The 57,671-nt window shown below is 48.9% G+C and carries 47 protein-coding genes, 1 tRNA gene and 3 pseudogenes (2 of these 51 running past the window's edge); 23 read left to right on the forward strand and 28 right to left on the reverse strand.

Annotated features, from left to right (window positions below; all coding sequences use genetic code 11):
• The 3 genes from nucS to HC352_RS01815 form a co-directional block, all read left to right on the forward strand.
• Positions 1-13: the final stretch of an endonuclease NucS gene (gene nucS / locus HC352_RS01805; RefSeq protein ID WP_168917317.1), read on the forward strand. It extends 683 nt beyond the left edge of the window; the window shows 13 of its 696 coding nt (coding positions 684-696); its start codon lies beyond the left edge, outside the window; the stop codon is at positions 11-13.
• Entirely contained in the window at positions 13-300 is a 288-nt protein-coding gene (locus HC352_RS01810; protein WP_168917318.1) for an Rv1322 family protein, read from the forward strand. Before nucS ends, HC352_RS01810 begins: the two co-directional genes overlap by 1 nt.
• A gap of 65 nt (positions 301-365) precedes the next feature.
• Positions 366-1,154, forward strand: coding sequence for an alpha/beta fold hydrolase (locus HC352_RS01815; protein WP_168917319.1), 789 nt, complete (start codon positions 366-368; stop codon positions 1,152-1,154).
• Here the strand turns inward: HC352_RS01815 and HC352_RS01820 are convergent.
• On the reverse strand, positions 1,151-2,311 hold the full coding sequence (locus HC352_RS01820) for a coiled-coil domain-containing protein (protein ID WP_168917320.1): 1,161 nt from the start codon (positions 2,309-2,311) through the stop codon (positions 1,151-1,153). The two genes, HC352_RS01815 and HC352_RS01820, sit on opposite strands and share 4 nt — an antisense overlap.
• Before the next feature lie 144 nt (positions 2,312-2,455).
• Between HC352_RS01820 and HC352_RS01825 the strand changes: the two genes are divergently transcribed.
• From HC352_RS01825 to HC352_RS01835, 3 genes are read left to right on the forward strand one after another with little or no spacing between them, the layout of a single operon-like run.
• A complete protein-coding gene (locus HC352_RS01825; RefSeq protein WP_168917321.1) occupies positions 2,456-3,493 on the forward strand; it encodes a hypothetical protein in 1,038 nt (345 codons plus the stop codon).
• A complete protein-coding gene (locus tag HC352_RS01830; protein WP_168917322.1) occupies positions 3,486-4,493 on the forward strand; it encodes a hypothetical protein in 1,008 nt (335 codons plus the stop codon). The genes HC352_RS01825 and HC352_RS01830 overlap by 8 nt, the downstream gene beginning before the upstream one ends.
• A 2-nt stretch (positions 4,494-4,495) precedes the next feature.
• On the forward strand, positions 4,496-5,431 hold the full coding sequence (locus HC352_RS01835; protein ID WP_168917323.1) for a tetratricopeptide repeat protein: 936 nt from the start codon (positions 4,496-4,498) through the stop codon (positions 5,429-5,431).
• A 4-nt stretch (positions 5,432-5,435) separates the two neighbouring features.
• On the opposite strand, the gene HC352_RS01840 is transcribed toward HC352_RS01835, so the two are convergent.
• Together HC352_RS01840 and HC352_RS01845 are read right to left on the reverse strand one after the other, a co-directional pair.
• A complete protein-coding gene (locus HC352_RS01840; protein WP_168917324.1) occupies positions 5,436-7,130 on the reverse strand; it encodes a glycoside hydrolase family 13 protein in 1,695 nt (564 codons plus the stop codon).
• A gap of 20 nt (positions 7,131-7,150) precedes the next feature.
• Complete coding sequence (locus HC352_RS01845) at positions 7,151-8,161, reverse strand: LacI family DNA-binding transcriptional regulator (protein WP_168917325.1); 1,011 nt, start codon at positions 8,159-8,161, stop codon at positions 7,151-7,153.
• 320 nt (positions 8,162-8,481) lie between these two features.
• Here HC352_RS01845 and HC352_RS01850 point away from each other — a divergent pair, with 320 nt between their 5' ends.
• From HC352_RS01850 to HC352_RS01860, 3 genes are all read left to right on the forward strand, one after another.
• Complete coding sequence (locus HC352_RS01850; protein ID WP_168917326.1) at positions 8,482-9,717, forward strand: sugar ABC transporter substrate-binding protein; 1,236 nt, start codon at positions 8,482-8,484, stop codon at positions 9,715-9,717.
• A gap of 69 nt (positions 9,718-9,786) precedes the next feature.
• Positions 9,787-11,403 carry an ABC transporter permease subunit gene (locus HC352_RS01855; RefSeq protein WP_168917327.1) on the forward strand — a complete coding sequence of 539 codons (1,617 nt, stop codon included), beginning with the start codon at positions 9,787-9,789 and terminating at the stop codon, positions 11,401-11,403.
• 2 nt (positions 11,404-11,405) lie between these two features.
• Positions 11,406-12,299, forward strand: coding sequence for a sugar ABC transporter permease (locus tag HC352_RS01860; RefSeq protein ID WP_168917328.1), 894 nt, complete (start codon positions 11,406-11,408; stop codon positions 12,297-12,299).
• Positions 12,300-12,510: 211 nt separating this feature from the next.
• Here HC352_RS01860 and glgB read toward each other — a convergent pair whose 3' ends face one another.
• The 12 genes from glgB to HC352_RS09170 form a co-directional block, all read right to left on the reverse strand.
• Positions 12,511-14,694, reverse strand: coding sequence for a 1,4-alpha-glucan branching protein GlgB (gene glgB, locus HC352_RS01865; protein ID WP_168917329.1), 2,184 nt, complete (start codon positions 14,692-14,694; stop codon positions 12,511-12,513).
• Between the two features lie 47 nt (positions 14,695-14,741).
• Complete coding sequence (locus HC352_RS01870) at positions 14,742-16,139, reverse strand: hypothetical protein (protein WP_168917330.1); 1,398 nt, start codon at positions 16,137-16,139, stop codon at positions 14,742-14,744.
• Positions 16,126-17,826 (reverse strand): maltose alpha-D-glucosyltransferase, encoded by a 1,701-nt coding sequence (treS, locus tag HC352_RS01875; protein ID WP_168917331.1) that lies wholly within the window; start codon positions 17,824-17,826, stop codon positions 16,126-16,128. Before treS ends, HC352_RS01870 begins: the two co-directional genes overlap by 14 nt.
• Positions 17,823-19,904, reverse strand: a complete 2,082-nt coding sequence (locus tag HC352_RS01880) for an alpha-1,4-glucan--maltose-1-phosphate maltosyltransferase (protein WP_168917332.1) — start codon at positions 19,902-19,904, stop codon at positions 17,823-17,825. Before HC352_RS01880 ends, treS begins: the two co-directional genes overlap by 4 nt.
• 39 nt (positions 19,905-19,943) lie before the next feature.
• A complete protein-coding gene (locus HC352_RS01885) occupies positions 19,944-20,483 on the reverse strand; it encodes a methylated-DNA--[protein]-cysteine S-methyltransferase (protein ID WP_168917333.1) in 540 nt (179 codons plus the stop codon).
• A 116-nt stretch (positions 20,484-20,599) separates the two neighbouring features.
• Complete coding sequence (locus tag HC352_RS01890; protein ID WP_168917334.1) at positions 20,600-22,966, reverse strand: glycogen/starch/alpha-glucan phosphorylase; 2,367 nt, start codon at positions 22,964-22,966, stop codon at positions 20,600-20,602.
• Between the two features lie 173 nt (positions 22,967-23,139).
• Positions 23,140-24,246, reverse strand: a complete 1,107-nt coding sequence (gene trpS / locus HC352_RS01895) for a tryptophan--tRNA ligase (RefSeq protein ID WP_168917335.1) — start codon at positions 24,244-24,246, stop codon at positions 23,140-23,142.
• A gap of 161 nt (positions 24,247-24,407) precedes the next feature.
• Positions 24,408-25,130, reverse strand: a complete 723-nt coding sequence (locus HC352_RS01900) for an ABC transporter ATP-binding protein (RefSeq protein WP_168917336.1) — start codon at positions 25,128-25,130, stop codon at positions 24,408-24,410.
• Between the two features lie 10 nt (positions 25,131-25,140).
• Complete coding sequence (locus HC352_RS01905; RefSeq protein ID WP_168917337.1) at positions 25,141-26,511, reverse strand: FtsX-like permease family protein; 1,371 nt, start codon at positions 26,509-26,511, stop codon at positions 25,141-25,143.
• Between the two features lie 799 nt (positions 26,512-27,310).
• Positions 27,311-28,261 (reverse strand): radical SAM protein, encoded by a 951-nt coding sequence (locus tag HC352_RS01910; protein WP_168917338.1) that lies wholly within the window; start codon positions 28,259-28,261, stop codon positions 27,311-27,313.
• Between the two features lie 51 nt (positions 28,262-28,312).
• Positions 28,313-28,438 carry a hypothetical protein gene (locus tag HC352_RS09095; protein ID WP_256367955.1) on the reverse strand — a complete coding sequence of 42 codons (126 nt, stop codon included), beginning with the start codon at positions 28,436-28,438 and terminating at the stop codon, positions 28,313-28,315.
• Between the two features lie 245 nt (positions 28,439-28,683).
• On the reverse strand, positions 28,684-28,848 hold the full coding sequence (locus HC352_RS09170; protein ID WP_168917339.1) for a hypothetical protein: 165 nt from the start codon (positions 28,846-28,848) through the stop codon (positions 28,684-28,686).
• Positions 28,849-29,836: 988 nt separating this feature from the next.
• On the opposite strand from HC352_RS09170, the gene HC352_RS01920 reads away from it, so the two are divergent.
• From HC352_RS01920 to HC352_RS01930, 3 genes are all read left to right on the forward strand, one after another.
• Positions 29,837-30,019 (forward strand): hypothetical protein, encoded by a 183-nt coding sequence (locus HC352_RS01920; RefSeq protein ID WP_168917340.1) that lies wholly within the window; start codon positions 29,837-29,839, stop codon positions 30,017-30,019.
• A gap of 186 nt (positions 30,020-30,205) precedes the next feature.
• The gene (locus HC352_RS01925) at positions 30,206-31,873 is read left to right on the forward strand and encodes an alpha/beta hydrolase (RefSeq protein WP_168917341.1); all 1,668 of its coding nucleotides are present in this window, start codon (positions 30,206-30,208) and stop codon (positions 31,871-31,873) included.
• Positions 31,874-32,460: 587 nt separating this feature from the next.
• A complete protein-coding gene (locus HC352_RS01930) occupies positions 32,461-33,258 on the forward strand; it encodes a hypothetical protein (RefSeq protein WP_211080691.1) in 798 nt (265 codons plus the stop codon).
• Between the two features lie 308 nt (positions 33,259-33,566).
• Here the strand turns inward: HC352_RS01930 and HC352_RS01935 are convergent, their stop codons facing one another.
• From HC352_RS01935 to HC352_RS09175, 4 genes are all read right to left on the reverse strand, one after another.
• Positions 33,567-34,226, reverse strand: coding sequence for a response regulator transcription factor (locus tag HC352_RS01935; protein WP_168917342.1), 660 nt, complete (start codon positions 34,224-34,226; stop codon positions 33,567-33,569).
• On the reverse strand, positions 34,219-35,373 hold the full coding sequence (locus HC352_RS01940; protein ID WP_168917343.1) for a sensor histidine kinase: 1,155 nt from the start codon (positions 35,371-35,373) through the stop codon (positions 34,219-34,221). The genes HC352_RS01935 and HC352_RS01940 overlap by 8 nt, the downstream gene beginning before the upstream one ends.
• 170 nt (positions 35,374-35,543) lie before the next feature.
• Positions 35,544-35,768, reverse strand: a complete 225-nt coding sequence (locus tag HC352_RS01945) for an IS3 family transposase (RefSeq protein WP_168917344.1) — start codon at positions 35,766-35,768, stop codon at positions 35,544-35,546.
• A 57-nt stretch (positions 35,769-35,825) separates the two neighbouring features.
• Positions 35,826-35,987, reverse strand: coding sequence for a DDE-type integrase/transposase/recombinase (locus HC352_RS09175; protein ID WP_168917345.1), 162 nt, complete (start codon positions 35,985-35,987; stop codon positions 35,826-35,828).
• 409 nt (positions 35,988-36,396) lie between these two features.
• On the opposite strand from HC352_RS09175, the gene HC352_RS01955 reads away from it, so the two are divergent.
• The 5 genes and pseudogenes from HC352_RS01955 (at position 36,397) to HC352_RS01970 (ending at position 41,065) form a co-directional block, all read left to right on the forward strand.
• Entirely contained in the window at positions 36,397-36,663 is a 267-nt protein-coding gene (locus HC352_RS01955) for a hypothetical protein (protein WP_168917346.1), read from the forward strand.
• A 646-nt stretch (positions 36,664-37,309) separates the two neighbouring features.
• A complete protein-coding gene (locus HC352_RS08970; protein ID WP_211080692.1) occupies positions 37,310-37,462 on the forward strand; it encodes a hypothetical protein in 153 nt (50 codons plus the stop codon).
• Between the two features lie 151 nt (positions 37,463-37,613).
• Positions 37,614-37,805 (forward strand): annotated as a pseudogene (locus tag HC352_RS09180) (integrase core domain-containing protein); the annotation flags it as partial.
• A gap of 116 nt (positions 37,806-37,921) precedes the next feature.
• Positions 37,922-39,132, forward strand: a pseudogene (locus HC352_RS01965) (IS3 family transposase).
• Between the two features lie 202 nt (positions 39,133-39,334).
• Positions 39,335-41,065: an ATP-binding cassette domain-containing protein gene (locus HC352_RS01970; RefSeq protein ID WP_168917348.1), complete on the forward strand. Its 1,731-nt coding sequence runs from the start codon at positions 39,335-39,337 to the stop codon at positions 41,063-41,065.
• Between the two features lie 285 nt (positions 41,066-41,350).
• On the opposite strand, the gene HC352_RS01975 is transcribed toward HC352_RS01970, so the two are convergent.
• The 3 genes from HC352_RS01975 to glgX all read right to left on the reverse strand — a co-directional run bounded on the left by HC352_RS01975 (position 41,351) and on the right by glgX (position 44,630).
• Positions 41,351-41,734, reverse strand: a complete 384-nt coding sequence (locus tag HC352_RS01975) for a type II toxin-antitoxin system death-on-curing family toxin (RefSeq protein ID WP_168917349.1) — start codon at positions 41,732-41,734, stop codon at positions 41,351-41,353.
• Positions 41,731-41,994 carry a type II toxin-antitoxin system Phd/YefM family antitoxin gene (locus HC352_RS01980; RefSeq protein WP_168917350.1) on the reverse strand — a complete coding sequence of 88 codons (264 nt, stop codon included), beginning with the start codon at positions 41,992-41,994 and terminating at the stop codon, positions 41,731-41,733. Before HC352_RS01980 ends, HC352_RS01975 begins: the two co-directional genes overlap by 4 nt.
• A 452-nt stretch (positions 41,995-42,446) precedes the next feature.
• Entirely contained in the window at positions 42,447-44,630 is a 2,184-nt protein-coding gene (gene glgX, locus HC352_RS01985) for a glycogen debranching protein GlgX (protein WP_247645210.1), read from the reverse strand.
• A gap of 58 nt (positions 44,631-44,688) precedes the next feature.
• Here glgX and nudC point away from each other — a divergent pair, with 58 nt between their 5' ends.
• Together nudC and HC352_RS01995 are read left to right on the forward strand one after the other, a co-directional pair.
• Complete coding sequence (gene nudC / locus HC352_RS01990; RefSeq protein ID WP_168917351.1) at positions 44,689-45,573, forward strand: NAD(+) diphosphatase; 885 nt, start codon at positions 44,689-44,691, stop codon at positions 45,571-45,573.
• Positions 45,574-45,660: 87 nt separating this feature from the next.
• Complete coding sequence (locus HC352_RS01995; protein ID WP_168917352.1) at positions 45,661-47,661, forward strand: ATP-dependent DNA helicase UvrD2; 2,001 nt, start codon at positions 45,661-45,663, stop codon at positions 47,659-47,661.
• On the opposite strand, the gene HC352_RS02000 is transcribed toward HC352_RS01995, so the two are convergent.
• Together HC352_RS02000 and HC352_RS02005 are read right to left on the reverse strand one after the other, a co-directional pair.
• Positions 47,628-48,608, reverse strand: coding sequence for a hypothetical protein (locus HC352_RS02000; RefSeq protein WP_168917353.1), 981 nt, complete (start codon positions 48,606-48,608; stop codon positions 47,628-47,630). The two genes, HC352_RS01995 and HC352_RS02000, sit on opposite strands and share 34 nt — an antisense overlap.
• An 80-nt stretch (positions 48,609-48,688) precedes the next feature.
• Positions 48,689-50,047 carry a zinc-dependent metalloprotease gene (locus tag HC352_RS02005; protein ID WP_168917354.1) on the reverse strand — a complete coding sequence of 453 codons (1,359 nt, stop codon included), beginning with the start codon at positions 50,045-50,047 and terminating at the stop codon, positions 48,689-48,691.
• 138 nt (positions 50,048-50,185) lie between these two features.
• Between HC352_RS02005 and HC352_RS02010 the strand changes: the two genes are divergently transcribed.
• A complete protein-coding gene (locus tag HC352_RS02010; protein ID WP_168917355.1) occupies positions 50,186-51,301 on the forward strand; it encodes a YlbL family protein in 1,116 nt (371 codons plus the stop codon).
• A gap of 4 nt (positions 51,302-51,305) precedes the next feature.
• Here the strand turns inward: HC352_RS02010 and HC352_RS02015 are convergent, their stop codons facing one another.
• Positions 51,306-51,866 carry a PPA1309 family protein gene (locus HC352_RS02015; RefSeq protein ID WP_168917356.1) on the reverse strand — a complete coding sequence of 187 codons (561 nt, stop codon included), beginning with the start codon at positions 51,864-51,866 and terminating at the stop codon, positions 51,306-51,308.
• Between the two features lie 142 nt (positions 51,867-52,008).
• Between HC352_RS02015 and HC352_RS02020 the strand changes: the two genes are divergently transcribed.
• On the forward strand, positions 52,009-55,059 hold the full coding sequence (locus HC352_RS02020; RefSeq protein ID WP_247645211.1) for a UPF0182 family membrane protein: 3,051 nt from the start codon (positions 52,009-52,011) through the stop codon (positions 55,057-55,059).
• A gap of 109 nt (positions 55,060-55,168) precedes the next feature.
• Here the strand turns inward: HC352_RS02020 and HC352_RS02025 are convergent, their stop codons facing one another.
• From HC352_RS02025 to HC352_RS02035, 3 genes are read right to left on the reverse strand one after another with little or no spacing between them, the layout of a single operon-like run.
• Positions 55,169-55,912: a hypothetical protein gene (locus HC352_RS02025; protein ID WP_168917357.1), complete on the reverse strand. Its 744-nt coding sequence runs from the start codon at positions 55,910-55,912 to the stop codon at positions 55,169-55,171.
• On the reverse strand, positions 55,909-56,664 hold the full coding sequence (locus HC352_RS02030) for an ATP-binding cassette domain-containing protein (RefSeq protein WP_168917358.1): 756 nt from the start codon (positions 56,662-56,664) through the stop codon (positions 55,909-55,911). Before HC352_RS02030 ends, HC352_RS02025 begins: the two co-directional genes overlap by 4 nt.
• Positions 56,661-57,029: a GntR family transcriptional regulator gene (locus tag HC352_RS02035; RefSeq protein ID WP_369801281.1), complete on the reverse strand. Its 369-nt coding sequence runs from the start codon at positions 57,027-57,029 to the stop codon at positions 56,661-56,663. The genes HC352_RS02030 and HC352_RS02035 overlap by 4 nt, the downstream gene beginning before the upstream one ends.
• Positions 57,030-57,239: 210 nt before the next feature.
• Here HC352_RS02035 and HC352_RS02040 point away from each other — a divergent pair.
• Positions 57,240-57,313, forward strand: a tRNA-Met gene (locus HC352_RS02040).
• 237 nt (positions 57,314-57,550) lie between these two features.
• Positions 57,551-57,671, forward strand: a pseudogene (locus tag HC352_RS02045) (ISL3 family transposase); its annotated part runs 614 nt beyond the window's last position; the annotation flags it as partial.

Here is a 57,671-nt window from a genome sequence, read left to right on the forward strand (position 1 = left end):
TCGGCTGTTCTAATGCGCCGGTCGAAGAAATATTCTCGCCCAGTGCGGGAGATTAATTCGTATGCGCTGATGGGTTATACCCGGATTGAGCATGGCCGTGATGGGCGAGAGTTTAAAGTGCATCATATTAATTCGGCTGCCAAAGAGTATGTTTGCCCAGGGTGCTATGGCACGATTCGGGTGGGGGAAGCCCATGAAGTTGCATGGACTGAAGATCATATTTTAGGGCGCGAGTTTGGCCAGCAAGATCGACGCCATTGGCATACCGGTTGTTGGAATGCTCGAGGACGCCGGCGATAATAGTATTTTCAGCCAATTGATAACAACTAGTTAAATATGTGGATGGTCAGTGCTACGGTTTAAGCATGACTACATTATCTTATCGCCGTACTGGCGTAGTTTCGGATTGTCCGTTAGTGTTGCTACACGCTTTGCCTCTTGATTCGTCAATGTGGAATCAAGTTCGGGATTTTCTCGGTTCTATAGATTTGATAACGGTTGACGCACCTGGCTTTGGTGATTCTGTCTCTGGCAGTGAACTGGCGGCTGGTGAGCCCTCTACTGATGTCTATGTTCGTGCGTTGAAAGAAACTCTTGATCAGCTAGGTGTCTCGCGTATTTTGCTTGGCGGGTTATCGATGGGTGGCTCTGTTGCTGCTGATTTCGTGGCTGCCTATCCGCAGATGATTGCCGGATTGGCGCTGATGGATACCGGCATTGGAGCTGATAGTGCGCAACGCCAGGAATTCCGTCGTCATATGGCAGACTTGGCTGAGCAGGGCCGGGCTTTTGAAATCTTGGCACAGTGGAAAGATTCGATGACGGGCTCGCAGGTAACCGAACAGGTTCAAGAGTCTTTACTTGCTCGATTCAAAGCAGCACCGGGGGATGGTTTGGCGTGGATTCAGCGGGCGTTAGCTCATCGGGAAGATCGTAGTGATGTTCTTGAGCTTGTTGATGGCCCAGTTTATTTGATTCGTGGTAGTGATGATCCAACTGCGTCGCTTGAATACTTTATGAATTTGGCTCTGAAAGCAAAGAAACCCCGCATCATCGAGATCGAGGGTGCGGGGCACTTTACGGCAGATGAAAAACCCGAAGAACTAGCTCAGGCATTGGCTGAGTTTGTGTCTCGTGCGGGCGTGTCAGCTTAGTTTTCGGAGTCAGAATTCTTGTCACTGGCCGAGTTGATGACCTCGTTGAGAGCGAGGGATCGCTCGGATCCAGTGAGGATTGCACGCATATCTTCAACGTAAGAGGATAGGGACTCACGCTGTTCTTTGAGCGCGTTGATTTCTTCGGTTGCGGAACTAATCTTGCGGTTGGCATCTTCGTGAGCGTGAGCGATGATTTGCTCAGCTTGTGTGCGAGCGTCAGCGAGAATCGTTGTAGCTTCACTGCGTGCGCTGTTGAGTAGTTCCGCGGCCTCGTTTTGCGAGGTGGAGGTCAGTTCAGAGGCACGTTGAGTTGCTTGAATGAGACGTTCTTCGGCGCTGCGGGCATCGGCTTCGGCTTTGCTGACCATCTGGTTTGCTTGCTCGGTCAGGCGCTCATTTTCGGCTGCCAATTCTTTTGCAGCGGTTTCTCGACTTTGCGCGATCGTCCGATCCGCGGTGGCCTTAGCCTCGGTTATATCCTGGTCACAAGCTGCTTTGGCCTGGGCGATATAGGTTTCTGTTTCGGCGCGTAGCGTGGCAAGCTCAGTTTCGGTCGTTGCTCTCAGTTCGGCAGCATCGGCTTGGGCAGTGGCACGCATCTGAGCGGCATCGTGTTCGGCTGCTGAGCGCATTGCGGATGTTTCTGCTTGTGTTTGGGTGCGCAGACGAGTTGCTTCACGTTCTGCAGAAGAGACGATTTCTTCGCTGGTTTGCCGTGAAATAGTGGAGATTGATTCAGCTTCGGCGCGGGCCTGTTCGATGTGCGTACTAGCGTCAGTGCGTGCTTGAGCAAGTGTTTTTTGGCTGTCTGCTTGCGCTGCTCGCCGTAGTTGATCTGCGCGTTCTTGTGCCGTTTCGACGATGCTGGAAGCCTCTTGGCGGGCACGAGTCATGAGATCAAGAGCCTGTTCTTCGGTTGATTTTAAGAGACGTTCGACGCGGGTACCGAGACCAGAGTAGGACGGACGATCGTTTTCTTTGAGGGCGGATTGCGCTTGAGCTAATTGCGCTGAAAGCTTAAGAACTTCTTCATCTAACTGAGCTACTTGAGCTCGAGTGGTAGAAAGGTGTGATTCTAAGCTAGTTATCTGCTCCTCGACTTGTGCGCGATCATAGCCACGCATGACGACTGGGAATAGAGGTTCCTCTGCCATGTCACATTCCTCCATATACTAGGTGTTGTAGCTTAAGCCTACCTTCCGGAGGTCACTTAACTCACATTAGAGTGTCGGAGACCTCCGAATAAGGTATCGTTATTTAATCGTTACATATTGTGTGTAGCCGAGGAAAGCGGAACAATGAAGCGAATTCTTGGGATTATCGCCCTGATAGCCGGGGTTGCAATCGTAGTAGGTACATTCGTCATTTCAGTGGCGCAGCAGAAAGAGACGAATGTCAAACTTTCTGCACCTGCGCAATCAGCAGTTTTTACGACCACTGCGTCTGGAGTGCTAACACTTGTCAATAGTGACGTCGTCGTCACGTTGCAATCGCCGGGAAACGATGTTCAATGGGCATTAGGAACCCCAGGCGATGTGGAAGCGTTTGTTGGCCAAGCTCCAGTACAAAATATTGTTGGTCTTAAATCTTGGCAAGCCCTTGAAATCACCTCATCTGACGGAACACCCGAAGGTAGTGATGAGGTAGCTCAGGCAGTGACGGGAGAAACATTTGGTCTTCTCGGCTCTGATATGTGGGCAGACGAAGGCCATGAGATGAATACTGTGAGCGTCGAATTAGATGCAAAGACCATTGATGACAAAGTCTTAATTGCGACGACTTCCCAAGGGCAATCTCCAGAAGTAACTTTGCAATGGGTGCGCACTCGTGACACTAGCAATCCGGTGGTTTTCTACGTTATAGGTATTCTACTAGCCCTAATTGGCACGTTCCTATTGCTGAATTGGTATCAGGAACAATTGGCTCTGCGCTCTATGACACACAAGCCTTCGGTCAAGTTACGCTCTCGTGGACACCATCAGCCTACTACTGAGCTGATCGCTTTCGACAGCGACCTCGCCGCCCCGACAACTGAGCGAGAGATACAACGTGTCCATACCGCGGCAGGTCTGGGTGCTACAGTTTTGCCCGGCTCGGCTCGTAGTGCAGAATTCCGAGACCGGCCACTAGATCCGCAAGATCGTATCGTATTACGGCATGCAGGTGAAACTGAGGATTCTCTTGCTGAAGAAAGCACAGATTCGCCAGAATCTCGCACATATACTTCGGAGCACAACACTACTTCCACTCAAGCCAGTAACTCTGATAAAGATTGGCGCTCGCTATGGAACTTCTCCTGGGGCCCAGCGCAGAAAGAAGAAGGTAAACATGCGTAAAACACGTCTGACTATTGCTCTTATCGCTGTTAGTACAGCTGCGCTGGCAGGTTGCGCCCAAGACAATGCCTTGCCAGAACCGCAACCAGTGACCAAGACCGCTAATATCCTCCCAGCTGACAAATATGAGGAGATAGCTCAACAGGTAACAGATCTTCTTAGCCAGGCAGATGAGAACCATGATATTGGTGCCTTTGGTGACCGTATCGCCGGTCCGCTCAAGGCTCAGCGCGAAGCTGAATACAATCTCGCTAAAATCACTGAAACGACCGTTCCCACATCGATTGCATTAGATCCCAAAGAAGCCACAATGGCATCTGGAACAGCGTTTCCACGTACGCTTATGGCCGTTGACGTCAGTAAAACTCCGCGTGGCATCGGCACAATCGCTGTATGGCAGCAAGCTAGTGCCCGGCAGAATTATCAACTGTGGGCCGCAATCGACATGTTTCCGTCTCCGCCCAAAATCGAAATAGTTAATACTCAAAATAGTAAAGAAGGGTATTTGGAGAACGATCCAAGCCAGTATGCAGTTGATCCTGCAACCGTACTAGATGCGTATGCCGCCTATGCAACATCGCGTGAGATGGGTGATGTTGCCTTCAACGAAAACGATCCGCTTTTTACCCAAACCGCAAAACAAGCAAGTGACTTGAACCAAGCATTAAACCAGTTAGGCGAAGCAAAATTAGCTTTTTCGGTGCCTAACCAAGATATTCGTGCGGTTTCCACAAAGGATGGTGGGCTGATCGTCGTCGGTGAAGTTCGTTATGATATGACCGTCACCCGTACAAAGGATGGTGCAACCTTAAAACTTGGTTCACTTATCGGTGCCCTAGGTGAAGGTAAAAAAGACGGAATCGTCGTCGTCGATAACCCAGTTGATGCACAGTACTCCACAACAGTAGCCTTCTATGTTCCGCCTAAAGGTTCCACAGAGCCGGTCCACGTTATCGGTGCTTCAGTGCCCGCCTTGTTAAGCGTTACGAAAGCAGGATGAAAATGAGTATGCCAGGTTTTGGGGGAGTCGTCGATCTTTCCACGTTAGCGCCAAAAACGCCGTCACCAGCTCAGCCTCAGCCGGAGACGTCGTCGTTAATCCCTGGTCCGTTCGTTCTAGACGTTACCGAAGCTAACCTCGAACAGACCTTACAAACCTCTATGAGCTTGCCAGTCATCTTCGTTTTTTCGGCACCAGAATCAGAACACGCCACCACCCTGGTAACACAACTTACCGCGATTGTTGAAGGCTATCAGGGGCGTATTCAGCTTGCTGTGGTGGACGCAGCTGCGCAACGGGCAGTAGCAGGTGCCTTCGGGGTTAATGCTGTTCCTACGGCTATTGCGATGTTGCAGGGCCAACCGGTACCGCTATTCCAAGGTCTGCCAGATCAAGCATCGCTCAAAGCAACGATTGATAAGCTCCTTGAAGCAAGTAACCAATATGGACTAACTGGCCAGCTCGATGGGGATCCAAACGGGACTGCGCCAGAACCAGAAATTCCGCCATTACACAAAGAAGGATTAGCGGCTTTAGAAGCTGGTGATCTGGCGGGTGCGCATAAGGCATACAGCACCGCGCTCAAAGAAAATCCTGCTGATGCTGACGCCAAGGTAGCGCTTCATCAAGTTGAATTGTTACAGCGTGTGAAAGCTATCAACCCACAAGGATCAGCATTAGGTGCGCAAAGTATTCTTCACAGTGCTGCCAGTGCGCCGTTAACAGAGGTTGATATCCATCTGTCGGCAGCCGATTTAGAGCTGTCTTTTGGTGATGCTCCGGCAGCGTTTGCTCGACTACTAGAGGTTATTAAGGCCACGAGCGGATCGGAACGCGACCAAGCCCGTAGCCGACTTCTTGATTTGTTTGATGTGGTTGGCCAGCACTCGCAACTTGTCATTGACACCCGCAAAGCGCTGACCAACGCACTGTTCTAGTGATCTAGTTGCGCCGTTCGGATCCGCGTTCGAACCATACGGCAGAGTTTGGTGGCAAGATTCCGTCAGTTATCTCGCACGTTGCAATGAGGAGATTAGCATCTTCCGGTAACGTGATCGGCTCATCGAATGCGACGACGACGTGTACATCGGCGCGCTGGGAATGTTGCGATAGATAGTAGAGGTAGTTGGCATCGGGGGCATAGTCGACAAGTGTTGATGTGCCCATCGCCAATACCTTACGCAAGTCAATCATTCGCTTGAAATGATTGAGCGAGGACGTGGCTTGACGTTGTTGCACATCGACTGCTAGTTGTGCCCACTGGTCGGGTTGTGGGAGCCATGATTCGCCCGAGGATGAGAACCCGAACGCTGGCTCGTCTGCCTGCCATGGCATCGGCACTCGCTGACCATCACGGCCAGCTTCGCGCCCTTGAGTGCGGAAGAATGCTGGATCTTCACGGACTTCATCAGGCAGGGACGTGTGTTCCGGGAGCGAAAGTTCCTCGCCTTGATAGATATAGGTAGAGCCAGGCAATGCAGCTTGTAGCAAATGAGCTGCCAATGCTCGCCGGCGGCCTAATTCGCCATCAGGTTGTTCTTCCCAAGATCGAATACCGTTCGGTCCTTTTCCGGTACGCGAAAGGCCTAAGCGCGAGGTTGCCCGAACGACGTCGTGGTTCGATAAAACCCACGTGGTGGGGGCGCCAACTGCGTCCATGGCAACAAGCGAAGTACGAATCGTTTCGCGTAAATCTTTCGCGTTAAATGGCGTGAGCAAGAATGCAAAATTAAATGCTTGGCTCATTTCATCAGGGCGGACGTATTTGGCTAAATTATCTTCGCCTTCAACCCAGGCTTCAGCAACAAGCATCCGGTCAGGTCCAAACTCATCGAGTACCTTGCGCCAGCGACGGTATATGTCATGAACTTCGGGACGGTTCCACATTGGCGGAGCGGGAACATCTTGAGGAACTTCACCACCGCCAGCAACCATATCCCAGTGATATTGCCAGTTAGGGAGCTGTGGGTCTTTTGCTAGTCCGTGTGCGACGTCCACCCGGAAACCGTCAACGCCAAGCGTGAGCCAGTAGCGCAGAATGTCATCAAATTCGTCTCGTACTTGAGGATTGTCCCAATTCAGGTCAGGTTGCGAGGAATCAAATAAGTGCAAATACCAACTGGTGTCGTTTTCCCAGGGGCTCCCGGGAGCATCTGCACGGTCGCAGACACGTGTCCAAGCATAACCACCGAAAATAGAGATCCAATCATTTGGCGGATTATCGTCGGAACTGTTCCGGAAATAATAGCGTTCGCGGGCGACTGGATCACCGTCAAGAGCTGCTTGGAACCAGATATGCTCATCAGAGGTATGATTAGGAACCAAATCAACAATAATTTTCAAACCGAATTCATGCGCAGTTTTAATCAGGTTAACCGCGTCGTCGTTAGTGCCAAAAAGCGGGTCAACGCTCCGGTAATCAGAAACGTCGTATCCACCATCTCGTTGGGGTGAACGATAAAAAGGCGAGAGCCAGATCGCATCAACACCTAATTCGGCGACATAACCAAGGCGTGATGTGATGCCCTTTAAGTCACCAATTTTTCCATGAGATGAGGCGAAAGAACGCGGATAAATCTGATAGATAACCCCATCTTCCCACCATTGATTCGGGGTGGTCTGTTGATGAACTAGCACTATTCTCCTTTCAAAAAAGATTAACGACGTGGTAGCGCAGTTGACTCGCGAACAATAAGCTCTGGTTCAAATTTCATTGGGCCGATTGGGGAATGCGTCCCACTAATCATTCCAAGTAGAGTTGTGACAGCAGCGTCACACATTGCTTTGACTGGTTGGTGAAGCGTTGTCAAAGGCGGATTTGTGAAAGCGTTGAGTGGGGAGTCGTCAAAACCAACAATTGATAAATCGTCCGGGATTGATAATCCAGAAGACTGGCAGTAGCGGATAGCGCCGAAAGCCATGACATCAGAGGCGAAAATAATAGCGGTGCAACCGTGAGAAACAAGCTCGGCGCAGGCTGATACCCCGCCTTCGACGGTGAATAACGTATGAGCGTGGTAGGCAGTCTCATGTGGCACCATATGTGCCATGGTTTCTAGGAAGGTTTCAGTTTTGGTGCGGGCTGGTCCAAAGCGCAGTGGGCCAGTAGCCAATCCGATTTTGCGATGGCCTAATCCAGTTAAATGACGAATGGCTTGACGAATGGCGGAGGCATCGTCGGCAGAGAAATCCGGCATGGTAAGACCGGGGTTGAAACCATTCATAGTGACGAAGGGGATACCTCGGGCAGTAATGCGATGGTAGCGTTCTAGATTAGCTGTTGAATCAGCGTGTAAGCCAGAGACGAAAACGAGCCCATCAACGCGGTGTTCTAACATTGCTTCAACGTAGGCATCTTCAGTGGCGCCCCCAGCTACTTGCGTACCGACAAGTGGCGTGTAGCCATGCAATGTCATCAGGCCTTCTAAAGATTGCGCAAATTGCGGGAAAATAGGATTAGTTAATTCGGGCAAAATAAGACCGATGAGACCACCATTGCGCTCTCGGAGTTGATCAGGGCGTTCGTAACCAAGCAGATCGAGGGCTGCTAAAACAGCTTGACGAGTTTCTGGAGCAACTGAATGTTTGCCATTGAGCACTCGGGATACTGTGGCGGTTGAAACGCCTGCTTGGGTAGCCAGATCAGCTAACCTAATCCGCTTCGCCATGTGAGCTCCTTTGCTAGACGTCTGCGAGAAGAAAGCTTGCAGAAAATAAATGGTATTCGATCAACTACTCTACCGTGAAACAGGTTTAATTTGCTCCTTTTGCAAGGAACTGACATATAAAGATACCGCTATGATACAAGTGTAAATAAGAGTTTTTTGATAACAGATTGATAATTGTTTTGCATGAACTGTGCAAAGTGTTGCATAAGCGAATTTCACCGTTATACTTAATTACACGGCATCTGGGCAGCGTCGCTCAATTTCAGTGGTGTTCGCATACGCTCACATATGCCAAAGTTAAAATACTTGAGGAGAAAAATATGCGTCGTGGCATTGCACTCGTAGCTGTTGTAGGCTTGGCTGTGACCGGTTTAGCAGCTTGTGGATCGGATAACTCAGCGAAGACCGATGAGGGAAAAACTACTGCTTCTGAAAATCAGTCAGAAGGAGCACTCACAGTTTGGGTAGACGATAATCGTAAGCCCGCCTTTGAAATTGCAGCAAAGAAGTACGAAGAAGCAACCGGAAACAAGGTTGAACTCGTCGTTAAGGAAAACGATCAGATTCGTTCTGAGTTCGCTGCTCAGGTTCCAACAGGCAAGGGCCCAGATATCACTTTCGGTGCACACGATTGGTTGGGTGAATTCGTTACCAACGGTATCGTTGCTCCAGTTGAACTAGGTGATAAGGCTAAGGATTTTTCTGATCTAGCAATTCAGGGCTTCACCTACGAAGGTAAGACCTACGGTGTTCCATACGCTGTTGAGAACATCGCTATTATTCGTAATGCTGACCTTGCTAAGGATCCAACTCCAGCAACATTCGATGAGATGATTGCAGCAGGTAAGGCAACCGGAGCCAAGACGCCGTTCATGGTTCAGGTTGGCGAAAAGGGCGATCCGTTCCACATGTACCCATTCGAATCGTCATTCACCGGTCCAGTCTTTAAGACCGATGCAGATGGCAACTATACTCCAGAACTCAACCTTGGTGGTGAAAAGGGCGCCGCGTTCGCAAAGTGGTTGGCTGATAAGTCTGCTGCTGGTGAACTTTCCACGGCATGGACCTATGACATCGTCGTCGAAGCGTTCAAGAACGGTGAAGTTCCATTCATTCTTGGTGGACCATGGATGCTTGGCGATTTCAAGGATATGAACGTCGCCGTTGATCCAATCCCATCTGCTGGTGATATGCCAGCTGCACCATTCGTTGGCGTTCAGGGTGGATTCATCTCAGCAACCTCGAAGAACCAGTTGCTCGCAACTGACTTCCTCGTGAACTACGTTGGAACTGAAGAAGTTCAAGATGCGCTTTACCAAGCTGGTCAGCGTACCCCAGCTCTCAAGGCTTCAGCAGAAAAGATCAAGTCTGATCCAGTTGCCGCTGGTTTCGCTAAGGCCGGCGAAGCTGGTCTCCCAATGCCTGCACTCCCACAAATGGGTGCCGTGTGGGGCTTCTGGGGCGCGACGGAAGCTCAGGTAATGGGCGGTGGCGATTCAGCTGCTATCTGGGAGAAGATGATCTCAGATATCGAAGCTGAAATTGCTAAGAACTGATCTATTTGAGAGTTACGGCCTCGCCGCCAGGTTTGTGGTGGGGCCGTGCTCTTTTATTAGGAGAATAAAATGTCGCAGATGATCAAGCCTAGTGAGGCGTCGAAGAGACGGGCAGCACAGCGGGCAGAGCGAGCTAAACAGGATTCATCCGCTACTAAATGGGGATTCGGTTTTATCACTAAGCTTGTGCTGATGGGTATCGTCAACGCGCTAGGTATCTTTATTATTTTCACTGCTTTCGGGGTGGGCTCAACCATTCTCGGAAGTTTGATGACCGTGCTTTTATTGGCCCTCGATTGGATTTACTTTTCCCGTCGTACATTGGCTTTGAAATATTTAGCACCTGGTCTGGTATTTTTACTGATTTTCCAAGCCTTTGTTATTGTTTATACGGCATACATTGCGTTTACTAATTACGGTCACCAGCATACCTTGGATAAGCAAACGGCAATCGAGTCGATTCTTTTGCAGAACTCTTCTCAGCGGGTGGAAAACTCGCCCCAGTATCCTTTGGCAGTTGTGGAGAAGGATGGCGAATTAGGTTTCGCTGTTATTGATCCTGATGAGAAGGTTCTGAAGGCGGGTACGGAAAGCCAGAAGTTGACTGAAGTTGACGGTACATTCACCGGTACTCAGATTACTGAAGTTAATGGCTATAGGATTGTTCCGTTATCCGAGCTTGGTGCTCGTCAAGGCGAAGTTACTCAGTTGCGTGTCCCGATGAGTGATGATCCAGATGAAGGTTCTATTGGAACTCAGACAGGTACCGTGGGATATCAGTTTGTTTCGACGATGGCCTACGACGCGGATGCTGACACGATGACTGATTTAACTACTGGAACTGTTTACCACGCAAATGGTGAAACTGGCTTCTTCGAAGCTGAAGATGGTTCAAATATCAACGTTGGTTGGCGAGTAGTTGTCGGTTTCGATAATTTCGTGAAAGGTTTTGGCGATAGCCGTTACGCACAACCATTCTTCCAAGTTCTTGTGTGGAATGTTATTTTTGCGTTTATGTCTGTGGTGACGACGTTCTTGCTGGGCATGTTATTGGCGATTGTGCTCAATGATGAGCGCCTTAAAGGACGTAAACTATATCGGACGCTGTTGCTTTTGCCTTATGCTTTCCCATCATTCATGACAGCTTTCTTGTTTGCTGGTTTGATGAATCGAACCTATGGTTTCTTTAACCAAATGTTAGGTATGGAGATTCCATGGCTGACAGATCCAACCATGGCCAAAGTTTCGGTTATTTTGGTGAACTTGTGGATGGGCTTCCCTTACATGTTCCTCATTGTTACCGGTGCGTTACAGGCCATCCCTGGTGAGCTTACTGAAGCAGCTAAGATTGATGGTGCAACTTCGTTCCAAGTCTGGCGTAATGTCACCTTGCCGCAGTTGATGATTTCGTTAACTCCGTTGTTGATTGCTTCGTTTGCATTTAACTTCAACAATTTCAACTTAATCTACATGCTCAATGGCGGCGGACCACGTATGAGTGATGCATCAGTACCAGTTGGACATACTGATATTCTCATCTCAATGGTTTACAAGATTGCTGGTTTGACTGGTGAAGCTGCACCAAATTATGGTTTGGCCGCAGCGATGTCGTTGGTAATCTTCTTGATTGTTGGTTCAGTATCGCTCTACTCGTTCAAGAAGTCTAAGTCGATGGAGGCACTGTGATCATGGAAAAGACTGTTGTAACTCCAGCGGTAACAGCCAATAAGGTCCCATTTGGTAAATGGTTCCGTGAAACAGGTTTTCGGCATCTGGTTGCGATTTTGGCAGTTTTATATGCTGCTTTTCCGATTCTCTACATTATCTCAGCAGCGTTAAACCCCGATATCAAAACAACGCTGACGGGCGCTAACAAGATGTTCTCGTCCGTTTCGGCGCAAAACTTTACCGAACTGTCGGATACAATGTTTTGGACCTGGTTCTCTAATACCTTGATCGTGGGTATTACAACAGCAATTGGTACGGTTTTGATGGGTGCTGCCGCAGCATACGCCTTCTCTCGTTTCCGTTTCTCGGGACGTAAGATGACGTTGATGTCGCTGATGGTTATCCAGATGTTCCCTCAGTTGCTGACCTTCGTTGCTATTTTCTTGTTGCTGACCACATTGGGTGATGTATTCCCAGTATTAGGCATAGATTCAAAGCTAGCTTTGATCTGCGTTTATCTTGGTGGCGCATTAGGCGCTAACACATTCCTTATGTATGGCTTCTTTAACTCCATTCCTATGGAACTTGATGAGGCGGCCAAGATTGACGGTGCGACCCATTCTCAGGTTTACTGGACGATCATCATGCCGTTGGTTATTCCGATTCTTGCAGTTGTTGGCTTGCTGAGCTTTATTAGCTCGTTCAATGATTTCATCCTGGCACGTACTATTCTCACTTCGCAGGAGAACTGGACACTCGCTGTTGGAATGAATTTGTGGGTTGGCGGCAACGAAAAGAACTGGGACTGGTTCGCAGCTGGATCCATTGTGGCTGCGGTACCAATTCTTTTGCTGTTCTTGTTCTTGCAAAAGTATATTGTCTCTGGCCTGACCGGTGGTGCCGTGAAGGGCTAATCTCTCAAGTAATACTGGTGGCGGGATGTGCAACAGTGCACATCCCGCCACCTTGTTTTTGTACTTCTACAATGGCCTGTGCTTGAGCAATGATTCGTGCTGGTGAGGATGCTCTGTGTATGGGTAGAGCGAATGATTTATGTAAGTATAGAGAGAAGAGGGGCTTGGGTTCTAACGTGAACCCAGGCCCCTCATAGATTAATGTAATGTGCTACTTCTTTGGTGTTAAGTAGACAACGCCGAGTGGTGGTAGCTGAACTAGGGCAGACTGTGCCCGGCCATTCCATGGGACGTCTTCGGTATGTACCGCGCCCATATTTCCAACGCCGGATCCACCATATTCGAGAGCATCAGTATTGATTAGCTCTTCCCATTCACCAGCTTCTGGCAAACCAATACGGTAATCCATATGGGGGGTGCCAGCGAAGTTGATTGCCGCAACCACGATATCGTCGTCGATCGAGGACTTACGGATGAATGTTAGGACGTTGTTATCCCCGTCGGATCCGTCAATCCACTCGAAACCGCGCTGCGTGAAATCGTCAGACCATAAGGCCGGATGCTCCTTATAGACCTGATTCAAGCGAGCCAGGCAGGACATTACACCATCGTGGTTAGGATTATCCGTTAGCCACCAATCAAGACCCTTGCCTTCGTTCCATTCGGAAATCTGGGCAAACTCTTGTCCCATGAATAGTAGCTGTTTACCTGGGTGTGCCCACTGGTAGCCGAAAAGTAGCCGTACACCGGCAAGCTTTTGCCACGCATCACCAGGCATTTTCTCGTACAGTGAGCCTTTTCCGTGAACAACTTCATCGTGCGAAATTGGCAAAGCGAATTGCTCGGAGAAGGCGTAAACCAAAGAGAAGGTGATTTCTCCATGGTGCCAGCGACGGTTGATTGGCTTTTCCTGCATATAACGCAAGGTGTCATTCATCCATCCCATATTCCACTTTAAGCCGTAACCCAGTCCGCCTTCGGAGGTCATGCGTGTTACGCCTTCCCACGAGGTAGATTCTTCTGCGATCATCATAATGCCAGGGTGGTTGCGGTAAGCAGTGGCGTTAGCTTCTTGAATGAATGAGATAGCTTCGAGGTTTTCTCGCCCGCCATACTGGTTTGGTTCCCACTGTCCGGCTTGGCGGGAATAATCAAGATAAAGCATGGAGGCAACTGCGTCTACACGAATACCGTCAATATGGAACTCTTCTAGCCAATACAAGGCGTTTGCGACAAGGAAGTTTTTGACTTCGTTGCGACCAAAGTTGAAAACATATGTTCCCCAGTCTGGATGCTCGCCACGTAGCGGGTTTGGATCTTCGAATAGTGGTGTGCCATCGAAACGTGCCAATGCCCAATTGTCCTTAGGGAAGTGGGCTGGAACCCAATCCATGATGACGCCGATACCAGCCTTGTGGAGTTCGTTAATGAGATAGCGCAGTTCGTCTGGAGTTCCGAATCGTGCAGTTGGCGAATAATATCCAGTAACTTGGTATCCCCATGAAGGACCAAACGGGTGTTCGGCTAGTGGCATGAACTCAACATGGGTGAAACCCAAATACTTGACGTGGCCGATAAGTTGTTCAGCGAGATCCTTGAAATCAAGCCCCATGCGCCATGAGCCTAAATGGACTTCATAAATGGAAACTGGGCCAGTGTGTGGATCTGTTGCGCTACGTTGGGTAAGCCATTCATCGTCACTCCATGTGAAATCAGAGGAAGTAATGATTGAAGCTGTTGACGGTGGGACTTCAGTTCGTCGAGCGAACGGATCGGCTTTTTGATGCCAGGAACCGTCAGGGAATTGGAGTTCAAACTTATAGCGGGCATTTTCTTTAGCGCCGGGGATAAATAGTTCCCATACTCCAGATGTTCCCATTGTGCGCATTGCGGATACGGTGCCGTTCCAAGCATTGAAATCGCCAACAACACGGACAGCCTTCGCATTTGGTGCCCATACGGTAAACGCAGTACCAGATACGATACCCATCTGTGTTTCATAGGAAACGAGGCGGGCACCCATGACTTCCCAGAGCCGTTCGTGGCGTCCTTCGTTGAACAGGTACGTGTCCATTTCTCCGATTGTTGGCAAGAACCGGTATCCATCATCGCCAATCGAATCAAAGTCGCCATAGCGGGCGCGGATACGATAGTCGCGGATCTCGGCGCCGGGCAGAACGGCCACCCATACACCGTTGTATTCGTGAGTGGCACGATATTCGGCATCAGGAGTGATGATCGTGACGTCGTCAGCTAACTGCCGGATAACCCGAATAGTGACATTCTCACCATCAGAGTGTGGACCGAGAATATCGTGTGGGGCATGGTAGTAGCCGTTGGAGATAGCATCGAGGATATCGGTGCCAACATGAATTGGTTCTAGCTGTGCGTTCATATGTTTATTTTCCCATGTTTTGGTGTGAGATACATCTAATACTCGATTTATGTTTGAAAGAGAAGAGCGTTTTTGACACCTCCTATTGGAATGTCAATCCAGTCAGGTCGAGAAACTGCTTCATAACTCACTTCATACAATGCTTTATCGATAATGAGCGCTTTGAGTAAAAGTTTCTCAGACTCATCAAGGTTTCCGTACCCGGTTAAAAATGCATCTGTAGCTGCTGCTACCCACTTCTGGCAGGCAAGATGATCAGCACCATCCCTACTATAGGCGCCCCCGGCATAGTCAAAAGATCGAATCATTCCGGCAACGTCACGCAACGCTAGATCAGCAGCGCGACGCTGTTCCAATGGACGCAACGGCTCACCTTCAAAATCTAATGCCACCCAACCACGATTGGGTACTTCTAGAACTTGGCCAAGATGGTAATCTCCATGGATACGTTGTCCTGCAGGCCACGAAAGGCGGGCAACGTCGTCATAAATAAGATCAATCTGACCCATGTACTGGCCAAGCTCAGGGGCATAATAAAAAGCTAACTCGGCACGTTTACGCCAATCTGGAACGACGTCGTTAGGTTGAATGACGGTGGTGCCAAAAACATTCTTTAGCTGATGATGAATATCTCGAGTCAAGGTGCCCAAAGCGATAATACGTTCGCGCTGCTCCGGGGACATAACTGGGCCGTTAGTAGCTAACTCATGCAAGAAAACCTGCCAAGCATCAACTGATCCAGCAAGAAACTCTTGGGCCACAACCAAATCATAAGAGCCAGTATTATCCCATGAGCCAACCACAGATCCATACTGGCGTGGCACACTCGGTGACCCAGCTGTATCAAGTGCCTGCTGAAGTTCAACGTCAGGATTATGGCCAGAACTGATAACCCGGAAAAGTTTACACATAATTCCCGCCGGTTGATGCTCGTCATGATGCCCAAACCGGTAAATAATTGATGTGTTGGATTGTTCGGAGGTGAGCTTATCAGCACTGAGTGGATGCCCTAGAGTGGACATATCCCGCGCTGGAACAGTCTGTAAGGCCAGCGGCAAACCAGCATGCTCAATCTGTAACCACGGTGTTATTTCCGTGTTTCGATTCTCCTGAAAAATTTCGTACAGGTCAGTTTTGCCATCGATATGATCAGTAGCGTCAAAAATATCAATCGTGACTTCCTGACCATATGCGTCATGACCTATGGCATGGCCGATGAGTCCGTCCTTGTTCGACGGATGAACCTGATAAGTTAATGGGACACTATATAGTGTCCCGTCAATATCGAGAATATGTACTGCAGTAGCAGCCTGCGTATGAACCGCCAATAAAATGCTACTAGCACAACACGTTACTGTGGACGGTTTAACTCCTCGGTACCAGCGTGTATGACCAATCCAAGACGATAGCTGCGCGAGAACATCGTCGAAATCAATCCTGATCATTATCCCTCGTTAACTCTAACCAGAAGAAATCCCGCGCTCCCAACGTCATCGAATACGATCCATCGGAGCCAATATGTGGGAAACGTGCACCGCCAAAAACATCATGAACTGTGAATCCAGCAAACTCTGGAACGGAGATATGTCCAGCGCGCGCAGTATTTGCCATATTCATGACGCACAATAAGGCTTGATTGGTGTTAACTCGAGTAAACGCCAAAATTGACTCATCTTCCGCATCACGTAACTCAAAGGTGCCATTACCTAAGACTGGATACTGTGAACGAACCTGTAAAATTCCATGAATCCAATGCAAAAGTGAGGCTGGTTGAGCCAGTGCTGACTCAACATTAACACTCTGATAGTGGTAGACCAGTGACTGAACAACAGGCAAATAAAGCTGCCCCGGATCAGCAGTAGAAAATCCGGCATTACGATCCGGTGTCCATTGCATGGGGGTGCGTACCGAATCTCGGTCAGCCAACCAAATGTTGTCTCCCATACCTATTTCATCCCCGTAATATAAGCAAGGCGATCCGGGGAGGGAAAGAAGGAGTGCGTTAGCTAGCTCTATCTCGGCGCGAGAGTTACCCAATAACGGCGCAAGCCGACGGCGGATACCTACGTTTGCCCGCATCCGTGGATCCTCAGCATACCAGTTATACATTTTGGCACGTTCTTCAATTGAAACCATTTCGAGCGTCAGCTCATCGTGGTTGCGCAAGAAGGTTCCCCATTGGCCGCCAGCTGGAATATCTGGAGTAGCTTTGAGAATTTCCCGGATAGCGGTTGCGCGCTGATCACGTAACGCATAGTAGATGCGTGGCATAACGGGGAAGTGGAAGCACATGTGGCATTCGGGGTTTTCGTCGGTTCCAAAATATTCGACGACGTCTTCTGGCCATTGGTTAGCTTCGGCAATAAAGATTCGCCCCGGATAGGATTCATCAATTTCTCGACGAAGCCGCGCAATAAATTCGTGCGTGCGCGGTAGGTTTTCGCAATTTGTTCCTTCTTCTTCGAATAAGTAGGGGATAGCATCGAGGCGGAAACCATCAACACCGATTTCGCACCAGAATTTGACGACGTCGATAATGGCTTCTTGTACGGCCGGGTTCTCAAAGTTGAGATCTGGCTGATGGGAGAAGAATCGATGCCAGAAGTACTGGCGGCGTACTGGATCAAAGGTCCAGTTTGAAGCTTCGGTGTCAATGAAAATAATTCGGGCGTCGGCGTATTCTTCGTCGGTGTCCCGCCAGACATAGAAATCTCCGTAAGGCCCGTCCGGATTAGCACGCGAGCTTTGGAACCATGGGTGTTGATCGGAGGTGTGGTTGGCGACGATATCGATAACGATACGGATACCACGCTGATGCGCTTGATCAACGAGTTCGGAAAAATCTGCCATTGATCCGTACTCGGAGTTAACCGCAGTATAGTTTGATATATCGTAGCCTCCGTCACGCATGGGTGAGGGATAGAACGGTGGGATCCACAATGCATCAACACCAAGCCACTGCAGGTAGTCTAGGCGATCAATGAGACCGCGAAAATCACCTGTGCCACTTCCGGTAGTGTCATGGAATGCGCGCAGGAGAACTTCGTAGAAAACTGCGGTGCGAAACCAGTTCGGATCATCGGAGAGTTGCCGCTGATCAGGCACGGGGACGGTCACAGGTTTTTTACTCAATTCACTACCTTTACTGAGAAAATATGGGCAACTTGACCGTGCGGATCGAGGCGAACATAAGGCGTGTGATTCCACAGGTAAGTTTCCCCACTCATTTCATCGGTGACTTGAAGAACCGGGCCGTTGTCCCAACGTGGAGAGATACCGAACGGGGAGAGATCAAGATATACGGTTGCCTCACGTGAGGCGTACGGATCAAGATTGACGACGACGATAACCGCATCCATCTGGCCATCGGGTGTTTCTTCAGGGCGGGCAATCTTGGTAAATGAAACAATCTTGTCATTTGAGGTGGGGTTGATTGTCAGATTGCGTAGCCGCTGTAGCGCGGTGTGCTTATTGCGGATCGAATTGAGTAACGTTAGCAATGTAGCTATTCCGTTGTGTTTTGCCCCGGCATAGTCACGTGGTTTGTATTCGTACTTTTCGTTATCGATTTGTTCTTCTGCGCCTGGGCGGGCGATATTCTCTACGAGTTCGTATCCATTGTAAATACCCCAGGTTGGTGAACCGGTTGCCGCTAAGATAGCGCGTATTGCGAAGGCTGATATGCCGCCGCGTTGCATGTACGGAGTGAGAATGTCGTGAGTTGTTGGCCAAAATGCCGGACGTAACCGGTGTGCCGATTCATGGGAAACTTCATGGAAGTATTCTTCGATTTCCTGGCGTTCATTACGCCAGGCGAAATAGGTGTAGGACTGCTGGAATCCAACTGTGCCTAAGGTTTGCATCATGGGAGGGTTGGTGAATGCTTCGGCGAGGAAAATGACTTCTGGGTGTTTCTCGCGGAATTCTGCCAAGATGCGTTGCCAGAAAGCGACTGGTTTCGTATGTGGATTGTCTACTCGGAAAAGAGTAACACCATGGCTGACCCACAGTTCAAGGATGCGTTTGATCTCTTGGTAGATCCCTTCCGGATCGTTATCAAAGTTTAGCGGATAGATGTCTTGGTACTTCTTCGGCGGGTTTTCCGCGAACGCGATCGTGCCATCTACTCGGGTGGTGAACCAGTTAGGATGTTCGGTTACCCATGGGTGATCTGGGGAGCATTGCAATGCAATGTCCAGTGCGACTTCTAGCCCTAATTCATGGGCTCGAGCCACGAAGGCATCAAAATCGTCAAATGTGCCTAGCGTTGGATCGATGGCGTCGTGACCGCCCTCGGCAGAGCCGATAGCGTAGGGGGAGCCTGGGTCTCCTGGTAGTGCCGTAAGTGTGTTATTGCGTCCTTTACGGTTGGATGTGCCTATTGGATGGATAGGGGTGAGGTAGACGACGTCGAAGCCCATACCGGCGATACGATCGAGATCAGCGGCTGCGGTGCGCAGTGTGCCCGATGTCCATTCGCCAGTTTCAGGGTCCTTTTTAGCGCCGATTGAGCGCGGGAAAATTTCGTACCATGAGCCAACCAGGGCACGCTCGCGATCAACAAAAACGGGATAGTGCGCGGACTGTGAGATGAGTTCTTTGACTGGGTACTTAGCCAATGCTTCTTGGACTTCAGGTGCGCGCGCGGCAGCGAGTTTTACTTCTGGTAGTGCTCGTTTTTTAGAAATAACTGTGAGGGCTTCGCGGATTGTGGCTCGTTCTGGGGATCGTACTGGTGCGGCTTTGAGAGCTCGTTTGAATAGTTCTTCAGCTTCGGCAAAAACGAGTGGAATATCGATCCCGGCGGGTACTTTGATTTCTGCGTTGTGCAACCAGGTGGCATAGGGATCTGACCAGGCTTCAATATAGAAGTGGTGTGGGCCGGTGGTTTGTGGCGTTAACCAGCCTTCAAAACGGAATAAGCCCGGAGCGATGTTTTGCATAGGTGCTGTTTGAACGATTTTTCCGGCTTCATTGAGTAAGACAGCTGCTGCAGCGAACATGTCATGACCTTCACGGAAGATCGTGGCAGATACCGGGAAGGCTTCGTTGACAGTACCTTTTACTGGTGAGGAGCCATCGAGAAGTTGTGGGTATACCTCAACGATCGGGATACGGCTAATAGTATTCGGTTGTATCGTTTTTTTCGTGCGTGCGCGCGAACGAGAGGTGGATGGGACAGAACTGGTTTTACGTTGCGAAGTAGTCACACCCCTAGTCTAATCTAGTTATCTACGTCTCAAAAATTCTTAGCGGAATTGGTGTGAATGTTTGTATTCGAATTTCAGTAAAGCGTGTTTGAGGTGTGCTCCGAACGCATAATTTCCACTGGGAAAATGTGGATCTAAGATAAGGTCGCAATCGTGGTCTAGTTTGTTTTGTGCCGGTTGAGGAATGACGGCATGGCAGGGAATAACTAATGGAAACGGGTTGTGGGCGCAGGCGCTGGCGGCAGCCCGAACGGCGCGGGAGTTATGGGTGCGGTCGGCAAGCTGGGCATAACTGAGGGTTTCACCGAGGGGAAGGCTGTGGAGCTCTGTGCGAATTGCGGCCGCCCACGGTGTGGGTGCTGGAGCGAGTGGGAGAGCGCGGAGCTTGCTGACATCGCCGTCATACCAGGCTGAGAGGGCTTGGGCGATGAGAACCGTAAGCGGATTGTGCAAGTTAGTTTCCGGTTCTTGTTCGTGGTGGATGAAGGTTATCTGGGTAATAACAGAACCGGTGGTCAGGACACGCAAACTGTATGCGTCGATGATGGGATTGCCGGAGTGGAGCGGGAAAATAAGCATCACTACCTTCTCGAAGCTAATAAGGTGACTGTATCAAAAGCTGGGTGGGGTTGGTGTTCGGTTATGAACACCAACCCCACCCAGCGGATTACTTATGAGCTGATCGCGTTTGCTGATCAGATTGCGTGTGGCGTGATCTTCCAGACCTCGCGGGCGTAGTCTCCGATGGTGCGATCCGAAGAGAATCGGCCAGATTCGACGATGTTCTTCCACGCCATTTTTGCCCAGTGGCGACGATCTTGGTAGTCGGCAGCCATCTTGTCACGAGTATCGCGGTAGGAAGCGAAGTCGCCGAGTACGTAGTAGACGTCGGCTGGCTCCCAGCTTGGCTCGTAAAGGGAGTTGAGCAGGTCGTGGAACATGCCGGTTCCGCCATCGTCCAAGGTGCCATCTACGAAGGCATCGAGAACGCGCTTCAAACCAGGGGTTTGTTCGGCGGTGGCTCGTGGGTTGTAGGTGGCGCGTAACTCTGGTAGTTCTTCTTCCTTAGCACCGAAAATGTAGGCATTTTCTTCGCCGACGGAGTCAAGGATTTCGACGTTTGCACCGTCGAGGGTGCCGAGTGTCAATGCGCCGTTCATCATGAACTTCATGTTCGAGGTTCCCGATGCTTCCTTACCGGCAGTTGAAATCTGCTCCGAAACATCAGAAGCGGGGATAATGTGCTCTGCCGGGGAAACATTGTAGTTTTCCACGAAGAGAACTTGGAGCTTGCCGTCCATATCCGGATCGTTATTAATCAAGCGGCCAATTTCGTTAATCAACTTAATGATTGCCTTCGCACGCACGTAACCGGGAGCTGCCTTCGCGCCGAAAATGAATAAGCGTGGCGCAACTTCAAGGCTTGGATCATCCTTCAACCGGAAGTAGAGATCCAAGATGTAAAGCGCGTTCATTAACTGACGCTTGTATTCGTGCAGACGCTTGATCTGAACGTCGAAAATAGCTTCCGGATTGACGCTAACACCTTGACGGTTCTTGATCCATGCAGCAAAGTCAGTCTTATTTGCTGCCTTGATTTCGTTGAGACGATCGAGTACCGAGGTATCTTCCCCGAACTTTTCGAGCTTCTTGAGCTCATCAAGGTTGCGTACCCAAGCATCTGAGCCGAGAAGCTCGGTGAGCAATGCTGCTAGGCGTGGGTTGCACTGGTTGAGCCAACGACGTGGGGTGACGCCATTGGTCTTGTTGTTGAACCGCTCTGGCCAAATGTCGTACCAGTCGTGGAGCGTGTCCTTCTTGATGATTTCGGTGTGCAATGCAGCCACGCCGTTGATGGAATAGGCCGCGTAGCAAGCGATCCAAGCCATGTGAACACGGTTGCCTTGGATTGGAGCCATGTACTCGATCTTGCCTGGATGGTAGCCTTCGCCGGCGAGCTCTTGGCGGAAGCGACGATCGATTTCGCGCACAATTTCGCTAATGCGTGGGAAGAGACGATCGAAGATGGTCATCTCCCAAGTTTCGAGTGCTTCGGCCAACACGGTGTGGTTGGTGTAACCGAAGGTTTGTGAAACAATCTCCCACGCCTTCTCCCACGTGTAGCCGTGCTCGTCGAGGAGTAAGCGCATGAGTTCTGGGATAGCGAGCACTGGGTGAGTATCGTTGAGCTGGATACAGTTGAACTCGTGGAAGTTGTCCAAGGATCCTTGGTGCTCAAGATGGTTATCGACGATTGCTTGCAGTGATGCCGAGCAGAAGAAGTATTGCTGGCGAACACGCAAGACCTTGCCTTCGTAAGTGGAGTCGTTCGGGTAGAGCACGCGGCAAATATCGTGGACGCGCTCGCGTTCGACGATAGCGTCAGTGAAGCGCTGAGAGTTGAAGGCGTCGTAGTCGAATTCCTTGGTTGGTTCAGCCTTCCACATACGCAAGGTGTTGACGTTCTTGGTGCCGTAGCCGGTGATTGGCATGTCGTAAGGAATAGCTCGAACATCGAGATCGGCGTATTTGACGATGCGCTGTTCTTCTTCACGGCGAATAACGAATGGGTAGCCTTCTTCCATCCAGGCATCTGGCTCTTCTTCTTGGAAGCCGTCATTGAATAGCTGGCGGAAGAGTCCGTAGCGGTAGAGGATTCCGTATCCGCGTACTGGCAGATCCATCGTGGCGCAGGAATCGAGGAAGCAGGCTGCCAAGCGGCCAAGGCCGCCGTTTCCGAGTGCCGCATCGTGTTCTTCTTCGAGGACATCGGAGAGGTTTTGACCGAAGGCGTTGAGTGCTTGGGATGCTTCTTCGATCATGCCGAGGTTAGTGAGGTTGTTCAACAGCGCACGGCCCATGAGGAACTCAGCAGAGAAGTAGTGCTGCATACGCGTAGCGTTGTAGGTTTCTTCGGTGCGTTGCCAGTTATCTGCGATGCGATCGACGACGGCGCTGGACGTTGCTGACCAGTATTCCATCGGGGTGCCAGAGTGCTCGTTGCGGCCAGAGACGGCGCGCACCTGCATTCCGATTGCGGATGTTGTATCAGGATGGGTCATGTTCTCCCTTTCAGAAGGCTGTAATGGGCTGAGGGCCACTTCCTTATAGTGCAATCGTAACCTACGTGAAACGTTGCGAAAAATGTTTCATAGGGGACTTTCGCCATCGAATCGCTGCTCGAATTCAGATACGCCGGTTTCTATGGACGAAAGTCCCGTTATGTTTGTATGTTTCAGTAGCGCATTCCGAGCGCGTTGTGGACGTCGTCGAGAGTCTCTTGAGCCTGCTCGCGCGCACGCTCAATGCCACGCATAAGAACACTGCGCAGATACTCTGGATCCTGTTCTAGTTCCGCACGACGGGCACGAATCGGAGCCAGATGCTCGTTAAGAGCTTCGGTGACAACCTTCTTCAAAGTGCCGCCACCGCCGTCACCAATTTCTTCGGCGATAACTTCAGGCGAACGTCCAGTACACATCGACGCGATAAGTAGCAAGTTGGCAACTTCGGGACGATTGGCCGGATCGTAAGTAATATGACGATCCGAATCGGTTACTGCGCGCTTGAGCTTCTTAGCTGTCTCGTCTGCACTCATCCGCAACTCGATCGTGTTGCCGCGCGACTTCGACATCTTCTCACCGTCTAAACCGAGCACGTGCGCCGCATCGGACAAAAGGGCATGCGGACGAGGGAAGATTCGCTTCGCCTTCTTACCCTTGTTGTACCGCTTTTCAAACCGATCAGCGATCACGCGCGCCTGCTCCAAGTGTGGAAGCTGATCCTTACCAACTGGCACTAGGTTCGCTTTGCAGAACAAAATATCGGCAGCCTGGTGAACCGGGTAGGTCAGTAGTAGGCCAGACATTGGCCGGCCGTTCGTTGCCTCGTATTCAGCTTTGACTGTAGGGTTGCGGCGCAGTTCGGCGTCGGAAACAACCGATAAGAACGGAATAACAAGTTCGTTGAGTTCGGGGACTTGCGAGTGTGCGAAGAATACGGTTTCTTCAGGATCCATACCCACCGCGAGATAATCGGTGAGGAGAGACATGGTGCGCTCGCGGATCGAATCGGCTTCATCGCGATCCGTAATCACCTGATAGTCAGCAATAAGTAGCCAGGTATCGACGCCGCGTTGCTGGAGTTTACGCCAGTTTTGCAAAGTGCCGAAATAGTGGCCGATATGCAGGTGCCCAGTTGGCCGTGCGCCGGTCAATACCCGGAACTTCGAGGGATCTTCGTCAATAGCTAGGTTGATTTTCTCGCTCATCTGGCGGGTAGCTTCGAGCGAAGCATCCGATGTTGCCGTCTCCAGGGCGAGTTGCGCATTATTTTCACTCATGCCCTCTAGTCTAGCGTGCCGTGCCACCACTTTTTGCTTCACATAGTTGTGAAGCGTGACGTTTCACGGAGATCTGGCAAAGGTTGTCACGACGGCGGACAGGTGGGAATTATCTAAAGTTCAAAACGACGTGGTTTTCTTAGTAGTAACTTCTGGGAGGATCATTCTGTTGAACCTATGAGCGAAAATAGTTGTTTGGCGGTGGGGTTTACTATATCGCTATGGATGATACCATCGCGTAAAACTATGGCTCTGTCTGCTCTAGCGGCAGCTTCAAGGTCATGGGTAACCATGATTACAGTGGTCCCAGTTTTATGTAATTGGGCGAGTTGATCGAGAAGTAGGCGTGTTGAGGCTGAATCGAGTGCTCCTGAGGGCTCATCTGCAAAAAGAATTTTTGGTTGTACCGCGAGAGACCGGACAATTGCAACTCGCTGTCGTTGACCTCCGGAGAGTTGTGCTGGATAAGAATCTAACTTATCCGAAAGACCGAAGCGGTCGAATAGTTTTTTGATAGCTTTTGCAGAGAGTCGTTTTTTATTGAAACGAAGACCAAGCTTGACGTTTTCAAGCGCTGTCATCGAGTCAATCAGATTGTAATCTTGAAATATGAAGCTTGCGTTCTTACGACGTATCGCGCTTCTTTCCTTTCTGGATGCGGACACTACATCGCTGCCGGATAGTTTTGCTATCCCGGAATCTGCTTGTTCTAGTCCAGACATGCAGTAAAGAAAGGTAGTTTTACCAGACCCTGAAGGGCCAACAATAGATACAAACTCTCCTGCTTGAGCTTGGAACGATAAGTTTTTCAGCACGTGTACTGATTCATTCTTGTTTAGTGGGAAACTCTTTGATAGATCTTCTACATGGATTATGGGTTGCATCTTAAACCTCTTATCGGACAATAGCTTGCATGTTTAGTGAGCGAGATTGAATCAAAGTTGAGAATTCGGTAAAAAGTGTTATCAGTAAAAATCCAGCGGTTAAAAGAATGTATGTTTCAAGAGGTATGCCACTTGATTGTGTTCCTGGAACTGGCCCGGCCGAGAGTGCTAAACCCATAGCTAAACTGTTGATGAAAAGGATTGCTGTGCTGATTAAAGATGCGACAAGTAGATAAATAAGGGATTCTAGAAATGCTGCGAATGTGATGGTCGAAGGCTTGCAACCGAGAACCTGTAGTAGTGCAATGTCGTGCACTCGAGAACGGTTTGTTAAATAGACAGCTAATACTCCGCTTGCCGCTGCCAGAATAACTGGTGTGCTGAAAATTAATAGAATCTGGGAACTAGGGCTGGCTTGAAGGCTCTCCTCGGAGGCTCCAATTGCGGACATTACGTTACGTGTTTGGGAGATCATGCCAAATACTAGGCCGACTGATGTTGCTGCCAAAACTAGCGGAGTGATGAACGCTGTAGAGCGAAATGCTCGGCGCTTCGCAGAGGTTAACGCAATCATCCAGCTATCAAAAATATTAACTGGGTCGAATAGTCCAATGAACGTGATTGTGGACTTAACTATCGCTTTGCTTGATATGCCAAACGCGAGTAATAGCCCAAGTCCGATTCCCCAGTAAGTGCTGATCAAACCGCTAAGAATCTCAGAGCTGGTGGTGATAGGTACCTTTGATATTGCTATATAAGATGCGATCATTCCTCCAGTCACGAGGAAAGAGAAAAGATAGCGCACCCACTGGCGTTCAGTTGGATTCGCAAGAGGGCCATTTACTGCGATAACAGGATCGAGTTTGAGTAGAGAGCGAGTCGTTAAAACTAACGGAAGAATGACGGTGAGAAGTGATGTAATCGGTGCGAACACGATTGCCCATATGCTTTGATGTATGTAACCTGAATCAGCTGGGAGAAGTCCAGTTTTCTGAATCAGAACTATGTAGAAATCCCATAGTGACATTGCGAGTACAGTGCCAAGCACACAGCCGATAATAGCCGCAAGGCAGGCTAAAGTAACGTACCGTAATCGTGCTGCAGATGGAGAAGCGCCAATGACTTGCCATAGCGCAATTCTTCTCGAATCTTCCTCGACCGCTAGCCGGATAATAGTTGGAACGCAGAAAAGTATTGCCATAATAGTCAACGCCATCTGGAAGCCTCCAAGAACGGAGAATTGCTCTGCAGCTGGGCCAGTTGGTAACTGTGCACCAGCGATAGTCGTGCTCAGAGATAGCGTGATGAGGCAACAAGAAATGGAGGAAATGCTGAGGGTTGCTACGAACATTGGAATGAAATCGCGAATCTCTTTCAGCATATTGCCCGGCCTCCCACAATGCTTATTACTATTGTTGCGATGGAAATAAGGAAAAATAAAACCGTTCCAACTTTCAGAGCATAATAAATTCTACTATATAGGTTAGAAGAGTTTGTATGCTTCAAGGTGGAGGTGTCCAGGTTTAAGAGTGTGAGGAGTGCTCTATAACCATCTGAATTTACAAAAGGAATAATATTGAAGAGTATAGCAAAGTTGAAAATTAGAAATATCGGTGCACTAGCACTTAATTGTGTGCAGTGATAGCTACTAATGAGGAAAGTTGTGTTTGAAACTGCATTCGCAAAGACTCCGGCTAGATGTACAGTTATTCTGAATCCCGGAGGGAGTAGATAGACACGGTTTATTCGGACGAAAATTGAAGGTATGAAACCGAGGTTAAAATGAAATCCCCATGAATCAATTTTTTGACCGTGTAAACGTAAAGCGAGAACATGGGAATATTCGTGTATAAGAGCTTGAAATAGCGCGTAGAACAATAGCGATAATAGGTGAGGGTAGCTCGATAGATATCTGTAAGAGTTGAGGTTGCTGCTAATATATAGATGTAATGACCAAGCAATACACGCGGCTGTAATAGTGAAAATTATGAAGGCGTATCGATATTCGTGATAGGTGTATTCGACTTGCCACGTATGGTTTTCCTCAAACTCCTCAGTTTTTCCTACGTAGCACTTCCGTTTTGAGGTGAAATACACAAATGTTTGTTCGCCTTTTGAGAGTAGAATATAATCCTCTGTGGAAGCTCGAAGATATTTACGTATTTTCATTATCTAAATATCTAACTTTGTTGCATAAGGAATTTCGCGCGTGAGGTTATATCGTTGGCGAGGCTCTGTAATACATGTGGGGTGAGTGTTAGTGCTCGGCAGACGCTACATGCGTCTGTAACTATTGAGTCTTCAAGGCGTGGGATTAGGCCTCTGGAAATTGCTAAATTGTAGATCCAGCCAAAACCTTCATGCCTAATAACTGAAAAGTAGCTATTGTAAGTAATCGTTTTTAGTGCTTCTTCAAAAGGCGTCCCGTCTACAGTTCCGATTTTTAAACTAGTGCCAAAGACTGCGGGAGAGCAGCATGGGTAGATATACCCATCGTAGTGAAAAGTTGGTTCGAAGCTGGGGCAGTTTAGCTCCGAAATTGGTAGTGATGATCTGTACAATTCACTCTCTGGAAGATTGGTGGCAGCGCCGACTGGTGTTACGGGAAATTCCCTTATGGTAACTTGGGGATATTTTTTCTTGATTGAGAGAATGGAAGAATCGAGAGGGTTACTCTTAGTTGTGGCGCAATTAATGCAACATTCCAAATTCAATTCATCGCATGCTTTTATGATGTTTTCAACACGAGCTTTGTTGATGAATGGGGAATGGAAGCTGTCGTGGCTAATAGTCAGATAGGCGAGTCCAGCTTGTTTGAGTTCTAAAATGGCCTCTCGTGCACTTCTCGGGGTTATTCCCCAAAAACCATTCGATGTTAGGGTAGCCTTCTTACCTTGTGCGGTCACGATCTTTATCATGTTGAGGACCACCTGTTTACGTAACATTGCTTCACCTCCGCTTATGCCTACCGTTTGGACTATTGGATTTGAAGCCACTTCGTGCGCAATTTGCATAAGAGTTTCTGTCGGTATCTCCTCTGAACATTTAGGCGTTGATTCGAAGCAGCAGTGGATGCAATGTGCATTACATCGTCGGGTAATGATAATTCCTACGCTTATACCACGTTTCATTTTTCTCCAAAGTCGTGTGGCCGAGCGTTTATCTCGGCCACACGAGTTGCATTAGCAACCGCCTGATCCGATGATGATTCCGCATGTAATGAAATGCCAATGGTCGTCTTGGTCGGTTAGCTCGATTAACTCACTGTCTAAATTGAGCTCTTTCAGAGCGTCTGTTGTAGAACTCATCTCACCTCCTAACTTTATGCATATAAGTATATAAGGAGTATTCCAGAGAAAATAGGAACTAAATCCTATAGGTGTAAGAAATTCAGTTATGTGGCATGAACTGCCCCGGTTTTGTTTCTAGGCATCTGTCTTGATTTCATTCATTTTCTTGATTTAGGAGCAGGTTTTAAAATTCCTACTCAGTCTCAGTTGGCGGGGTGATAACCTAGACTCCGGTTAAGTCTGGGACGATTTCATCAGGTTGCTCACTTGAACGTCGCGAATTCTACGTCGACGTTGTTCGCCCCAACCTGAGTGTGAACCAGCTCGATCTTATTTGAGCTATTAAGGGTTTCCGGCAATGCTTTGTTGGGGAGATCATCATCAAATTCGGTGAGCATCCCCAGTTCGGCTTCATCTTCATCAACCATGTGAAGTGGGGGATCGTGGGAGCTGCTTGATCGATGATGAACGCATCGCGCTGGCTGGTTTTAGCTTATCCCTGGGTATAGATCCGCGATCGGTCGCATTGCCGAACCGGGTAAGTACGCGACATGTATCCTCAATTGCTTGGGCCACTGCCACAGCCAGCGCGCCGAATTGTTGCTGGCTGATCTACCACAACAAGTATTGAGCCAAGGCTGGCAAGCTCATCATAAATCTGTCGTAGTTTTTCTCCATCGTTGGGTAAGCGAATGTGAGTAGACTTGATCGCTACTACCGTGAACGATGGTTGCCCAGTGATCAGTCTTGCCCTGCGTCGATGCCAAGCCAGATATCAAAATTCTCCGGTATCGCTGCCTGTCTGACTTTCAAGAATACAACCAGCTAACTAGTTGTTAGCTTTCACGGGTAAACACATCCGTCTTACACCCACGCCTGCGACAGGCATCATATTCCAGTGCCATGCCCCTGATGAGTAATCACGAGTATGTCTGTCCGATCCCGGTGACAACACCCCCCGGATCATTAAAAGACAGGGGCAAACAATCATGCCGAGATAGTCCAGCCAAACCCATCATCGCGCAAATGCCAGCTTCAGAGCTTATCAAAACAGTAACGGGCCTTCTTTTCCTCCCATTGAGATAACTTCCGTCAAATACGGTCAGTTCTCCCAGTGAAGTAGACGTAGGTTTGCATGGGGTTCATCCGTATTCTTGATGGAAAACATGGTCAGTTCCTCATGTTCATCTTCTGTTGTGGAATATTACGTGGTTGGTTGTAGCTTTGGATAGGAAAACGAAGAAATAAAAGAAAATGTCTTTAGCTTTGTGTTGCGAGCGTTTGTTTGTAGGTGGGCGTGTCCGATAGTGGATTGAGTGATTGCCCTGCTCCATCCGAATATTGCTTCGTATCGGTCTTTGGTAAAATATCCCTATAAGTGTCAGTGATGTGAATATAGAGGAAGGCTCTCAGCTAATGAAAATTTTCCTTGCTTTCGTCATGTTTTTCTCAGGTTTAGCCGCTTTTGTTTTTGCTGTGCTTTATGCATTTGACGTCATTGAAACGGGCTTGCCTGGCTATCTATCGTTGCTAGTTTTTTGCGTTGCTTATCTTGTTGATTCCAAGAGAAAAGCGAAAGTAGGGGCTTCTGGCTGCTAGTAAGTAATAGGCGTAGTTATCTGACGGTTTGCATTGTTAGTATCCGGCTTTGAGTGCGGTGATGGTGAGTTCGCCGCGGTTATTAAAGCCAGTGATGCTTTAGGATATTCATTAGAATCCTCGGAGGTTATGTAAAGGAGCAGATCAGTGTTCACGCCGTTGACTCACATTGCAAGCGGTAAATCCGTGCGCGGTACCATTGTCGCTTTTCACGGAGTGACGGATAATGCGGCCTCACTGAGTGACCTCGCAGACCATTGGGCGCCTGACTGGCGGGTAATCCTCGTCGATTCTCTCGGGCATGGAACTAGCCCTCGATTTTCTGATAGCCAACTGCTAGATCCGTTTTCTGCTCTCGTGAAAACGGCGATCGAAAGTGTCCAAACTGCCGCTGCTCAGTCACCACAAGGGAAAGTTGTTATCTACGGGCACTCCCTTGGTGGCGCGATTGCTACGCATGTTTCTTTACAGATACCTTCACTTGTTACAGCGCTTATCCTCGAAGATCCGGCGCTGCTTACTCCACAGCAGTATGAAACGTATCGAGCCGGAGGTCCGCTCCTGGCTCAACGCCTAGAACTCATGAGTAACGACGTCGGTGAAGCCATGATCGAGCTTATGAAAACATCTACTAGCTGGCCGGTGTCTGAATATGGCGGATGGTCACAAGGAAAGACGCAAGTGGATCGAAAGTTTGTCAGAACTGGAATTGTCGGCTCCCAGGGTCGAACAATTCTCCAGCACGTTAGCGTCCCTACTCTCTTAGTGACCGGCGAAGGCAGTGATGTTCTCTTTGGCGGGCAGGGCTTGAAAGAAATTAACAGTTATGGCAACCCATATCTGAAAACCGCACTGATTTCGGGCACTTCCCATACGGTTCGTAGAGATAACTCCACTGCGTTTTATGCTCTTGTTGATGATTTCTTGTTATCTCTCGACGATAATTCTTCCCCACATCCTTATCTTGCGCCTGAGTTGCAGCGTTGTTTAAGTAGTGCTCCGTCCCAAACTACGTGGGATGTTGAACAATTACGCCAGGCCGGAGAACAGTTGCTAACGAGAGCTGATGGCGGTGTAGGCAGTAAAATTCGTGCCACCATAATGAAGACCGACCGCGGTTTACCGTTGCGGATATTGCACCGCACTGATCAACAACCAGATCAGATACTCATTGCGCTTCATGGTGGTGGTTATGTGGCTGGTAAGGCCGAATATGATGATGAACGCAACTATGAATTACTAGAGCTGCTCCCAACTACTGTGATCTGTGCACCTGAATATCGCCTGGCGCCCGAACACCCGTATCCAGCCGCAGTTCAAGACTGCATTGATGCCATCAATTATATGGAAGATCAATACCCAAACGTTCCTATCTTTGTGTTGGGGGATTCAGCCGGCGCTGGAGTTGGACTACAAGCTTTACAAACCCTAGTGTCCACACGATCGAATACGACTATTTCCGGTTTTATTTGTTTAGAACCGTGCCTTGATCCACGAGTTTCCTCCCGCTCTTACCAGATTTATCGCGAGGGTCCAGTATGGACGGCGGCAGCTGCCCAGGCAGCTTGGGAGCACTATCTCGCTGGCGTGGATCCTGCACAAGTGCATGTTTCAGTGCGAAATAGTGCAGCCTCGCTGCCGCCGACTATGATTATTGCGAACCCCGTGGATCCCTTGCGAGACGAAGCGATTACTTTGGCAACAGATCTGATCGATGGCGGTGGAATTGCCGAACTGCATATACTTCCAGGAACTTTTCACGGTGCGCTTTCGATTCCTCAAACCCGCACGTGGCGCGATGTTAAAACGCTCATCACCAGTTTCCTTAGCAAAAACCACGCAGAGCATAAGTAACATGCTCGTTTCGAACAACTAGCTCATAAATCTTTCGCTCACTGTAGTACATGAAGGTTTTTCTTCGGTCGCGACGATGCCAGAATTAGCGGTGTTTTCTTCGTCGTCGTCGAAACGTATCACTTTAGGGTGAGGGTGATTGTTTTTCATGATGGATATTAGTTCGGGTTTGTAACCGTTGCCTAAAAGATTTTACGACGACGGGGTTGTTGGCACGTGCCATGTGTTCCACATAGGTTAGAAGCGGTTGTATGCTCCAAGGTGGAAGGGGTCTGATGCATGGAAACTGTGTAATCAAGAACAACTATGGTCTTCTTATGGTAAAAATGTTCTCGCCATCCATGGCCTGGGCCTGCTGTTGAATCCTTTTTCTCTCTACTCCAGCGCAACGTGCTCAACACCCAAGCGTGGCATACTCGCACAGAACTAAGAATCGCGATAACCACCTGGATCGAGAACACCCTGATAAATATCGGTGTTGTTACAATGCGGCAGGGTGTTTTCCTATTATTAGGTGACTGGAACACAGTTTTCTACAATGAGGATGATTCTGGCTACCGGCGTTCAAATACAAAGGAGTGGTGAATATGGAAACGAGGAAAAATATCTTCTTCGCGATTGCTGGATTAGTGACTGTTGGCATGCTAGCTACGATTACATCAGGTGTGGCGTTGGCATCTGACCAGGATCTATCGCCGACAGTTACTCAGATTAGTGGAACCGCGGAGGACACTGGACAAGGCAGCGCAGTAAATAAAGCCATTGTTCTTACGGATGCTGAAAAATACTCAATTGTCGAGGAGTTTATTGCTTATGGTGTCAATGAGTCTACCGCCTGGAAGCTTGTTGAGAAGTATGAATCAGGCGAGATGTTAGATTCAATGAAATCGGATGTGTATCCTGTATCAACTGTGAGTGAAGATGAGGGTGATGTTATTGAAGTCATTCGAACATATCCCGATGGCTCCATTGCGGTTGAGACAACTTCAAATTTGGCGGGCGCAAAAAAAGAATCTATTACTGATAATTCAAGTGCACTACCAAAATTCCGCAGTGTATACGGTTGTACATATACATCTGGCGGTAACTATGCAGGTTATTGGAAAAACTGCACGGCGGACGTTAATCTTGTGGTAGTAAGAATGGGGTTCGTGTTTGACTATCAATCGATTCGTGATGCGGGTAGTAAAATTACCGGATATCGATCATATTTCCACCATATTTTTGGAGGAGCACTGAGCAATTTCCGTTTTGATCGTATGAGTGCGTCTCAAGTTCGCCTCTCAGCGGATCTTGATATAGCACTCAGAGGTTTTCCCGCAGGATGGACTGCGCGGATGCAAGTAAATGTTAATGGAACATCTGCATATACAACCCACAACTGACGTGGTCTTATATAGAAAGGATTTGTATCATGAATGCTGCGGCTTTTTCGGGAACATTAACCATCATATTGTTTATTGTGATTGCTGTTGCTGTGGTTGGATTAGGCGTTGCGGTATGGCGTTACGTCCATTCGAAGAAAAGGAAGTGATTGCCACATTCAGGGTAGTTCATCTGATGTAACGTCATTTGTTTGCCGATGTGATAGCTGATGATTTCTCGGGCGGATAGCTTGTGTTGCTGTTCGTCCGAGATGTCTTTGGGCTGGCGATAGAAGCTAGGGGTAGGTTGTTCTGGTGGTATCGTGTGGCTAGTATCCGGCTTTGAGTGCGGTGATGGTGAGTTCGCCGCGGTTATTAAAACCGGTGAGGGTGAATAGTTCGCTGATATAGGAGCGGGTGGTTGCTTCGCTGAGGTTGAGTGTTTTGGCGATTGTTTTGTTGGGTTTTGCTTTGATAACGAGATCGAAGACTACTCTGAGATAGTGCGGGAGGTTTTCGATTGTGTCGATGAATTCTTGGTAGTCTTCCCGGCTTTCTTGGGTTTCAATATAGGTTTGGGTTAACAGGTGGCTGGGACGCGGGCTGAGTACATTCATACCTGCATGTGCTTGCTTGAGTAGTGTGGCTAGTTGTGGGGCTGGGATATCTTTTGTGAGAAATCCGCGCACGTTTGCTGCTAGTGATTGTGCGAGAGAGTTTTCGTGTTCGAACGCGGTGAGTATGACGACGGTGATGTGTGGGTAGTCGTTAGCTAAGATTTTCGCTGTTTCAATTCCGTCGAGGGTGGGCATATCAACGTCAATGAGGGCGATATCGGGTTGCGTGTGTGCAATAGTCGCAAGTGCTTCAGTTCCGTTCGATGCGGTTGCGACGACGGCGATACCCTCTTGGTGATCGAGTAGATTTGCTAGTCCTTCACGGATTATTTCGTCGTCGTCCGCGATCAGGAGGCGAAGAGTGTCACTCATAATGATTTCCTTGGGTTAGGGGGAGGGTGGCGATGATAACCCATTCGTTATCGTGGCGGAAGAAGGATAGGTTTCCGCCACTGGTGTGAATGTGTTGTTCGAGATTTGCTAGTCCATAACCCCCGGTGAGGTGAGTAGGGATATTCTGTTCGGCGATGTCGTTGCGCATGGTTAGGCTGATAGTGTTTGAGCTTAGTTCGATGATGAGGTCCACGATAGTGTTAGGCGGTGCGTATTTGAGCGCGTTAGTGGCAGCTTCACGGACAAATAGTGAAGTAAGGTTGATGGTTTGATGGTCTAGTTCGGCATCAAGGTGAGATTCGCTATCGATATTGAGTGTGATCGAACGAGTGGTGAGCATGGTAGAGGACATGGTGATCGCTTCGTCGAGGCTTTGCTGTTGTGCATGCGAGTCAAGGTTGAGGATTATCGGGCGTATCCGGTGTGCGGCGTTTTGTGCCATGTGGGATAGGGGATCAAGCTCGTGGGCTAGATGCGGATGGTTCAGGCTAATGTTTTGTGCAGTGATAGCGATCTGTGCTAAATCTTTCGCGATCGTGTCGTGAAGTTCGGCGGCGAGATTTGCGCGGATAGTCGCACCGGTTTTTTGAGCTACATTTTGTTTGTATATGGTGGTTTTAATGTGATTTATTAGGGCTTTTAAGATCAAGCTGGTAGATGTCACGAGCAGAAACACGACGAGTGTACTGATAATTCTATCGCTGGTGTCATTCGTCGAGGTGAAAATGTCGAAGAAGAATATTTGCGAAATTGTGAGCGCGATAAACGCTGGTAAGAACCATCCATGGATTATCCAGGTCATACAGATCAGATAAACACCCAAGGCAGGTAAGGCTAGGTGTGATGCGGCTGGCCAAAAAGATGACGCGAGGAAAATGAGTATGTAAAGGATTTGTGCCGAATATTTCCACGCGCTCACTGCGAGGGTAATTCCAAAAACGACAACGATCCACAACTGTGGCTGGTCAAGCCAAAGAACTGCTGGGTTCAATCCGATTTCTGCCAACATCATGAAAATAGCTAGAAATAGATAGATAGCTTTGCGTATCGTTTGTAGTGATGCTGAGACTGATGTGGTGTCTTCGGATAGTTGCCTCGCGTTGAAAAAGCTGTTAAGTTTTTGCACTCTTACACTGTGGCATATTTGAGTATTAAAAGCACGCTACAGGTACCTGTAGCAGCGTCATGATTATGCTGAATATTTGTAGTTATAGATATCCGGTAACATGCTTTATTTAACTCAGTAGGGACTGCTGTAGGTTTGGTTGAGAGTTTACCTTCTGATTTTTAGGCCGCTTATTTGATGGCTGGTTTTATGATGTCCTCATATTGAATCGGTGTTTGTTTACCGAGCCGGTTTTGCCGGTGGTTACGGTGATAGGTTCCCTCGATCCAGTCAGTGATCGCTACTGAAAGCTCGCCCCTACTCGCCCATGAGTGACGATTGCCTACGTTCTTTTGTAGCAAGGCGAAAAACGATTCCATCACAGCATTATCCCCACCAGCTCTCACACGCCCCATCGACCCTTTCGCGTCATAGGCGTTTAACGCGGCTTGAAATTTTCTAGAGCGAAATTGCTAGCCGCGATCGCAGTGAACGATAACACCACGAGGATTGCCTCGTTTCCTCATCGCATCTTTGAGCCCGTCTACTGCCAGGCGTGACTTCATTCGCGAACTAGTAGCACACTCAACGGTTCTTCTCGAGTACAAGTCTTTTATCGCACACAGATAGAGCATACCCTCCCCAGTTCAATGCTCGGTGATGCCCGTTACCCACGGCAGTGTTTAGGGCATCTGCACGCAAATGCCCCTTAAGTAGCCCATCATGAACAGCCGGGACAGGCCTGCCCTAACCCGAGCGATTCTTGACGCGTAAGAGTGGAGAAAATCTGGTGCTTGCTACAAATCCTCCATACCTACCGCACGCAGACCTTCATACCACGAGCAATCAGCTCGCGGTATGAACCGGTACCAAAAGTCAGTATCATCGGCGTGAATCTGGCAACTAGCTTGCAATATTTCAGCTTCTTGTTTCTCGCGAACACTAAGCTTATGGCTCATCCATTGAGAGAAAGTTTGTAAAAGGACAGTATGCTGGAGAACAATGTCATAACATCTACTAAACCGACGAGAGAATGAGATTGCAATGAAGTTAAAAAAAGTCTTCTTGGTTTTAGGGATTATCTGTGTGTTGGTCGGGTTTCTATTGACTATTGCATCGCTGAATAGTTCATACACTCTCAATATTCTTTTGGACGGTATTAGTTCGGGACACTATGCCGCAGATTCAGATTTCTCTGTTGCTGCGCTGCAAAAAGTTGCGTCATTTACAAAATATCTCTCTTATGGCGTTTTTTCTGAAATTCTTGGAATACTCTTTGTAATCGTAGGCTGGGATTCGCGAAGACCATGATACACATATGAAGAATATTGGTGGTGGATACTCAAACCGAGTATCCACCACCAATTACATTAAAGAGTGAAACATGCAGTTTTGTGAGCCATCAAGGAAATTGTTCCAGTGAAGATAGGAGTGTTCTAGATTTTTCGATCCAGGTGACTTGAGTGCTGCCTATTGATATCCTGCCTTCGGGCGGGGAGAATGGATGAATGGTGAAGTGGGCTTATATTAGGCACACTTCAGAACACATTATTCGTAAGTTGAAAAAGGCTCGCGAACTTAAGGAAGGCGGGGCGAGAACTCGCATCTGAAGCTTTTGTTGGGCCGGGTTGAGTTGAAAAAGTAGCGCGGAAGGAACTATGGGGTGGGAACTTCTAGGCCCAGCTCGCCGTCATGATGGGAATGGTATCTAGTTGAGCTGGCTACTTCCAAAGACTTGCCTGGCACATTGTTAGGCTCTCACACAGTGCTTAGCGGCATGCAAGATGCTACGATAGCAAATCTGTTAAGTGTCCTCCCTTGTGCTAGTGGATGCACGCATTTGCTAAGGACCACCGCCGGTGGGGACACCAGCGATGCTTGAATCAAGGCGCTAATAGAAGGATATGGAGTATGTCGGGAAGCCTTCTGCAGAAGCTCGCGTCAGGAAGGTATGCGTGTGCTACCCAGGAAGACGCGTAAGTGTTTAACTGGTGGAGAACACCGTAACGTTGCCCCTGGTCAATACCCTAAAGATGTGTGGTCTTTGGATTTCCAGTGTGATTCAGGCCCGGCATGGGAAGATGGTCAGCATATGTACTATCATCGATGAGTTCATTTAAGAACATGGTGGTAAACCACGGATGATCCGGGTGGATAACGGACCTGAAATTCATCTCCCGTGCTCTGGAAAGTTGGGCTAGTGAGGATCAAACGCTTCAGGCAGTATTCCACCGGGCCAGCCATAGTATAACGGGTTTGTTGAATCGTTCCTCAATCGAATGCGTGAGGAATTGCTCGAGGGTAACTTCATCGAGAATCCTTCTCACGCCCGCGTGCTCATCGGACACTGGTCACAGCTCTACGATAACTTCCCTACGCACTCCTCGCTGAGTTACCTTAGCCCACGACAATACGCGCAACGATGGAGAAAAGGAAACACGGTCAACACTTAAGCCGAGTGTTCCTAAAAACTAGGCCACTCCAATCACACTCGCACACAAGTATCTAGTGGGGTTGCCCTTGAATACCGGATGCCTAATTAGTGCGGACTGGGTGTTCGTACGGAAAGATGTTTGTTATGAGTCGTCAGAGGAAAAGAAACACGTAGGAATATCGCGTTGAGGCTGCTGGTCTTGTTACTGAGACTGGGATGACTATTGCAGAGGTATCGCGCGAGATTGGTGTTGGTCAGGTTTTGCTTGGTCGCTGGGTTAAACAAGAACGAGAGCGCAATAACAGTTCCGGGGAACGGACATGTGCCGAATTAGAGGCCGAAAACTCACGGTTGAAAAAGGAACTGGCTTCGATCGAGCTTGATAATGAGTTCCTGTCAAAAGCCAGTGCCTTCTTCGCTGCGAAGCAACACGAGAAGAGAAATACGAACTAATGCAGCGCGAGAAGGCTAACTACTTTATTGCCCGCTTGGTCCGTTTGCTTAAAGTTTCGCGTTCATGCTTTTATGCATGGGCTAAAAAGCAGGCCGTTATCTCAATTGGAGATGAGGAGAAAACCAGCTACTACCAGCAATTAGATGAAAAAATTTATCGCATGTGGGAACGGTCAGACAAGGTCTATGGCACACCACGTATTACTGCTGATCTTCATGCTGGTGGTGTGAGTATTGACAAAAAGACCGTGGCCAAATGCATGAAGTTGATGGCATTGAAGGTATTTTCCCGAGGAAGTGTGTACCCGTAAAAAAGTTGGTGATGCTTCGGTTGTTGCAATCCCTGATTTAGTGAAGCGAGAGTTTGACCAAGGCAGTGTGGACAAGGTCTGGATGTCAGGCATTACTTACCTTCCCACTGCCTTAGGATGGCTGTATTTGTGTGCAGTGAGGGATGGCCATTCCCGCAGGGTGTTAGGATTTGCGTTTAGTGCTGTTCAAAATACCGATCTCGTTGAACAAGCGTAGCGCATGGCGTACGTATTGCGTGCTAGCTTCCCCGGAGAGGTTAATTTCCATGCTGATAGGGGAACTCAGTTTACCAGTGCCAGATGTACCAGGTGTGCAAGAAACTGGGGATAAAGCAATCTGTTGGGCGCACTGGGGTGTGTTTTGATAATGCTATGGATGAATCTTTCTGGTCGACGTTAAAAACGGAATTTTACTGCCGCCGGAAGTGGATGACGAGGAAGGAAGCAACTATGGCAACAGCCAGGTGGATTGAGGAGGTTTACAACCGCAAACGCCGACATTCAAGCTTAGGGATGCTCAGCCCGGTACATTTTGAAAAACTAATCAGTAGTGGCCAAGCCACTGCCCAAAAAGCCGCTTAAAATCACTGTCCTGGATTTGCGGGTAACCCCATAGTTGCTGGGATAGTGCAGGACAGGATGGATATACTGTCGGTGATATTCAGAAAGGTTTCAATTCGGACTCTCTTGACTCTTGGGTTCAATGTGGCTATACAAGTTGCGATGGTTGGAAAGTCCAGCAACGTCTAATTAATTGTATGTATTAGAGCTATGGAGGTGTGCGGTGAAAACGTTTGATGAATATCCGGGGTGGTTGTGGGCGTTGCGGTATGGGTTTAGTGTTTCACGATTGTGGAGTGTTATTTCTTCTGTGCTGATTTTCGCGGTTGCGTTTCTTCCGGCTATTAACGTTGTGGTCGTGCGGTTCCTATCGGAGACCTTGATTGATGCGAAGTCTGCAATGCTGATGCTAGTTCTAACGGGATCCTTATTCGGTACTGGAGGAGCACTACAGCAAATAGCGAATGCGTCATCGCGGATAAATGCGCTACGGGTTAATACTCATGCTGGTGATCAATTCGATCGCAAAATGACCCATGTTCCGGCTGTATTATACGAGTCCGAGGAATTTATGAGCACGGTGCGCAAAGCACGCCAATGTATTTCTGAAGGGCATCCGTCCTCACAGTTTCAAGCGTCGATCAATATCGTCAGTGCAGTCATCACTGCGGGAACGTTAGCTGTTGCACTGTACGATTTGAGTGCGAAGGCTGCGTTTATTAGTATTTTTGCTCCGATCCCGACTGCGCTCGCATATGCCTGGTATGGCCGGCAAGAAGCAAAGTATTGGCCTATTGCTGCTGAGTTTAATCGTCGCTCGGTTTATTTGCAGGACCAGTTCTCCTATTATCGTACAGGTTCAGAGTTGGCTACCATGAACGCGACGTCGCAGCTGGCTCTAGGTGCGGCGCAGTCGCGTAGGGATTATCGGAAAATTCGTGAAAAGCTCGAAGGGAAGTCGGTTATTTCTGACTCTCTATCTGGCATGGTAACGACGGTGTTGTTCATCGTCGCTCTGGTGTTCTTGTATCGGGATGCGCAACATGAGGTCGGTGCGGTGTTCGCTGGAATTATTGGCTTGATGAGTGGTATTTCAGCAATGGCTGGAATCGGATATCAAGTAGGTGAGCTCGCTATTTCTATGCCAGCAAATCACCATTTGCGTGAACTGCTCCAGATCGATACGAGCAAACCACAAGAGTCCATCATCAGTGACGTGACTAGTGTGAGTGTTCAGAATGTCGGTGTTCGCTATGATGACCTTCAGGCTGTGCGAGACGTAGCATTCAATGTTGAGCAAGGCTCGTTGTGTGCGTTGGTTGGCGAAAATGGGTCTGGCAAGACAACGATGATCAAAGCACTCCAAGGAGTTCAAAATGACGTGAGTGGGTCAATCCTTGTTGATGGTAAAGCGTTGAACTTAGCAGATTCGCGGCAGTGGTTCGCCTTCGCTTCAGTGCATCAAGACTATGGCAGATACGAGCTATCAGTGCGAGATTTTGTGACGTTGGGTGTGCCAGAATCGGTCATTTCGGAAAGTAGTATTGCTGAGGCGATGCGCTTTGCTGAAGCCGAAGAGTTTGTAAGCGCACTTCCGCAAGGACTGGATTCGATGCTGGGAGTCCAATGGGGTGGAAGTGAGCTCTCTGGTGGGCAATGGCAGCGACTTGCGATTGCACGAGCTGTGCTCACCGACGCTCCAGTTTGGTTCATGGATGAGCCGACGAGCGCGGTGGATGCTCCAACCGAGCAACGCATCTTTGATAGGTTAGCGCGCGAGGCCGAGCGCAGAATCATCATTCTTAGCTCTCACAGAGTCTCCACGCTGCGAGGAGTAAAGAACATCATCGTTCTCAAGAACGGAACAGTGTGTGAAACCGGGTCCTATCAAGAGCTGATGGAAAACGAGACCGAGTTTTATCGCATGTTTAGCACTCAACTCGAAACCGCTTAAGGGGTCCTGGCGTAGCAATCAGCGAGCGTGGGTCCGGATCAGTGGCGTTCCTCGTCTGCCCGACGCCGATCGGCGGCTGGTGTCTCGTTAGCTGCGTATCACCCTATTGTGCGCTGTGCCGCCTATATGAAACATTAATGGTCGAAACAATACGGCCTAGTGCGAATAATGCCCGGTTAGTTCTCCATACTTCCGCCTAGCAGTACTGCGACTAAGGAGAGGGCTAGAGTGCTTGTTTACCGCGTTTATATACTGGGTGTTTTTACGGCTATGGTTGTTCTCGTTCTAGTGGATACGTGCCGTGTGGGATCCCAGCCAGTCATTGACGTAACTGAGTTCGGCGTGTGTGGCGATTTTTAAACCAAGTTCGATGAGTTCTTCATTTGTGGCAGTCAGCTCGAAGCCTTCAAGTTTCAGGTAGATGCCCATAATTGTCACTCCGGTTCGCTTGTTCCCATCAATAAATGGGTGGTTGCTAATGAGTGAATGTGCGAGTTTAGCAGCTCTGCGGATTGGATCGGGATAGAGGGGATAATGGTCGAAGGTCTGAAATGGGGTTGCGAGTGCAGACTCTAGTAAGCTTTCATCTCTTAGACCGTTTATTCCGCCAAAACGGTTGATTAAATAAGTATGTACATGTTCTACTTGAGCGCGACTTATGACTTTCATTTCGCAAGTTCGCGCAGTGCCTGTTCGTAATTATCGGCAAACTGGTGAGTTAGTTGGGCGATCACATCGTCTGCAACAGTCTCTTCCTGATTATCTATACTGACCGCGTTTTCTACGTCATCGAAACGCATCACAATATACTGAGGCCGATTGTTTTTCATAATGACCACTGGCCCGGACGATTCTACTTGCCGGGCCACTTTCGAAAAGTTCTGATTTGCCTCACGCATGGACACCATTGATTCAGAATTGACTAACATAAAATCATACCTCTATCGATAATTTGTAGGATAATTCTAGCCTACTTATGTGTTGATTGAAAGTATTTTTACACAACCGTCAAAACGAGAGGAAGGGAGCTAGCAAGAATAATCTAGCTCCCGAGTTAAAACCGCTAAGAGGTGTGTTCGACCGATGACCTTTGATCGCTACCTATTCGATGATGGCTATTTTATGGGTGCGGTCATGCTGACGTGTGCAGCGAAAATGTAGCGAATGCAGCGATAGCTTGATGATTTGCCTGTGAAGTCTGCCCGAATCCGCTATTGCAAAAGTGCTGCCATAACGGCAGTAGTTCGATTTTCCTCGCTAGGTTGAGACCCAAAAGGCGGATAGGCACGGTAGGATGCTATACAACGCTCTCATGTCGCTGGGCGCTTTTTTGCGCACGCAAAACACGAAACAACGCAGCAAAGTGCGAACAATGCCCGGTTTAGCTCTCCACACTTCCACCAAGCAATACCGCCACCGAGAACGGTGCGAGGGTCAGATGCCCACCGGGGGCAATATGCTCCGTGTGGTCGCGTGGGCGTTCCCATTGGCTGGCCCACATCAACTCAAAATCAGTACCGCGTCCCCACGGAAGCGTGACCTGTTCAGCCTGAGCCTGACCGTTAATAATCACCAACGCATCGCGACTTATTCCACGCCCCGAACGCAGCATTTGCACCAACCGGGCCTGGGGATCAAACCACGTGTAGTCCTGCATCTGGTTGCCAGAAGCGTCCAACCATTCCATGTCACGTAGCGCGTCGCCCTCGCGCGGACTGCCGGTAAAGAACTGGGTCGGGCGGAACACCGCATGTTCCCGGCGCAACTGCAACAAGAACGACGTCGTTGCCAACATGTTTTCTTCATGTTCGCCAAGCTCCCAATCCAGCCACGATAGCGGCGAATTCTGGCAGTACGCATTATTGTTGCCATGCTGGGTTTTCAAGATTTCGTCTCCGGCTGTGAGCATCGGAGTGCCGGCAGCCAAAATCAAACACGCCATCAAATTACGCGCCGATTTACGCCGCATCGTCATAATAGCCTCCGACGCGCTACCTTCAACTCCGTGATTCCACGACAAATTATTATCGCTACCGTCACGATTATCCTCCAAATTCGCGTCATTATGTTTATGCGAATAAGCGGTCAAATCGTTGAGCGAAAAACCATCATGTGCCGTCACAAAATTCACCGAGGCATGCACGCCACGTCCACCAGGGAGTCGGCCGTGGCCGAACAAATCAGCAGAACCAGCCATGCGGGTAGCTAAATCGCGCAAATCAGAACCGTGCCCGCCGTGAAGCATTGCAGCCGGCTCCGAAAGCCAAAACGAACGTAACGTATCACGGAACCGATCGTTCCAGTCCGCCGTCGGCACCGGGAACTGGCCAGTACGCCAACCGCCATAACCCACATCCCACGGTTCGTTAATCAGCTTCACAGTGCGCAGAACCGGATCGGTTGCCATCGCACTATAGAGCGGATGGTTCGGGTTGAAATTATCGCCCTCGCGCCCCAAAGTCACCGCCAAATCGAAACGGAACCCATCAACGCCGATTACTTCAACCCAGTAACGCAACGAATCCAACGTCATCCGAATCACTGACGTGCGGCGGAAATCGAAAGAATTGCCACACCCCGTGGTGTCCTTAAAGGCCCCCGGATTAGCTGAATCGTGGCGGTAGTACAGTGACGAATCAAGCCCCCGCCAGGAAACCGTCACGCCGTCTGTCCCAGCTTCACACGAATGGTTGTAGACGACGTCGAGCAGCACCTCAATACCAGCCGCATGCAACGCGGCCACCATATTCTTGACCTCGTCAAGAACCGCTTGCCCGCCAGCTTGTTGACTGCTTTCGGTGGCGTAACTGGGCTCGGGTGCGAAAAAGCCGAGCGTATTGTAGCCCCAATAATTCTCCAAGCCTTTATGAGTCAAAAATGGTTCACTCATTTTGGCATGAATAGGCAACAATTCGATTGCGGTGATACCCAACGATTTCAGGTGTGTAATCGTCGCAGGATGGCCTAAGCCAGCATAGGTACCACGTAGTTCTTCTGGCACGCCCGGCAGCGTCTTCGTCAACCCCACAATGTGAGCTTCATAAATAACAGTCTCATCCCACGGAGTATAGGGGTGACTAGTAGGGGCAGGAGTATATGGCAGAATAACACCGAGTGGGCCATAAGCGCCCGAGTCACGTTCGTCGCGCTCAGCAAAGTGAGGCGTGCCGTCGTCGTCAATAACGTATCCATACAAGGCAGGGTTTAACTGCGGAGATCGCCCCACCGCACGCGCATACGGATCAAGTAACAACTTTGCTGGATTGTAAACATGACCGGCGGCTGGATCCCAGCGTCCATCAGCACGAATACCATAGAGTTGACCAGCTTGGATGCCCTCAACATGACCAGACCATATGCCGTACATACCAGGGTTAAGAGCGACTTGGCGTTCAGAACTAGGATTGTCCGGATCAACAAAACAAGCCCACACAGCGGTTGCATGGGGTGCTTCGATAGCAATATCAACTCCACCATCAACTAGATGTGCCCCTAATCGTGGCGGAACGCTGCAGACTGGTTGTGCGAGCGGAGCATGAGGGTATGGCATATTTGTAATAGTCACGTCTTATATTGTGGCAAATTTATGTAGTTTTCGGGCGCTGAGGCGGTAAGGTTGTGCTGTGGATGAACTAACACACATGTATGATCCGTTAGTAGAGTGTTGGAATAGCAATGATATCGGGGTTAGTCCCGATCTGGTATTCGATGAAGATCGAGCCCGAATCATGTTGGTTTGCGACGGCAATATCGCGATGCAAGAACAAGAGATTTTCTGGTATCTCGGTCAATACGATGAAAAGGAGCTGATATATCTAGTCTCCGATGCTAACTATGACTATTTTGTGCATAGTCTTGATAGTGCTGGCGAAAATCTATTCAACAGTGATTCGAGAATGAGTGACCCGTTTGTTGATATTCGTACAGTGACAGGAGATATTTCCCCGAAGAACATGTTACTGATATGGGGTGCGCTGGCACTGAGTGCATGGCACCAGCGAGCTATGTTTTGTGAGAAATGTTCTCACCCGTTACGCTCGGAAGGTTGGGGACGACGACGGGTGTGCGGTTTAGGACATGTTGTTTTTCCGCGTACTGATCCGGCAGTTATTGTGGGAGTTATGGACTCCCAGCAACGCCTACTTGTCGCCCGGAATAGTCGTTGGCAAGTAGGGCGCATTTCGGTATTGGCAGGGTTTGTTGAACCAGGTGAAACATTTGAGTCCGCGGTACGACGTGAAGTGCGGGAAGAAGTTGGGGTGGAACTGGATAAGGTTCGTTACCTTACTTCACAACCTTGGCCTTTTCCTGGGTCACTGATGGCCGCATTTTACGGCACTACCAGCGATGAAGAAGTCAGACCGGATCATCAGGAAATTGCGGAAGCTTTCTTTATTACTCGGCAGCAGCTTCGTGAGCGAGTGGCCTTAGGCGAGTTATCTTTACCGCCGCGTGTATCAATTGGGCGAGCGTTAATTGAGCATTGGCTTGCCCGAAACGACGAATAATCCACAGGTTATCGGCGGCTCGGCACCTTGTGGGAGATCTTAGATAGACTGATGACTAGCATTTGAAGAGAAGAAAGAGGTGGGCCGATGTATGCGGATAAGTTATTGGAGTCTTTAGATCCAGATCAGCAAGAAGTTGCGCGTCATGTCACCGGCCCGATGGCAGTACTTGCAGGTGCTGGTACTGGAAAAACTCGCGCTATTACCCACCGTATTGCTTATGCAGTACACAGTGGCATATTTGATCCGCACAATATTCTAGCTGTCACATTCACCAATAAAGCTGCGTCAGAAATGCGTTCTCGGCTTCGTGATTTAGGAGTACGTCCGGTGAATGCACGAACATTTCATTCGGCTGCATTATCGCAACTACGTCATTTTTGGCCACAGGCGATAGGTGGGTATGTGCCAGAAATCAAAGAATCAAAACTAGCGTTAGTTTCGGGTGCTGCAGCATCGCTAGGATTTGAAACAAGCAAGCCAGCCATCAGAGATTTTGCTGCGGAAATCGAATGGTCGAAGGTTACGTTATGCCCGCCAGAAGAATATGTTGAACGCGCTACGCAACAGCAACGTGATTATGTTGCCGGAACAACCTATCAAGATATTGCTCATCTGATTTCACGATATGAAGATGTGAAAGCCGAACGTGGGGTTATTGATTTTGAAGATGTCATTTTGTTGCTTATTGGCATGATGCGGGACGAACCAGAAATTGCTTCAATTATTCGCCATCAGTATCGGCATTTTGTTGTTGACGAATTCCAAGACGTTTCTCCCATGCAATATCGGCTTTTGCAGTTGTGGCTTGGAGACCGGCGAGACTTGTGCGTCGTCGGTGATGTTGCGCAGACCATTTACTCATTTGCTGGTGCACAATCAACCTATCTTTCACAGTTTTCACAGCATTTTCCGCAAGCTAGCATCGTGACACTTCATCGTGATTACCGCTCTACTCCGCAGATTGTGGATCTAGCAAATACTGTTATTGGGCACCAAGATGTTCCTGGAGCAGTTCATCTCACATCAATGCTCCCATCTGGAAGGCCGGTAAAATTTGATGCCTATGCTGATGACACTGATGAGGCTAACCATATCGCCGGTAAGATTCTCTCGCTGGTAAATGACGGATTGAAATATTCAGATATTGCTATTTTATATCGTACTAATGCTCAATCAGTGGCGTTTGAAACAGCACTAACAGAAGCTGGAATACCAGTATCAATTAAAGATGCTGAACGCTTCTTTCAACGCAAAGATGTTAAAGAAGCAATGGTTACGTTGCGTTCTATTGCTCGTCTCCCGCAACACAAGGGGCTTGAGGACACCGTGATTGATGCACTTAAACAAGTTGGTTGGCGGCCAGAACCTCCGGTTGGACACGGAGCCATACGGGAGCGGTGGGATGCATTAAACACATTACGTGAAATTGCTGCTGCTATGGAAGAAAAACGGGACGCTTCAGTAGAAGAGTTTTTAGCGGAAATGGCTGAGCGAGCTGAAATGATGAATGAACCGGTATCAAATTCGGTTACGTTAGCCTCGTTGCACGCCGCCAAAGGACTAGAATGGCAAGCAGTATTTTTGGCAGGCATGAGTGAAGGTTTGATGCCTATTTCATTAGCGAAAGGCATAACTGGGATCGAAGAAGAGCGACGGTTACTATACGTCGGAATAACTCGTGCGCAACATGACTTATTTATCTCCTATGCTCGCGGTAATAGTGGGCGTGCAGATCGTAAGCGCTCGCGGTTTTTAGATGACGTCTGGCCACAAGAACTATCTCGGGCAACTCAAGCAAGAAAGAAATCAGCGCAGCAAGCCCAAGAATTCGATCTCTACCACAGTGAAGACAAAGAACTGTTAGCAGAACTTTTTCGATGGCGCCAACGTGTAGCTGATGAAGCTCAGCGTCAGCCTTATGTCATTTTCCACGAATCCGTTCTGCGTGACATAGCTATTAACAAGCCGCGCAATCTTGTTGAACTTGGAAAAATAAAAGGGATAGGAACAATTAAACTATCCAATTTTGGGGAAGATATTTTAGAGATTATTCATCGAACATCAATCGGTTCTGGCCGAGGCTGATCTTCGTAGTCACGGCATCCGCAGTCCGGATGTACCGGCATCTCGTAGCAAGCAGGGAGTGCTGGTTGCGGTCCAATCGTCATAATTTTATTCAACAATGTTGGTTCATGTTGATCTATCAAAGCCAAAATTTCTCGTGCTACATAGGCGCCAGCTAGTTCCATGGAAGAAATATCAGCGAGTATATCGGGGCGGCCAAATGCTTGCATCGCTAGATGTTGCCACATGGGATCGGCCTGTAAATGGTGTAAATATACGCACGAAGCGCAGGCAGAAATATGCGGTAGTGTTGTTGGGCCAACAATCAGATTAACTTCCTCAGTCCACGTATGAACGATTGGGACACCGTAGGCAAGCCATTGTGCAGTAGTAGCGGGATTAATAAGATGCGATCCAGATACCGCAACAACTGTTGGACGTGTAGCACGTTGCGGTGCACCTTGTGGCTGTTGTAAAAGACTTTTCCACGCCAGGCAACGAGGCATCCCACGAGATTGTTTTTGTAATAACGGATGATCGGTGTGTGTGACACTACTATTATCTTGGCATTCAATTCTTCCGACGCCAGCATCCGCAAGAATTAAGGCTGCCACACAACTAACGTAATCTCCGCGGGTAAAAAGAACATGGGCATGACGGCGCTGATGAGGTATCGAACCATGTAGGCGCACTCCTGCCACCGCGTCGGGAAAAGACAAGTCTTCACGAGTTAATACGTGAGCTTTATCGAGCATAGTGACAATCTCGTTAACCCTGGCGGCGGGCAAACGTAAACTCCGAATACGTGCCTTGAGCTCCAGTTCAGACTGCGGTGTTGATAACGAATCAACAAAAGCTAATTCAGACTTATTTAGTCCCGATAAAATAATGCCAGTGCGCGGATCCAAACCAATTTGAATCTGATCAGTATCGCGCCAAATAACAGGTAAACCGGGAATGATACGCATTGTGCCTCCTCTTAACGGTGGCACTAGATTAAGTCACGTTCTAACGATCTCAACGGTGTCAATCCACAGTTGTGGAGAAATTATTTGCTCTGATCTTCAGATGGACTATCATCCTCACTGTCAAGTAACTGAGCTAAGAAAGAATCCAGTTCATCTTCAATAGCAGCTGCTTGAGGCGAGAAAAATGAATCAAGATCGTGCAACTGCTCTGCTGATGGAAGTAAATCAGGGTGGGACCATAACGCATCGCGGCCTTCGTCGCCACGTTCGGTGGTTGCCCGATCCCAGAAAGCCACAGCCGCCCGAAGATCACGTGGCGCTAATTCAACGCCAAGCTGAGCACCCCAAACAGCTTTAGCTGGATGTGATGTAGCATTTCGGCGCGCAAACATTTCGCGTAAGGCAGGAGCATGCGGAATATAGGCGAGAACTGCACGAGCCGATACCGCAGAAACCCAGCCATCAATGAGCGACAAAAGATGTTCTAGCCGTGCGAGTGCATCTTTTTGAGCCGCTGATTGTTCAAGTGAAAAAACTCCACTGAAATCTATATCATTCATCGCTTGCGGATTGCTCAAATCAAGTTCGCGAGCTTGCTGTTCGATTGATTCCATATCAATCTCAATACCTCGAGCAAACTCAGTAACCGTATCAATAATGCGAGAACGTAACCAAGGAACTGAGGTAAAGAGACGAGCCGCGCCAGCTTCGCGAACGGCAATATACATCCGCACGTCATCGAGCGAAATATCAAGATCGGCAGCAAAATCAACAATGTTGGCATTGACTAAGGCGGCCGAAGAACCTTCCATCAGCGGTAAGCCAATATCTGCTGTTCCAAAAGAAGACACTGCTAGCTGAGCTAGGGCAGTACCATATTGAATACCCAAGAACGATGAGACCATATTGGTTAGCAACGTACTTGGATCGCCTATCATTCCAGACATCTTTGGCGGAAGTTGTTCTAGTTGCTGGCGCATCACATCACCAAATGCGCGGCTAATATTTGCACCAAGCGGGTCTAGAAGCTTGCGGAAAGTCGGTAATGAATGTGCTACCCAATCTAGGCGCGTCCACGCAAGGTTCGGTCCCGTCGTCGGATCAATACCCGTGACCGCATCAAGCCACAGCGAGGCAACTGACAAAGCTGAACGAACTTTATCGCCATCAGCGGCAGACAAACTATCCATATGGGAACGGACAATCGTATCGCGGGCAACTTCTTCAGCAATCTTCCAGTTAACCGGACCTTGGCCATGAGATCCAAGCATAGCTTTCAACTGAGCAGTAACTGCCTGGAATTGATCGGGGCTCATCGGCACTCCAAGAGCAGATGGATCCATCCCAGAATCTTTCATGGAGCGAATAACCTCATCGGCAGAATCGCCCATAATCGCTCGCAGCATTTCTTCCCACTGCTCATCATTATGCTCGGCCATAAAATCTCCTTATTTGCTGTCTCTTAAGCCTAACTGCCAACCTTACTTCCACACAACGTGGCTCACCGCCTGCGCGGTGAGCGAACGAAAATGATAATCAATTCTGCGTCGTGAGGATTCATCAGGCATGATGGAAGAGTGAAAAAAGTGACGTGGCCGGGAAAATCACCGGCAATTCCCGCAACTATCTTCGGAATGTTCCTCGTAGCCGCACTTGCGATGCCAACAAGTTTTATTGTCATGGCTCCTGGTCCAGCAGACGAAGTAACTGCTTCTTATGAAGGCCAACGCATCGTCGAAGTAAATGGAGAAGAAACATACCCCTCAGATACTCATCTCTACATGACAACAGTCTCGGCATATGGGAACGCGGATTCTGGGGCCAGTGGCGGGGTAGTAGTATCGGCACTTTTCGATTCAGCAGCTCGTATTGTTCCAGTTCGCGCATTGTATGCTCCACAAGAAAATAGTGAAGAAGTGTCATTGCGCGATCAGCAAATGATGGACTCTTCGCAAGATACCGCCGCTGCCGTTGCTATGGAACGCGCTGGGCTCGATGTGCATATGACTCTTGCTATCGTGGGAAACACGAATAAAGATGTGAAATTCCATGAAGGTGACATCATTACCGCTGTGAAAACTCCAACGATGGACGAACCACAGAAAATCGCAACATTTAGCCAACTGTCAACATTATTATCAACCGTCGATCCAGGAACAGATATTACTGTCAGCATTCTGCGAGATGGACAAGAAATGGAAGAATCTGTGACAACGGTTGCGCGCCAGCCAGAATTTGATGGGACAGTGAAGCCAGGATCGATGATGGGTGTGTTTATTTCCGTCACTGACGTCAGCTTGCCGGCTCAAGCCTCCTACATCATTGATGGTATTGGTGGGCCGAGTGCTGGAAATATTTTTTCACTAGCAATTTATGATCAGCTCACTCCAGGATCTTTAGGTGGTGACCATCGCATCGCTGGAACCGGTGCACTTTCATGGGATGGTACGATTCAGCCTATCGGTGGAATAGCTCAGAAACTAGTGGGTGCTCGTGGCGCAGGGGCGCAAGATTTTCTGGCACCAGCAGCCAATTGTGTGGAGACCCACGGGAAAGTACCAGAGGGCCTTCATGTGTGGGCAGTGCGCACTATTGACGATTCGATTAGCGCAGTTAAAGCGATTGGTGAGGGTAAAACGAGCGAACTGACACCGTGTTCTGCAGTTTCAGCTCCGCGTATCCCAATTCAGTAACGCTTTATCTCAGCGTGTCATCGAACGTGGCTTGGAGGGCCGCAGTTAAGCCTTCAACCAGGTTTTCGCCAGATAATACATCGTTGTCTGAATCATGTGAACGCATCCGGATAACGCTCCAAGTTATCCCCTCACGCAAGACGGCAACAACCATGCGTACGTCTTCACGTTGTGGATGGTGTTGTAAAAAGGCCATGGCTTCATCGTCGTCTTCGGGAATATCGGCTTCTGCCGACGGCGGTAAAACGATTCGTTCTGCCGAAATTGCTGCACCATCTACCTCTGGTGGCCAGATAATCTGGCCAAGGAGTTCTTCGAGGGACGAGGCAGGTGGCAGATCTTCTTGTTCTACGGAAAACAACACAGCTGGATCGGTGATCGATTGGGCGTGCACATCAGCTGGTAATTCGTTAGCAAGTTCGGGATTTTTTGCGAGTGCGGCTTGAGCTCGGACGAGTGCGAACATGCGGATCGGGCCATTCCAGCCACCAGTAGCAACATGGCGTTCAATATCCAATGTGGCATCGCGTAAAGATTTTTGTTGCGTAGAAAGTTCATTAGTCATAGGTAACATTGTTCCACAGTGTTCTCCGCAGGCATATATATAACGCTCCTATGGCTGTATATCTGTTGGGCAAGTAGGGTACGGTTATAAAAAGAGAATTTGTGTATTTACACAAATACCAAACGATGTGAAGGATAATGTTGTGACAACATCGACGCCGAATATGTCGCGCCCGGTTCCAAAACCAGGCAAGGTTCCTGGTGGCGCATTTACCCCAACGTTAATCGTGCTTGCTGTTATTGTGTTTGCCTTAGTTATTTTCGCCGAGTTTTGGACGGAAATGGCATGGTATAAGCAGATCGGTGCAGCGCGAGTATTTTGGACCCAATACGGAGCTGCAATTGGCTTGGGCGTGATTGGCGCTTTGCTTGCTGCGATTGTGTTTGCTCTTAATTTACGTGTTTCGCTTGGTAAAGCCCGATCTGACGACGGCGTTGTGGTTCCCACTAACCCGTTAGCAAAGAATATGGAGTGGTTCCGTCAGCACTCTTTGGTCACGTACGTACTTATTCCCTTAGCTATTGGGGCAATGTTTGGTGCCGGGCTTGCGGGTAGTTGGCGGACGTTCTTGTTGTGGTTTAACGGGACTTCTTTTGGTGTTGCTGATCCAGAGTACGGTTTAGATATTTCGTTCTTTGTTTTTTCGTTGCCAGCTTTGCAGATTCTGCTTGCTTTCCTTTCAACTTTGCTTGTTTTATCTCTGGCAGCGGCCGTCTGTGGCTATTGGTTTAATGGGGCATTTACGTTCCGGGGTAATAAGCCGGTCTTGAAGGGGAAAGCTCAGTTACATTTCGGCATTCTATTTGCTATCGGTGCCCTTCTTTTTGCCGGCAATTATTGGCTGGATCGTTACAATCTGCTCTTGGGTAATAAGCAACGTTTTTCGGGTGCAACTTATACGGATATTAATGCTTCTCAGCCCGGTTTAACTATTTTGGCGATTGCTTCTGCCCTCGTTGCGGTGATGTTCTTGTATGCCGGTATTGTGCGTCGCTGGAAGCCAGCAGTTGTTGGCGTGGCTTCAGTGTTCGGGGTGGCTTTGGTAGTAAATGCCGCCTACCCAGCGTTGCTCCAACGTTTCAAGGTTGATCCTAATGCTGCCGAATTAGAATCTGCTTATATTCAGCGCAATATTGATGCCACACTAGAGGCTTACGGGATTTCTGGCGTAGAAACTCAACCGTATGAAGCGCGGACAACTGTTGAGCCTGGTCAGTTGCGTCAAGATTCGCAAACGACAGCTCAAATTCGATTGCTAGATCCTAATATCGTGGATCCGTCATTTAATCAGTTACAACAAAATCGGCAGTATTATTCGTTCAAGGCGCCACTGACTGTAGACCGTTACACGATTGATGGTGAGCTACGCGATACCGTGATTGCGGTTCGAGAGTTAAATCTTGAGGGTCTTGATAATGAGCGCCGATCTTGGGTGAATGATCATACTGTTTTCACTCATGGTTTCGGAGTGGCTGCTGCATACGGAAACACTGTTACCTCTAAGGGTGACCCGGCATTCTGGGAAGCGGGAATCCCGTCCACTGGTGAGCTCGGTGATTTCGAACCACGCGTCTATTTCGGCCAGCAATCCCCAGAGTACTCGATCGTGGGTGCGCCGGAATCTTCCGAACCGTGGGAGCTCGATTATCCAAACGATAATGCTCCCAACGGTCAGGTCAATAACACCTACACCGGTAACGGCGGTCCATCGATTGGCAACATGTGGTCTAAGCTCATGTTTGCGATCAAGTACCGTTCTACTGAGTTGTTCTTCTCGGATCGTGTCACGGATCAATCGCAGATTTTGTTTGACCGCGACCCGCATCAGCGCGTTGCTAAGGTTGCACCATATTTGACGCTTGATTCGAAGGCTGTTCCAGCAGTGGTCGATATGGATTCAAATCCGGATACGCCATCTGAACTCGTATGGATTATCGACGGTTATACGACGTCGAACAACTATCCGTACTCGGCTCGCGAGACTCTTGATGAGACTACCCGCGATGCCACCAACCGATCTGGCGCGTTGATTGCCGGAGGTACGAACGAGATTAACTATATTCGTAACTCGGTGAAGGCTGTTGTCAATGCTTATGATGGCAAGGTGACGCTCTTCCAGTGGGATGAAAAAGATCCGATCTTGAAGGCATGGCAAGGTATTTTCCCAGGTCAGGTCACTCCGTTGGCCAAGATGCCAGGTGATTTGATTGCTCACGTGCGTTACCCGAAGGATCTGTTCAATGTGCAGCGTAGCTTGTTGGCCCGCTACCACGTTGATGATGCGTTGTCATTCTACTCCGGTGGTGACTTCTGGCAGATTCCACGCGAACCAACTGGCCAGTCGGAAAATGATATGAATGCTCCGGCACAGCCACCGTACTATTTGACGTTGCAGATGCCAGGTCAGGAAGAGACGTCGTTTTCACTGTCAACCTCCTATATCCCTGGTGGAAACACCAAGCGTAACGTGATGACTGGTTTCTTGGCTGCTGATTCTAATGCAGGCAATGAGACTGGCAAGATTGCGCCGGGATATGGAAAGCTGCGCCTTCTTGAACTGCCACGTGACTTAACTGTTCCAGGCCCTGGCCAAGCACAGAATACAATGTTTGCTAATCCGAAGGTGTCAACAGATTTGAACCTGTTGCGTCAAGGTGGCACCAAGGTGCTTGAAGGTAACTTGTTGTCCTTGCCTGTCGGTGGCGGTCTGCTTTATGTCCAGCCGGTCTATGTTCAAGCGTCAAAGGGTACCCAGTATCCAACTTTGCAGTATGTGCTGACGCTGTTTGGTGATTCAGTTGGTTTTGCTCCAACCTTGCAAGAATCACTTGATATGGTCTTTGCTGGTGACGCCGGTGTGAATGCGGGCGATGCGAACATCGTGGGCGATAAGGCTGCGCCAGTTGATGGTGATAAGGTCAAGGTTCCTGGAACTGACGGCACTGATTCCGATTCCACGAAGCCCACCGAGCCAGTGAAGCCAGCTCCGGCGTTGCCGAGCGCGCCGGCAGGCACTCCCGCCGCCGATCTGAATACGGCGCTCAATGATGCGAAAGCAGCGATTCAATCTGCTGATGCGGCGTTGAAGTCTGGCGATTGGGCAGGTTATGGGGAGGCTCAAAAGAAGCTTAATGAAGCTATTACTCGGGCGGCTGAGGCTCAACAAAAGGTTGATGCACAAAATCAACCGTAGGGTGTAGGTAATCAAAAATGGCGAGCATACTGCTCGCCATTTTTGATTACGGTGGTCAACGCATCACTAATCGTGCCAGAAGTGTAAAGTCATTCGCTTCTATCAGGCTTTATCCGCGACGCATTGGAAACCGGTAGAGGAGTAGCCAGCTCAATACGGCCATGAGGAGGCTGAAAGCTATCAGTAGAACGCATAACAGCAGATCGTTGTTAGCCAGGTCAAAGCCAATAATCAGCTGAGGTATCCACGTTCCAACGTTTCCTATGAATAATCCCACGGCTAGCGGAATGCCGATGAGTAGGCTCATCCCTATCCACATTGAAAATCGCAGGAAAACGGCGGTGACTAGAAGTGCTAGTTGCGAGATTACGATACAGATCAAGAGAGTATCGACCACAGTTGTGAGGGAAAACCCTGTGAAAACTGCTGCTCCGGTGAATATCGTGCCACCGATGAGTAAGCAGATCAAGGCAGTGATTACGACGGTGGTCAAGGCCGCGAACGCTTGGCAGGTGGCGTAGATCGTGCGACGATTTACCCCGGCAGCCAACCAGGCTCGGGCGCCTTCTCCGAAAACAGCTATGAACAAACCGGCAGAAACTATCGGCAGAAGACCTGACAGACCCAGCGTTGTTGCGCCAACAACCGTTGGCAGTTGACCGAGATCCCCGCTTGGTGGGATCGATTGCAATTCAACGTCGAAGAATTTCGCGCTGAGTTGCAATCCGCCAGAAGCGCCAAAGAAATATGCAGTGCACACGTTAATCACATAGATACCAGTAATCAATCCTAAGGCCCATATAGCAGTCAGACGCAGTTGATGAGTGAAAATGAGACGAGAGATGAGTTTCATGAGTTCCTCCGAGTTGCTGCGATGAGAACATCGGTGAGTGAAGCGAGGGTGTTTTCATTCGAATACTTTGCGCGTAAGTGATCGGCGTTGCCGGTTTCTTTCACTGCGCCGCGATCTAAAATAACGACGTTTTCGATCATGTTTTCGATTTCGTTAACCAGGTGTGAAGAAATGATGATCGTTCGTGGATGTTTGACATAGTCGGCTAACAAGGCGTCGTAGAATTCTTGGCGCACTACTGCATCCATGCCTATGTGTACTTCATCGAATATTGTTAGTGCGCAACGTGAAGCAAGACCAAGCGAAGCAAAGAATGCTGATTTTTGTCCGCGAGAGAGTTTTTTGGGTTTACGCTTAAGGTTGATCGACCATTGATCGAGAAGTTCGAGGCATAGCTCGCGGTCAAAGTTGGGCCGGGTGGCTTGCCACAGCGCGATCGTTTCGTGCATCTTTTGTTCCGTAAAGACCGATGTCTCATCTGAAACTAGGGCAACATGCTGCATAAGTTCGCGGTTTTCCCAGATAGGTTGCGATGAAGTTTGCCCAGCCCAGTTCATTTGCACATGACCGGAATATTTCAGTTGTCCAGCCAAAACCATTGATAGTGTAGATTTTCCACATCCGTTACGCCCGAGAAGGCCGGTGATTGTGCCCGCTTCAAAAGTGGCAGACACCGAGTCAAGAGCGCGGTGGCGGAAGTATGAGTAGCTAGTTTTTTCAGTTATGACGTGCAACGGTGGATTCGGTATCATTTGTGCTCCTCCAAAATCGAAAGAACTAGGGTTTGGATTTTGTGTGCATCAAATCCAAGTGCTAATCCGTGGTTGATAGCTGGTAATAGAACGGAGTCAAGGTATTCTTTTTGTCCTTTAGCGCGTAGGAGAGCTGGAGCCTCATCGGTGATAAACATTCCGATTCCGCGCTGTTTGTAGACCAAGCCCTCTGCCTGCAAAATGGCAAATGCTTTGTTGGCTGTTGCCGGGTTAATCCGGTATGTAGTGGCGTATTGTGTGGTTGACATGAGTTGACTTCCTGGTTGCAGATCACCGTCAAGTATTCTGCGGCGAATATCTTCGGCAATCTGTAGGTATATTGGCGTGTTTGACTCAAAACGCATCTGTTTTTCATCATTCACAGACATCACCTCGCTAGCTGGTTAGTTACATAACTAATTAACTACTTAACGTGCGCGGTGTCAAGCGGTTTAATGTTTTCCAGTTAAATGTGTTGTGGAGCGTAGAGCGTGGGTAAATCGTGTGACGTGAGAAAGGGCACCTGTTTCTATCTTGAACTTAACGCCTCATCCTCCTAAGCTAGTAAGTACCGACGCGGGGTGGAGCAGTTCGGTAGCTCGCCGGGCTCATAACCCGGAGGTCCCAGGTTCAAATCCTGGTCCCGCAACTAGAAAAGCCGGAATGTTAACTAAGTGTTGATATTCCGGCTTTATTTTTATGCGATGGGTGGACTGGTGATCCCGTGCGTTATAGCGGCTCTTCGTGTTTTAGCGGGGTGTGGAGATGCAGAAGTGGTGAAGGTAGTTCATGCTTAGAGTGTGAATCAAAAACTTGAACGTACCTTCACCGCTTATGATCCTACCGTAATTCTTGCTCGGCTTGTGAGTTTGAAGTCACTACGGTATGTGACGTCGAGCATCATCAAATCATTGATATTATCCCAAGCTGTAACTACATAGACGTAGCCCGCTATTTAAAAGACCAGCCCAACGCTTGGAAAGCACGAATCCGTTATGCCACTTTAG

The organism is Arcanobacterium buesumense, from assembly GCF_012563545.1.
Taxonomy (GTDB): domain Bacteria; phylum Actinomycetota; class Actinomycetes; order Actinomycetales; family Actinomycetaceae; genus Arcanobacterium; species Arcanobacterium buesumense.

What these genes read in the sequence shown, in the direction of transcription:
- HC352_RS01810 (WP_168917318.1), top strand. Translation starts at nt 13, where the DNA reads ATGCGCCGGTCGAAGAAATATTCTCGCCCAGTGCGGGAGATTAATTCG.
- HC352_RS01815 (WP_168917319.1), top strand. Translation starts at nt 366, where the DNA reads ATGACTACATTATCTTATCGCCGTACTGGCGTAGTTTCGGATTGTCCG.
- HC352_RS01820 (WP_168917320.1), bottom strand. Translation starts at nt 2,311, where the DNA reads ATGGCAGAGGAACCTCTATTCCCAGTCGTCATGCGTGGCTATGATCGC.
- HC352_RS01825 (WP_168917321.1), top strand. Translation starts at nt 2,456, where the DNA reads ATGAAGCGAATTCTTGGGATTATCGCCCTGATAGCCGGGGTTGCAATC.
- HC352_RS01830 (WP_168917322.1), top strand. Translation starts at nt 3,486, where the DNA reads ATGCGTAAAACACGTCTGACTATTGCTCTTATCGCTGTTAGTACAGCT.
- HC352_RS01835 (WP_168917323.1), top strand. Translation starts at nt 4,496, where the DNA reads ATGAGTATGCCAGGTTTTGGGGGAGTCGTCGATCTTTCCACGTTAGCG.
- HC352_RS01845 (WP_168917325.1), bottom strand. Translation starts at nt 8,161, where the DNA reads ATGGCGAAGCGGATTAGGTTAGCTGATCTGGCTACCCAAGCAGGCGTT.
- HC352_RS01850 (WP_168917326.1), top strand. Translation starts at nt 8,482, where the DNA reads ATGCGTCGTGGCATTGCACTCGTAGCTGTTGTAGGCTTGGCTGTGACC.
- HC352_RS01855 (WP_168917327.1), top strand. Translation starts at nt 9,787, where the DNA reads ATGTCGCAGATGATCAAGCCTAGTGAGGCGTCGAAGAGACGGGCAGCA.
- HC352_RS01860 (WP_168917328.1), top strand. Translation starts at nt 11,406, where the DNA reads ATGGAAAAGACTGTTGTAACTCCAGCGGTAACAGCCAATAAGGTCCCA.
- glgB (WP_168917329.1), bottom strand. Translation starts at nt 14,694, where the DNA reads ATGAACGCACAGCTAGAACCAATTCATGTTGGCACCGATATCCTCGAT.
- HC352_RS01870 (WP_168917330.1), bottom strand. Translation starts at nt 16,139, where the DNA reads ATGATCAGGATTGATTTCGACGATGTTCTCGCGCAGCTATCGTCTTGG.
- HC352_RS01885 (WP_168917333.1), bottom strand. Translation starts at nt 20,483, where the DNA reads ATGCTTATTTTCCCGCTCCACTCCGGCAATCCCATCATCGACGCATAC.
- HC352_RS01890 (WP_168917334.1), bottom strand. Translation starts at nt 22,966, where the DNA reads ATGACCCATCCTGATACAACATCCGCAATCGGAATGCAGGTGCGCGCC.
- trpS (WP_168917335.1), bottom strand. Translation starts at nt 24,246, where the DNA reads ATGAGTGAAAATAATGCGCAACTCGCCCTGGAGACGGCAACATCGGAT.
- HC352_RS01900 (WP_168917336.1), bottom strand. Translation starts at nt 25,130, where the DNA reads ATGCAACCCATAATCCATGTAGAAGATCTATCAAAGAGTTTCCCACTA.
- HC352_RS01905 (WP_168917337.1), bottom strand. Translation starts at nt 26,511, where the DNA reads ATGCTGAAAGAGATTCGCGATTTCATTCCAATGTTCGTAGCAACCCTC.
- HC352_RS01910 (WP_168917338.1), bottom strand. Translation starts at nt 28,261, where the DNA reads ATGAAACGTGGTATAAGCGTAGGAATTATCATTACCCGACGATGTAAT.
- HC352_RS09095 (WP_256367955.1), bottom strand. Translation starts at nt 28,438, where the DNA reads ATGAGTTCTACAACAGACGCTCTGAAAGAGCTCAATTTAGACAGTGAG.
- HC352_RS09170 (WP_168917339.1), bottom strand. Translation starts at nt 28,848, where the DNA reads ATGGTTGATGAAGATGAAGCCGAACTGGGGATGCTCACCGAATTTGAT.
- HC352_RS01920 (WP_168917340.1), top strand. Translation starts at nt 29,837, where the DNA reads ATGAAAATTTTCCTTGCTTTCGTCATGTTTTTCTCAGGTTTAGCCGCT.
- HC352_RS01930 (WP_211080691.1), top strand. Translation starts at nt 32,461, where the DNA reads ATGGAAACGAGGAAAAATATCTTCTTCGCGATTGCTGGATTAGTGACT.
- HC352_RS01935 (WP_168917342.1), bottom strand. Translation starts at nt 34,226, where the DNA reads ATGAGTGACACTCTTCGCCTCCTGATCGCGGACGACGACGAAATAATC.
- HC352_RS01945 (WP_168917344.1), bottom strand. Translation starts at nt 35,768, where the DNA reads ATGGGGCGTGTGAGAGCTGGTGGGGATAATGCTGTGATGGAATCGTTT.
- HC352_RS09175 (WP_168917345.1), bottom strand. Translation starts at nt 35,987, where the DNA reads ATGCTCTATCTGTGTGCGATAAAAGACTTGTACTCGAGAAGAACCGTT.
- HC352_RS01955 (WP_168917346.1), top strand. Translation starts at nt 36,397, where the DNA reads ATGAAGTTAAAAAAAGTCTTCTTGGTTTTAGGGATTATCTGTGTGTTG.
- HC352_RS01975 (WP_168917349.1), bottom strand. Translation starts at nt 41,734, where the DNA reads ATGAAAGTCATAAGTCGCGCTCAAGTAGAACATGTACATACTTATTTA.
- HC352_RS01980 (WP_168917350.1), bottom strand. Translation starts at nt 41,994, where the DNA reads ATGTTAGTCAATTCTGAATCAATGGTGTCCATGCGTGAGGCAAATCAG.
- HC352_RS01995 (WP_168917352.1), top strand. Translation starts at nt 45,661, where the DNA reads ATGTATGCGGATAAGTTATTGGAGTCTTTAGATCCAGATCAGCAAGAA.
- HC352_RS02000 (WP_168917353.1), bottom strand. Translation starts at nt 48,608, where the DNA reads ATGCGTATCATTCCCGGTTTACCTGTTATTTGGCGCGATACTGATCAG.
- HC352_RS02005 (WP_168917354.1), bottom strand. Translation starts at nt 50,047, where the DNA reads ATGGCCGAGCATAATGATGAGCAGTGGGAAGAAATGCTGCGAGCGATT.
- HC352_RS02015 (WP_168917356.1), bottom strand. Translation starts at nt 51,866, where the DNA reads ATGACTAATGAACTTTCTACGCAACAAAAATCTTTACGCGATGCCACA.
- HC352_RS02025 (WP_168917357.1), bottom strand. Translation starts at nt 55,912, where the DNA reads ATGAAACTCATCTCTCGTCTCATTTTCACTCATCAACTGCGTCTGACT.
- HC352_RS02030 (WP_168917358.1), bottom strand. Translation starts at nt 56,664, where the DNA reads ATGATACCGAATCCACCGTTGCACGTCATAACTGAAAAAACTAGCTAC.
- HC352_RS02035 (WP_369801281.1), bottom strand. Translation starts at nt 57,029, where the DNA reads ATGCGTTTTGAGTCAAACACGCCAATATACCTACAGATTGCCGAAGAT.